Genomic DNA, 46,544 nt, shown 5'->3' on the forward strand with positions numbered 1-46,544 from the left:
GATCCGGACGCGGGATTATGCGACGCAAAGGTCTGCATCGCGGAGCCGGCCGAGCAGCTACGGTCAGTCGGTGACCACGATCGAGCAGATCGACGGAGTGGACCGGGGTGACCCGCCGCACGACAGCTCGACTCTGGTCCGACGCTGTACAACACTGCGACGCAAGTCTCTGGACCGCTTCACACCTGAGGACCTGCGGATCATGCTCGGGCAACGGGAAGCAGTGCCCATCCTGCTACCGCTCGCCGTCGACATGCTCGTGGACAACCCCCTCGCCGAAGGCGACTTCTATCCTGGAGACCTGTTGATGACCGTCCTCCGGCTGCCGTCGTCCACGTGGGTCACCCTGCAGGACGGACGAAGGCGCCTCACAGCGGCTGTCGCCGCCGTCGACCTCGACCCGGCCGACCTGCCGCCGGAGGTCATCGACGCCGTGGCGACAGCGAAGCAGAACTCCGTCTGATCGACGATCAGCGTGCCGGAGACCATCTGCGCAGCGCTGTTGGCGGCAGATCCGAGTTCCAAGATCGCGATGCGGACCAGATGCTGGTGTACTTCTTTCAGCGCGGCCCGAGCAGGAAGCTTGTGCCCACGGCTGGACGCCCGTGCTGGGCCCAGCGGAAGCACCGAACAGTGAGCCCGACGGCGGCTACGGGCGCAGGACGGGGCCGCAATCGGTGACGGCTCGCGATGCGGCCCCATCCGGAAGGGTCAGCCACTGACGGCGGTCCGTACCCCGAACCCGACCAGGACCACGCCGGACACCCGGTTGATGGCGGTCCTGAACATCCGCGACCTGATGACACGTCGCGCCGCGGCCACCACGAACGTCCATGCCGTCAGCCAGGTCACCGCCACCGTCACGTGGGCCGCGGCGAGCACGGCGATCTGCCCGGCCACGCCGGCACGGGGATCCAGGAACTGCGGTACCAGCGTCAGGTACACCGCGGCCGCCTTCGGGTTGAGCACGTTGCCCAGAAAACCCTGGAGATAGCCGCCGTGCCCGGCCCACGGTGGTCGCGCCGGCGCCTTTGTCGCCTCGGAAACTCGCCGCCCTGACCGGAATGTGGTGACCCCGAGCCAGATCAGATACACCGCTCCCGCGAGCTTGACCACCATGAAAGCCTCGGCCGACCGCATCACCACGGCGGAGAGCCCGACCGCGGCGAGGGTGGCGTGCACACAGAGTCCCGTCGCAGTGCCGGCCGCGACCAGCATCCCGTCTCGGCGCCGGCCAGCCGCTACCCGCTGGGTGACCAGCGTGAAGCTCGCCCCAGGTGTCAAACAGATGGGCGTCACCGCGAGCAGGAACCCCGCTATCAGATGCCACCGCACGAGGCGATGTTAGCCGCCGGCACCCGAATGTGAGATCGTCCGCGGTAGCGGGACGAACCCTGACACGGACGGGTCCAGTAACGGCCCGGGGTCGGAACCCGGGTTCAGGTCCGCGCCGGCGCCGTATCGAAGAGCAGATTCGCCCGAAAGCACGGCCGCGGTCAACCGCCTCAACCCGAACGCCCACACGACCTTGCCGGGCCCTGCCCAACGGCCACCTTCATGTGCGCCGACATCGGCATGACCGAGCGCTGGGAGCATCCAACTCTCGTCACGGTCGTTAGCGATCGGTCAGCGGCTAAATGAGGGCGCCTTGATCGCGGTCGTGGCAGGGTGGCGACATTCGAAGTGCAGATCGCTCTGCGGACGCTCGTTCGGCCGGCGGGACGAGTTGCTCCGTCGTACTCGCGCTCGAGCCGTACGACGCGACCGATCTGGCGGCGGTGGACCCCGCCGGCCGGGCGGTGGACATCATCGCCGGCTCGCTGCTGGCGGCGGCCATCTGCCGCGCCCGCTACCTGGCCATCCTCGAACTGAGGCTGGAGAGCCTGCGCCGCCCCGCGCTGGAGGCCGCGGTAGTGCGCCTGTCCGACGCGACGGCGGGGGTGCGCTTTCTCATTGGTCAGTGCGCCGCCGGCGGCGGTCGACGAGAAGGCGGTGCTGGCGTTGGCCGAGGCGATCGTGCGGCCAGCGGTCCCCGGCTGACCGGGCGGCGCCGGCCACGGCACCGACGAGCACCCCGGCGAACACCAGGTACGACGCGATCAGACCCCGCGGGGTGTCTAGCGAGCTGATCGCGCCACCCACCGCCCGGCCGAGGAGGCTGCCGAACGTCTCTGCGGTGATCGCGGCGGTCGCCAGTCGCGTGGCGGTGAGTCCGCTGGTGCCGGCGGTTGTGGCGCGGATGTACAGGCCGGGGTAGGCGAGACCGACGCCGACACCCCCTACCGTCCACGCGACCAGCGCGGCGACGAACGACGGTGAGAAGGCCAGCACCACGGCGAGGGTCCCGACGCCGAGGGCGGTCAGAGCCAGCCCGAACGGCGGCAGGTGGCGCAGGTCCGGACGGCGCATGAGGCGGGGCACGGCCAGGCTGGTCAGGGCCCAGGCCAGTGGCGCAGCGCTGAGCACGACCGCGGCGCGCGCCAGGCTCGTGCGATACCCGTCGGTGAGCATCAGCGTGATCAGGCTGTCGGCACCGAAGTAGCCGACGCCGAACAGGAGTAGCGCGCCGAGCGCGGCCGGCGTGCCCGGTCGGAGCGTGGCTGTGCCGCGCGGCAGGATCGCGGCGACGCCCACCACCGCGACCACCACCCCGACCACCTGTAGCGGCCACCATGCACCCACCACGAGCGCCGCCACGCCGAGCGGAACGAGCAGGCCGAGGGGCCGGTCCCCGTTCTCCTCCTGCGGATCCGGGCGCGCGGCGCGCGTCATGAGCAACCGTCCGACGAGGACGATCGGCACCGGGGCCAGCAGGGTCCAGCGCCAGCCCGCCAGATGCTCCAGTCCAAGGGTCGCGGCGGGCCCGACGAGCGCGGGCACGATCCACATCGCCGACGCCACGGCCACGACGCGCATCCGCAGCGCCTCGTCGAGGTGCTGGATCGCGGCGCTGAACCCGAACACGGCCAGCAGCCCGCTCGCCGCGCCTCCGACGAACTCGCCCAACGCAAAGACCCACGCGTGACCGGCGGTGGCCGCGATGGCCAGACCACCGACGTAGCCCACCATGCCGACGGTGAGGGTGCGACGTCCGCCCAGCCGCCGCACGACGCGGCCGGCCAGCGGCAGCGCGACGAACAACCCGAGGGTCGAGCCGGCCAGGAGCAGCCCGAGGTCGCCACGGGCATCGAGGTCACGGGCGATGACGGGCAGCAGGGTCGACGCCACGAACGTGGTGACGGCGGCGGCGAACTCGAGAGCCACGATGCCGACCGCCAGCGTCGTCGTTCCCGGCGGCCGGGTCGTCGTGGTCATGTATAGAGCTCGCGGTCGTGCCGGTTGATCTGCACCCAGACACCGTCCGGGTCGCACACGCGCAGCGACTCGCCGAAGTTCTCGTCGACCACCGGCCCCGGCTCGAAGCCCGCGCGGCGCAGCCGGTCGGCGACCTGGGCCAGCGGCTCGTCGGCCTCGAACGCCAACTCGCACCGCCCGGCGTCGTCTTCCCCGGCCCGGTGCAGCGCGAGCATGCCGGCGGCCCCGGGCATCTCGACCCACGCACCGGGACGGGATCTCGCACCGACCTCGAGCCCGACTGCCCGGTAGAACCGCAGGGCCGCGTCGACATCGGTCGTGTACCGGATCGGGACGACTCTCATGACGGCTCCCTACGCTCGGATTCGAGCCGGTGCAGATACGCCTCCAGAGCCCGCTCCACGAAGGCGGACAGCGAGTCGTTGGCGTCGACCGACGCGTGCTTGACCCGCCGGATCAGATCGGCGGGCAGGTAGATGTTGAACTGCTGCTTCGGCGGCGCGGCCATGCCTCAGGCTAGCATGCTAGCAAACTAGTCCGATGTCGACGTACCTAGTGAAGAAGTACTGAATAGCTGCACCTGTCCGCTCGGTCATGGCGACGTACTGCCGCGCATTGCAGATCTTGCAGGCGAGGATGCGCGCACGGGTCGCTACTTGACAGCGCACGTGACCTTGGCTGCGGCGGATGGGTGCAGTCCGGTCGTGTGGCGGGTCGGCCCTCGCGGCTCTGCCAGACGTCGGCCCGTTGGTGGCGGTGCCAGTCGTTGCGGCCGGTCTAGCATGCTGTGGTGATCGATCGGATTCCGTTGGACAGCCCGCTGTGGGAGCAGGTGTCGGCCTGCTATTCGCGGCGGGATGCGGTCGAGAGTCTGCGGACAGTGGTGGCGACCCGGCAGCTGGGTCAGGCATGGAAGGACCTGCTCGGCGAGGCGTTGCACCAGGGTGACGTCTACGGGATCTCGTCGGCGGCGATCCCTCATCTGGTCGATCTGGCACCGCAGTTGTCGGTGTCGGATCGTCGCGAGCTGTGGATCTGTGTAGGGCTGCTGATCGGCAGCGGCGCCGACCGGTTCCCCTCGCCGCCGGCTGCGGGTCTGCAGGAGGGACTCACGTCCGCGTTACGGGTGGCAGTCGGTGCGTCGGTCCGGGACTTCCTGGCCGACACGGCCATGTCCGCGAGCGACGCAGTGATGTTCGCGATGGCGTGTGTCTCGTTCGCCAGGCCCTGGGCCGGTCGCGACACACTGGAGGCTCCGTACCTGCCGATGGGGTATGTGCGCGGCACGTGTCCCGGCTGTGAGGCCGGCCTCGAGATCGACGGGTTCTGCGATCCGTTCGCGCCGCCGTGTCCCGCGCCGGATTATCAGCCGACGGGGACCGGTGGTGGGCCGTGGTCGGCGGTCGCCGACTCGATCGATGACGTCAGGCGTGCCGGAGTCCTTGGTGCCGGCTGGGACGACTTCCTCGCCGTCGCCAGCCGGGTCGCCCGCAACGGCCTCCCACCGGATGCTCCGGCCCCGGTGATGTGGTGCTTGGTCGCGGCGATGCTGGCTACCAGACCCGTCGCGGATGCGCCGCGGTGGGCGCGGGCGGTTTTCCGCTGTGCGGGGCACGTGCGCTGCCCCGGCTGCGACCTGGTGTGGTCGGTGGCGGATGTGGTCGCCGTCCCGCCCGACGCGCACCCGGTCACCGTGACCGACCGCGTCCTGCCCGACCGCGTCCTGTCCGATGGCGTCCAGACCGCTCTGTTGCCGGCACCCGCAGGTGCGCCCGTGGCGCGGGTCGTGCCGGTGGCAACGGTCGCCGACCCGGTCAGCGGCTTCCGGCCGGCACCGGGTTGGACGCCGCGCGGGGTCGACGTGCCGGTGCGGATCCGGTGGCGTGCCGAGGCGGGCGCGGTGGACACCGTGGCCGTGGTGCCGGGCCGGCCCGGCATCGTCGCGGCGGGAACCGCCCGGGCCGTCACGTACTGGGACCTGGAGACCGGAGCGGCCATGGGCCCGGCGTCGGCCGGTGGTGCGGTCGCCCTGGCCGCCGTCGCGGTCGCCGATCGCCATCTGCTCGCAGTAGCCGGCGCTGACGGGGCGTTGCGCTGGTGGGATCCGGGCACCGGGCGGCGCATCGGCCGCGATGCCAGAGGTCCGGCACCGCTCGTCTCGCTCGCGGCCATCACCATGCCAGCCGAACCGGCGGACCGGTACCGGACCGTGGGGTGGATGTCAGCCATCAGTGACGGACGGACCGTCCTGGCCGCCGGAGACCAGAACGGAGCGGTCCGGCTGTGGGATTCGCGGACCCGCAACCCGCTGCCGCAGCTGTTCCAGCGTGCCGGGCAGCCGGTCCTCGCCTTGGCTACCGGCGACGCCGTCGCGGGCGAGCGGCACAGCCACGCCGATCTCGTCGCCATCTTCGACGACCTGACGGTGGACGTCTGGAGCTCCCACAGCGTCCATGGCCAACGCTCGACGATGGCACCGTCGCGTGCCAAGCTGGCCGCGGCCGGCCATCGCCACATCGTCGGAGCAGCCCCGTCCGTGACGCCAGGACGGAACCGGCCCATGCTGCTGGCGGACCGCAACGGCACCACGTCCATGTGGGAGACCTTCGGGATCCGGCTGACCGACCCACTCCCAGCCGACCCCGACCACGCCCCTGTCACCGACGTCACCACCCTCCACGACTCACGAGGCGACCTGGCCGTGGTCACCGCCGGCCGCAACGGCCTTCGTGTGTGGTACCCCCACCTCGGCACCGTCGCCACGATCGCCCTCGACACCCGGCCACGCTGCCTCACCACAACCGGCGACAGACACAACCCGACCGTGATCGTCGGACACGACACCGGCCTACTCGCCCTGGCCCTCGACCAACCTGTCCCAACACCCGGCCCGTGAAGCGGATCAGATTCCTTGAGAAACAGATCACGTTCCTTGAGAACCCACAAATGGACCTTGGCCTGCGACCTAAACCACATCGGTGTAGTTCTTGATCCGCGAACTGAGCACTCTCGAGGGCTTCCGCGGCCGCTGAATCGGCCCCACGGGCGGACCAGCTGATGTATAGCCGTGCCGGATCAGTCCCCGGGTGGTGCCGCCCGAACCTGTCGGGCACGCCTGCGAGTTTCTCGGACGACATCGTCACCTCGCTCGTCGCCGGGTCAGCACGTCGTCCGCCGTCGACGCGACGGACGGCATGCCGGGCCGCGCGGCATCCCGCCTTCGTGGTCACGAGTGGGCTAGGTGGATGGTGACTGACCGGCGCGTAGGCTCTCCGCGAAGCGCCGTCCCGGCGTCGGGTCGACCCCGAACATCTCGGCGTAGCGTTCGTGAATGTCCGCCCACGGCTTGTGCGCTTGCTCTTCGGACAGGTAACCGCCAGTGAGATGGGGTTCGAGCCGTGAGAGGTAGGTCTCCCAGCCGGTTGCGGTCTGTGCCGCGAGCGCGCGGTCTGTGATGACGTGGGTGAAGGTCAACCGACAGCCGTCTGCGTGCACGGCCAGATCGAAGCTGTGCGGCTCGCCGGCGTAGGTCCAAGCCAGGCGACGGCCTGGAACGACGTCGGTTACCTCACCGGTGGCGCCGGCGGCCTCAAAGGTCTCACCTGTCGCCGGTGTCCAGTCGGCGGCTGCGGGAAACCAACACTCGATCTCGGCCGGCACGCTGACAGCCCGCCACACGCGCTCGACGGGGTGGGTGAGCGTGCGTTCGAATCGCAGCGCTGGGCGGCCGCCGATCGTTTCCAGGGTTCCGTAGGTCATGGATTCTCCAGTTGTCGTTCGAGGGTGTCGGAGCACCTCGGCCGATGGCGTGGCAAAGCCCCGTTGGCTGCGGCTCAGCCAGAGGGTGCAGCAGCTCACAGTGGGATATTAGTGCAAGGTTATATAGCGCACAACTTATGTAACTAGGCACGTGGGCGGTCGCCGAAGGCCGATCGCCTACCGGGGGTGGACGCGTCGGGTGAACGGCGTCTGGCAGTGCCGCCCCGGGCCCTCGCGGACGCGCTGTAATCGGCATGTTCGCGCAGCAGAGCGGCGCCGTGTGACCTGGGCGGTCGGTCTTCGAGGTGCGCCGGCCGGTGCGGCGTCGACGCCCATGCACCGTCGCCGCCGCCGAGCGGCCGATGGGGGACGTCCGTAACGAAGCATGATCGAGGAGCCGGACGCCATCCTTGCGGGTTAATGGCAGTCCGGCTCCTTCACAGATCGCACGGTGCCGCCCAGCACTGCCAGCGTGATCACGAATCGGGGCACCCACCGACGGACCCTCACGCCGGCCATCAGGTAACCGAGCCAATCGCGGCATTAGCGGATGCCAAGCCCGCTCTCGTCCAGCACTTCAATGTCAACGACGGCGGTACAGGCCGGATCGAGGCTCAGCCAGATGACGTCCTCGTCGTCTCGCTGAAGCTGGACCAGGTAGGGCCCAGCGGATCCGGCCGGTGCGGTCAGAATGTTCCTGCAGGTCGGCGTGCATGCGCAGCGGCCGTGGTGTCGGAGGTCTCCGACCCTGCCGGCCAGCGGATGCGACGGATCGACGATGCGCAGGAGCCGATCGATCTCGGCGACGAGCCCGGGGAATGTGATCACCATCAGCGGCCGGTCGTGGTCATCCACGTCTGGCGACAACGGCTCGCGACGGTTGCCCTCACCACGAGCCACACGCCGATCATATGCCGAGCGACTTGCGGCCAAATCAGGGCGTCATGATCAAGTTCTTTCAGTCGGTGAGTGCTCGCATGATGCGGTCATATTCGGCGGTCATGGCCGGCGCGGCGAGAAAGTCGACCGGGTCAGCGTCTTCCACCTGGAAGTCGACCAACTCGATGGATCGGATGGCGAGTTCGTACAGCGCGTTGCGCTCGCCGGTCTCGCGGAAGGTCGCCCAATGGTCGAGGGCGTCCAGAACCATGACGAGCAGGCCATCCATGTCACCATCGGTCAGTACGCCCGCGTCGATCTGCGCCAGGTAGCGGCGGAGTTCGGCCGGACCCGCTGTGAGGACGTGCCGGCACGAGTCGTTGAGCGCCTGCCACGCATTGCTGTCCAATTCATGCCTGGATACAGAGGTGAGCAGTTCGTTGTCTCGGGTGAGCCGTACAACGGTGTCGGCTCCGAAAGTGCTGAGCCTCTTCCAGTCGGCGGCGTTGATCGCATCAAGGATGGCGGCCTCGACTGCTTTGTACTGCACCGGCGCAGCCTACAGATCCTCTCGTCCGCGCAGGGAAGATGACGAGCTGGCAAGGGACGCCCGAACGAATTTCGCCGATCAGCGCAGCCGCGCTGTCCGCGCCAGAAGCGGATGTCTGAGGGCTAGCTCGACATACTCGCCTCGGGCTGGCGACGGTGACCAGGAGCCGGCCCGGACCGCAACGCCCCCCGTAGAGCATGAGCACGGATCCAGGGCCGGCAACCAACTCCCCGGCCTGGTCGGCATGAGAACCTGTCAGAAGGGGGCGGCATGGGCCGCCTGCGAGCGCCGCGAGGTTCGGAGACAGAGGCCTGATGTCCATCCAGCACACCGTCGTCTTCCGGCTCGTCCACGAGCCGGGATCGACCGCCGAGATCGAGTTCCTCGCGAGCGGGCGGGCGACCCTGATCTCCATCCCCGGCGTCACTGCCTTCGCAGTCAACCGTCAGGTCAGCCCCAAGAGCGATCTCACGTGGCAGTTCTCGATGGTCTTCGCCGACCAAGCCGCCTACGACGCGTACAACGCGCATCCGGCGCACGTCGAGTTCGTCGAGACCCGATGGAAGACCGAGGTCGACGCCTTCCAGGAGTACGACTTCGTCGCCCACTGACATCTCCCCGTAACCGCCGGACCTCGGCCGCCTGCCGGCCTCATCCAACAGCCAACGCAGACCGGCCCACGCCTGGTCGGTATCCATTCCTCGTGAGGACACTGCCTCGTCCTCGTCACCCATACGCAGATCACCGGCGTACTCGTGGGCACTGTCCGGCTCCTCGACCAGCAGCCGGCGAAGCTCAGCAAGTTCGTGTGGTCGCAACCTCACGTACTCCACGATCATGCTCATGAGCTCGGATTCTGCACCACCCTCAACGCCGGCGAGAACCAGCCAGCGCCACAGCTCCAGGCGCGCGCAGGGCGGCCAGATCCGCGCACCTGATCTTGGTGATAATCGGCTCGCCCTGGCCCTCGGTGTTCATGGTGTGAGGCGATCATCATCGTAAGGTCGGTGCTGACGCGTGTGCGGGGGTTGGAAGCCCACAACTGCTATCGGACCTGCTCTCGCGGTTGCTGCACTTGTTGAGCAGCGCAGATTGTGTGCGATCGGTTCGTGGGGCTGGGGCTGTTCTCCAACGATCTGGAGGGTGCCGTTCTCGGGGACTACCGCCGGCTGATCGAGGACGGCACCAGCTAAAGGAGGACGCGACCTCTCGAGTCCTCGCGCAACAACTTGGCTAGAAGGAACCGTCGCCTGGTGGGGTGATCGCGGCGCACGTGGGCGGGTGGGATGTCGGTCCGGTTCGGGGAGGTCCAGCTCACCTCTCGGCGTGCGCACCTGGGCTCGGCCCGGCGGCCGACAACGCCGGACGCTCATCCCAACTGGATGAGGCGTCGACGCGCCCACGGATGTTCTCCTTCTGTCAAGGCGTATGACGGACCTCGTGACTCGCTGATCTTCGAAGCAGTCGCCACCGGCCGCGATGACAGCTCACGCCATGAGACTGAGGGAACATGGGCCGCAACGCATGCTCGGCTGATCCGTCGGCGCCGCCGTCGACCAGGTTCCACCGCCCGGCGCCGACAGTTGATGGGACCGGCCGCCCGGATGCGGACGCCGCCATGTCCGAGATGTTCCGTGGCCCTACCGGGCTAATCCGGCGAGCGCCGGACGTTGCGTGGCACGCGCTCACGGCGGACGAGGTCGCGAACTGTTTCGAGGTTGGTCCGGCGACGGGTCTTGATTGCGGCGGAGGCGCAGCGGCGGCTGGTGACCTACAGGCCGAACGCGATGGCCGAGGCGAAGTCAGCGACGACAGGAGAACCGCGATGAGCAGCGCCGAGAAGCCCGCAGCTGGAGGGAAGTTGACATGACCGTGAGTGGGCGGCTCTCCGACAAGGAGGCCTGGCACACCCTGGCGGCGGCCGATGCAGCTGCGCACCTCGGCGTGCGCCCGGACCTGGGGTTGAGCACGCAGGACGTGGAGCAACGGCTCGCCACGTACGGGCCGAACCAGTTGCCGACCGAGCCACCGCCGAGCCGCTGGGCGGTCGCGCGCGGTCAGGCGTCGAACCCGATGAACATCATGCTGGCGATCGTCGCGGTGGCCAGCTTCGCCATCGGTCAGGTCCCGACCGGCCTTGTGGTCACCGCCCTGGTCCTGTTCAACATCATCATGGGGACCAACCAGGAGATGAGCGCCCGGGCCAGCGTCGAGGCGCTGGCCGACTTGCAGGTCCCTCATGCCCGGGTGCGTCGCTCAGGGTCGGTGGAGCAGGTGGACTCGACCGGGCTGGTGCCGGGCGACGTGGGTCTGCTGGAGGCGGGCGACATGGTGCCCGCCGACGGTCGCATCATCAGCTCCGCGAGTCTGGAGGTGCAGGAGGCGGCGCTCACCGGCGAGAGCGCCCCCGTGCCCAAGGACCCGGGCGCGCTGGGCGCCGCCGAGACGGCGCTGGGCGACCGGACGAACATGGTGTTTCAGAACACCCAGGTGACCCGCGGAACCGCCGCGTTCGTGGTGACGGCGACCGGCCAGTCCACCGAGATGGGCCGCATCGCCGACATGGTGACCGCGACCAAGCGGCAACGATCGCCGCTCCAGCGCGAACTCGACGGCATGACGAAGATCTTCGGCCTCCTTGCCTGGGCCACGGTGACCGTGATTGCGATCGTGGGCATCCTCCGCGGCCAGGAGGTGGAGACGCTCCTGCTGCTGTGTATATCGACCGCCATCGCGTCCATCCCGGTCGGCCTGCCCACCTTCGTGCAGGCGATGCTGTCGTCCGGCGCCCAGCACCTCGCCGAGTCGAAGGCCGTCGTCAAGTCGCTGACCGACGTCGAGACCCTCGGCGGGACCACGGTCATCAACAGCGACAAGACCGGCACGCTGACGATGAATGCGATGACCGCGACGTCGATGCTCACCGACGGCCAATGGTTCCGGATCGAGGGTGGCGGCTACCGGAAGACCGGTGCGGTCCTGGGCACCGCCGGCGCGGCCGTGCCGGACTTCCGGCGCCTGGGGCTCGGGCTGGTGCTGTGCTCCGACGCCACGGTGGCCGACGACGGTTCGGTCATCGGCGACCCGACCGAGGCCGCCCTCGTTGTGCTCGCTGCCAAGGTCGGCGTCGACGCCGAGGAGAGCCGCCGCTCACTGCCCCGTAGGGCGGAGGTTCCCTTCGACTCCGACTACAAGTTCATGGCGACCATCCACGACCGGCCCGAATGGCTGGCCGGTGGCGTCCTGCAGGCCGGGCATTTCATGACCGTCAAGGGTGCTCCGGACATCGTCCTGGACCGTTGCGCCACCGCCCTGTGGAAAGGGCGCCAGGTGCCGATGGCCGATGTGCGAGCCGACCTGCTCGCGGCGAATCAGCAGCTGTCGGAGAAGGGCCTTCGCGTGCTGGCCTTCGCGGCTCGCGATCTCGAGGACGCCGACATGGCCACTGCGGACACGGACCCGATGGCGGCGGTCACGGACCTGATCTTCGTGGCGTTGGTCGGAATAATCGACCCCCTCCGTGCCGAGGCGAAGGCCGCCGTCCGGGTCGCCCTCGACGCCGGGATCGACGTCCGGATGATCACCGGCGACCACACCGTGACGGCCCGGGCGATCGCCGACGAGCTCGACCTTGGACCGGGCCTGATCACCGGCACGGAGCTGCAGCGGCTGCCCGACGACGAGGTGATCGCACGGCTGCCGCAGCTGCACGTGTTCGGCCGGGTCGCCCCGGAAGACAAGCTGCGACTGGCCAGTCTCATGCAGCAGGCGGGGGACGTGGTCGCGATGACCGGCGATGCTGTTAACGACGCGGCCGCCCTCAAGCAGGCCGACATCGGTGTCGCGATGGGCAGCGGCTCCGAGGTCACCAAGCAGGCGGCCAAGCTCGTGCTCACCGACGACAACTTCTCCACGCTGGTACGTGCCGTCGAACTCGGCCGCGACATCTACCGGCGCATCACGACGTACGTGAAGCTGCAGCTGACCATCCTGTCCGCGGTCCTGCAGCTCATGCTGCTGGCGACCATCTTCAATATCAACAATGGTGTCGCGTTGTTCCCGATGCAGCTGCTGTTCTGCAAGTTCTTCATCGTCGTGACCGTCGTGATCGGCCTGGTCGCCGACGTGCCAGACCCGGGCGTGATGCAACGGCCGCCCCGCAAGCCCGGCACGAAGATCGTGACCGGCCCACAGATCGTGCGCTGGCTTGTGGGCGGCTTCGCCGTGGCGGGCGGCGCACTGGCCGTCCTGCAGTGGGGGCCGGACGAGCCGAGCACCACGGACCCGTCCGCCTCGATGACGATGGCGTTCGCCATCGTCGCGCTCAGCGCGGTCAATCTCGGGGTGATCCTGCGTCGGGAGCGGCAGACCGCCTGGACGTCCCCGATGTTCCCCTACATGGGCTGGATCATCCTTGGCTGGGCCCTGACCTGGGCCGCGGTGGAGCTGGGGATGCTGCAACGCCTGCTCGACACCGTCTCCTTGACCGGAAGGCAGTGGTCGGTCGTCCTCGCGCTCTCCCTGCTCGCACCGCTCATCGTCGCGATTGACAAGCACCTGCAGCTACGCAGGCAGCACCCGGCAGCCTCAGCCCGATAGCCGACACGACGTCCCGGAGCGTTGAACTGAAACAGCCGGGTGGCCCTGATAAGACGACGCCCATGGGTGCGCCGCCCCGAGGACCGCCGCATGGCGCGCGTCATCTCGAGCGGGTGCCGGTGCAACCGTTCCAACCTGAAACAACCGAAGGCCGAACGCTTGGACGGGCGGCGCCTCGTGTGTAACGCGGCGCAGGGCTTGCCCGCGGGGCGGCCGCCCTCGTCGAGGGCCACGATCTCGCCGTCGATCACGACATCCCGCCGGCCGAGCAAGATCAGGCAGGACGGCCAGTTCGGGGTAATGGCTGGTGACGTCGCGGTCATTGCGGCTGACCACTCGCACCCGACCCGGCTCGACGTGGAAGGCATCCAGCAGGCAGGGCCCGGGGCAGGAGCTGTCGCGCCGCACCGGTCAGGTTGATCGCCGCGTCCATCGGCGGTTGAATCACGCCGCGGTTGCCGGCGTGTTCGCCTTCGCTATCACTGTGACGGCCCACGGTCAAGCAGCGCCCTCACCGCGGTATATGTGGGCATATTGGGCCGTGCCAACCATGTCGTAGCCAGGTGCGGCACGATCCGCTTTGGGTGGGTTCCGGTCGCGATGTAGCGTAGGACGACTGCTCAAGACCGTGGCAGTGGCACGGGCTGCCGCTCGACCGAGGAGGGTGGTGGATGGTGCGCGATGCGCGCTCGCACCTTCCTTTCGCCGCGGTCGAGGCGAAGATCCTGCGCCCTGTCCACCGAGAGGGCCTGATCGCGCGTGCCAGGCTGCTGGAGGCTCTCGCCGCAACGCCCGAGCGCATCTCGCTGATCCTGGTGACCGCGCCGGCCGGGTACGGAAAGTCGACCGCGCTGAGCCAGTGGGCGGCTGAGGATTCCCGGGAGTTTGCCTGGGTGACCCTCGATGAGGCCGATGGGGACCCGGTCCGTCTCGCCGGCCACGTCGCCTTGGCGCTGCACCGCATCCAGCCGCTCGATCCGGCGGTGTTCCGGGCCCTCGCGGTCGGCGACGGGTCCCGGCATCTGACGGCGCTCGGTCACCTTCTGACGTCCATACGGAATGGGAACCGGCGGGGCGTCCTGGTGCTCGACGACGTCCACGAGCTGCGCAACGTCACAGCCATGAACTTCATCCGCGCGCTCGCCGCCGGCCTGCCGGCGGGCTTCCAACTCGCGGTCGGGTCCCGGATGATGCTCGGCTTCGGTCGACTCCGCAGCGAGGACCGCTCCGTCGAGTTCGGCGTGGAGTACCTGGCGTTTACGAAGGACGAGGCCCGGGCTGTCCTCGCCCACGCCGGGTGGACTCCACGGACGACACCGTCGACACGGTCGTCCGGCGCACCGAGGGGTGGCCGGCCGGCGTCTATCTCGCCGCCCGGGCCATCCGCACCGCGTCGGATCCCGCTCTCGCGGCGAAACGGCTGACCGGTGACGATCCGTACATCCTGGACTACATCCGGGACGAGTTCCTCGTCCGGGAGCCTCCCGAGATGGTGCGGTTCCTGATGCGTACGGCCGCGCTTGATCAGATGTCCGGCGCACTCTGCGACCACGTACTCGGCCGCAGCGACTCCGCCCACCGGCTGGCCGAGGCGGCGCGACGGAACCTGTTCGTCGTCCCGCTGGACCGGCGCGGGGAGTGGTACGGCTACCACGGCCTGGTCGCCGAGATGCTGCTGTCGGAACTCCGAACTCACGAACCCGGCGAGGAGTCGCGGGTGCACCGACGCGCCGCCGAGTGGTACGAGAAGCAGGGCCAGCCCGAGAGGGCGATCGAGCACCGGCTCGCCAGTGGCGACACTCTCGCGGCGGCCCGGTCGATCAACCGCCACGCGCCGGACTTTGTCGCCGCCGGTCGGCTTCTGACGGTCCGCCGGTGGTTGGACGCCCTCGGCCAGGACGGACTGGTGCGCTATCCGCCGTTGGCGATCACCTCGGCGTGGACGCTGGCGCTCATCGGAGACGGGCCGGGCGCGCAGCGGTGCCTGCACTCCGCGGAGCGCGGATCGTTCGACGGTCCCATGCCCGACGGCAGCAGCTCGCTCACGTCCGCCATCACGGTCCTGCGCGCGTCCCTGGGCGCGTTGGGAATCGACCAGATGCTGCTCGACGCGACCGCGGCCACGAAGAGTGAGCCACCCGGCAGCCCGTGGTTTCCCTCGGCGATGACGACGCTCGGCATCGCCCACGTCCTGACGGGCGCCACCGATGCGGCGGTCAAAGAGCTCGCCCTCGCGGCCCAGCTCGGCGCGGAAGGGCGACCCCCCACTGCCACCGTTGCCGCCCTGGCCGAGCTGTCACTCCTCGCCGCGGACCGCAACGACTGGACCGACGCGGAAGACAAGGCCGGCCAGGCGGTCAATGTGATCGAGACCGCCGGCATCGAGGAGCACCTGTTCAGCATCCTGGGCTACCTCGCCGTCGCCCGGACCGCCGCCCACCAGGGCAACCAGGCGGCCGCCCGCCGTCACGCCGGCACCGTCGTACGGATGAACACCACGCTGTCACCGGCGGTGATCCCGTGGCTGTCGGCCCAGGTGGCGATCACGCTCGCCGAGATCTTCCTGGACCTCAACGACTTCGCCGCCGCGCGCTTCCGGGCGGAGGAGGCCGAACGGCATCTGGCCGGAATGCTGACCGAAGGAATGCTGCGACACCAACTGCGGCAGGTCTTGGCCCGCCTCACCCACGACGGCGGGCATGTCCGGGTCCCGAGCGCGATGGCGCTGACCGGCGCGGAAATGCGGGTCCTGCGACTACTGTCGACCCATCTCTCCCACGGCGAGATCGGCGAGGAGCTGCACATCTCCGTCAACACCGTGAAGGCCCACGCCACCGCGATCTACCGCAAACTGCAGTGCTCCCGCCGCACCCAAGCCGTCGCACGGGGCCGGGACCTCGGCCTGCTGCAGCCCTAGCGCCCGACCGCGTCCACGGCGGCAGCAGCCAACGCGCCGTCCGTCGCGGCGAGAGCCACTTCCCGGGGCAACAACCGCGAATCGACCAGTATCCAGGCGCTCTACTGACACCATGATCAGGTGAGCTGTAATCGGCATGTTCGCGCAGCAGAGCAGCGCGTGCGAGCGATCGAGGAGCCGGACGCCGTCCTTGCGGTTAGTGGCAGTCCTACGTTGCCGCCCAACGCCGCCATCGTGATCACGAACTTGGCGATGCCGCCGACCAACGCTCACCCCGCTACCACGTGATCGAGCCAATTGCGGCATAGAGCGGAAGCCGGGCGACCCGCCGCCTTGATGGTCAGTGCTACTGATCGACAGTGAAGATGACGGCCCGCCCGGCGGCCGCGGCGTTGCGGTAGAAGTCACGTACCTGCGTGAACCAGTACCAGGTGTACTCGAAGTCCTCGTCGCTGAGCGCGCCCTGGTAGCTTGCCGGGTCGATACGGTCGTACCGCTGCCGCATCCACGCCGCATCCACAGTTTCAAGGGCCGCGGCGACCTGGACGACCTCATCAACGAGCACATGGGCCACGACGTAGTCCTCGCCTTCGTAATGATGGCCGCCGCCGAGCACGGCCAGGTCGAGCGGGGACAGGCGCCGGCCACTTCCGAGGGTTCCATCACTCAGACACCGGTGCATGGCGTCCCACGCCTTGTCGGTCTCGCAGTCCAGCGGCTCACCGTCCCAGTCGCCCAAATCGACCTCCTCAACGAACGCCCGAACCTCAGCGTCGTCACGGGTCGCCATCAGCGCGGCTTCCTGATCGGCAGTGAGCGCAAAGAACATCCCCCGGCACGCCACGGCCGCACGGTACCCGAACCAGTTGAGGGGCGCAGGCCCGCTCAGAGCATGCAAGCGTCACACAGATGACGGAAGCGAGACCACGATCTGCGTCAGCGATCGACGCAGCCACTGCCTATGCCGCCGAGTTGGCACCCGACTTGTCGGCTGAACAGGCGTGAGACGTCGGCTCAAGGGTCGTTCGATCGCCGTCGGCGGCGATCAGCCGGCCGTACAAGCGGACCCGCGACCAGTGGGCCATGTGATCCACGTGGTCGCGGGCGCCGTCGTGCCGTCCGTCAGCTCGGGCTACCAGACGTACCTGTTGTTGAGCGCGGTCGTCACCGCTCGCCCGTATGCCGCGGCACCGTAGGCGTTGGGATGACAGGATTCCATGCCGAGCACTTGTACCGGCTCGCCGTCCTCGTCCTCGATCAGGTCACCGGGCACCAGGGTGTTGAGGTAGTAGGGGAACCCGACTCCAAGCAGCTCGTGACCGGCGAACTCGGACCGGACGTCGACCGGGACGACACCCGCACCGACACTGCCCAGTACCTCGGTGGCGAGCAGGTTGGCCATCTCGTTCATGAATGCCACCTCGTTCGGATCGAAGCCGACCGTGACTACGTTGACCGTCCCCGGCGGCCACACAATCGGTACGCTCAGCGAGCTCCCCGGGGCTATCAGCAGCGGGTAGCCGGCGAGCGCGATGAGGGCGTTCGGTGCCCTGGTACGGATTTCGGCGATCGACAGCTGGACGTTCCGCCTGACCTCGTTCCGGATCCGGTCGCGGGTGACATCCGCCAACGTCCGACCGCCTTCGGATCGGACGGCGGGACAGTTCTCCTCCATCGCGCAGACCCTCAGGAGATTCGACCAGCCGGCATCGTTGCCGCCGATGGTGAGCGTCACCAGGGTGGTGTTCCCATCCAGGAAGCCCGAGTCGACCTGGTTGACCTCGCCCCACGAGCCACTTGGCTGCCCACCTCCCGCGGTTCGCAGATTCCTGGTCGTCGCCCCTACACACGCGACGGACTGGAAGTCGATGGTCGGATAGAGGACGTCCTTGAGGTCTCCGAACCGACCTGGTGAGCCGGGCAGCGCGATCAATCTCGCCCAGCCGTTGACACCTCGCCGGCAGGCGTTGCGGCGGGCCGGATCTTCGGCGTACTGGTCGCTGACCCGGCTGTAGGTGCCGGCACCCTCGCCGGAGGAGTACGAATCGCCGAGCGCGACCACGAAGTGCTTCGGCTTGGCGCCCAACGGCTGCACCGCGATCGCGTCCCAGGCGACATCCTCGACGTAGCGGCCGTCCCCGGCGAAGTTCGACAGCTCGATCCGCGGATTGCCGGCACCGGTGAAGTCGAACACCCCGATGTCGATCCACTTGTTCTGCTCCCACCTGGTGGGGATGGTCCGGTGTTGGGTTGAGGTGGACTGGCCGGGCAGGTAGACCTTGTAGTCGGCCTGGCGGGTGTGCGCACCGTGGTCGGGGACGTGGACGAACACCCGGGTCCACGCGGTCGTGGGATCGACGGTCCAGGTGCCGGTCACCTTCCGGTAGTCGTTGGGGAGGCTCACATCGACCGGCTTCATGGTGTGGGCGAACCAGAAGTGCCCACCGAACCCGGCGCCGATCTGATGAAAATCCACTTTGGACGGATAGATGGTGTACCCGTTCCGGACGTACTCGCCGAACTTGAGACTGAACGTGCCGCCGCGGGTCCAGTTCGGCGTGCACCCCCCGGGCCCTGCCTTCTGGGTGACGGTGATGTCGTCGATGATGCGTGCGCCGGCGGGCAGCCCGGCCACCGAGCACTGGGACGGGTAGACGCTGTCGACCAGCGGCCGCGGCTCGACACTCGTGAAGCGCGAAGCTCCGGTACCGCAGTAGGCGGAGCAGTCGATCCACGTCTTCGGGTAGTGCCACCAGCAGGTCAGGTCGGGTCGGGTACAGGGACCGTAAGGGTCACCGAGGTTGTTCGGGTTCTCGGTGCCCGGCGCGCACTCGTTCCCGCCACCGTCGATGGCTGCCGGCGTGCAGAAGGCGAAGCGTCCGGGCTGCGCCGCCCACATGTCCGCTCCCGCACGCGCGGTGAGGTAGGTGGGCGCGAAGTCGTGCGCAGCATAGTCGATCTTGATGAGTGACGTGTATGCCCAGCCGATCACTCGCTCGGGGTAGGACCAGTGGTTGGGGTGCTTGGCGTTGTCGTAGCCGATGTTGTCGTCGATTCCCTGGCTCGGCACGTCGAGCGGGGCCTTGAGGAACAACTGCCGGTCCGCCGGGTACTTCGGGTTGGCCGGGTTGTTGGACCAGCCCACCCCCCACGATCCGTTGTGCTGGCCGCGGTCCTCGTACCGCCAGAACCCGGTGTTGTACGCCCACAGGGCGAACCACCAGTTCTCGATGAACCGTGGATCCCCGTTGTTCGCGATCAAACCGGCGTTGCGGGTCTCGTTCCACTTGCCCTGCAGGATGCGCAGACCCGCGGCGATGTTCGTCGCGTAGTCCAGCGTGACGGCGTCCTGGTGCAGCTTGGTGATGGTCAGCCCGTCCACGACCTGGCCGCGGTCCGCCAGGAGCATGCCGGTGGTCACCTGCGCGGCCCCGTAGCCGCAGTCCACCTTCGGGTTGGCGTCATGCCAGGTGATGTCCATGACGCTGGGTGCTTCCAGATCCAGGCCGTAGTAGCCCGCGCTGGTCAGCGGGTTGCCGGCCGAGCCGTCCACCGCGTGCCAACTGGCCTGCCACAGGTTGGACTCCTGGGCGAGGATGCCCAGCAGCACCTGCTCCGGCACCGTCCCGCCGACGCCGGCGAGCGTGAGGGACGGGAACAGCCCCTGCGGCGAGTAGGCCGGAAGGCCGTTGTTGGACCAGTTCGCCGGCCGCTGGAACGTCAGCATGCCGCGCACCGCCAGATCGGCGGCCCACTCCACCTGCTTGAAGGAGGGCTGGTACACCTGGACCGCCGGATCGTTGCGGGGTCCCGCGCACAGCCGGTCCGGCTCGTACGGCACGGTGGAGTAGTCGTACGGCGGAATGCGGTTGGTTCCGGCCGGCGGTCCGGCCGGCGGCTGTTGCCGGGTCGCGGCTTCGGGAAGCACCTCGAAGGCGACCGCCGATCCGGTGCCGGTACGCGCGTCGATGCGTACCTGGGCCGGCGCACCGTCGTTCGGCGTCATGGCCCCGCCCGTGACGTGGGTGTCGACGCGGGACACCGCCAGCGCCCCGGTGGTGGAGATGTCGCTGTCCGGCGCCGTGTCAATGGTCCTCCACCCGCCGGGCATCGGTTGGCGCAGTCGCTCGCCGGCCCGGTAGCCGGTGAGGAAGACCCGTCCGCCCGCCCCCGGGCGCAGTTTGAGCGTGCCGCTGGGCGCGCTGCCCACGTCGGTCACCTTGCCCCCCGCGTACCGGTGAAAGCGGACGCTCGAGGCGTCGATGGTCTGGAACGCCAGCCCGGCCTCCAGGTCGGGGTAGATCCGGAACGGCGTGCCGGGCGCACCGGTGAGCCGGCGTTCACGCCCGGCGGTGTCGAACGCGACGAGCGACGCGCCGCGCGCGGCCACCACCTCGCCGCGGTACGGGACGGGCGAGGTCACCTGGCCCGTGGCCCACGCCCGACGGGCCATCCGGCCGCCGGCCGCGTCCACCACGCCCAGCCAGGTCCTTGCCGTTCCCCGGTCGAACTCCAGGCGGGAGACCACCGCGGTCTCGTCGACCCCGCAGGCCGGGTTGTAGTAGGCCAGCGAGGCGCCGGTTCCCAATCTGGTCACCGCACCGGTCGACAGGTCCACCACGGCGGCGTACCCGCCCCGGTCCATCAGGTCTTCCCGGTTGGTGAACTGGCGTGGCGCATACACCACGACCGCCCGCCGCCCCGAGCCGGTCACACAGAACTGGCCGATCCAGTGGTCGGTCTGCCAGCGCGGTTCGACCAGCGTGGCCACCGTTCGCCACCGGTACGCGTCCTTCTCGTCAGCCACCAGCAGGTGAAACCCCGTCTCGTCGCCGGAACCGGTCACCGCCCGGTCGGTTGACGTACGCCAGTCGGCGCCCAGCATCCGGTCCGGCTCGCTCACCCGGTCCCGGTCCGTACCGACCCGCGAGTGGTCCGCGCCCTGCACGGGTGGGACGGCGGCGGCCGCCCCACCCGCGATGGGCGTCAAGGGAACAACGGCAAGGGGGCACAGCAGGGTCGCGACCATCGCCAGGAGTCCCGGCCGCGAACGCCCCCGTGGCCGTTGCAACGCTCTCAACAGACCCACCGGCTTCATCTCAGTAGCCGTACAGGGTGGGTGTGTAGGAGGTGCCCGGTCCGCTCGAGTAGGAGCCGACGCCCCAGATGCTGCCGATGCTCAACATCCGTGTGTAGCAGACACCGCTCGATGCCGGTCCGGTGGTCACGGCGCGCTGGTTGTTGAAGTCCGCGGTGTTGAGGCTGTAGAACCTGATGGTCGCGATCAGGTTCCCCTGGCCGTCGTAGCAGCCGCTTGCCCGGGTCCAGCCGGTCTTGCACGTCGGGCTGTACCGGAAGGCCGGCACCGTTCCGGTCGGCCGGTTGATGGTGATCGCGTCGTCCTCACACTTCAGGTTGTCCTCGCATGCCGGCCCGCAGTAGTAGATGTAGTAGGTGTGCGGGTTCTGGAAGTCACATTTCGTGCCACAGCCGGTGAGCGCGAGCTGAGCCGCGTCCGTCGGCACGGGCCGCTCCGACACCGCCGCCATGGACGCGGGCCGCTCCGATCCGGCCGCCTGGGCCGGGATCGCGGGACCGAGCGTCGCCAGCACGGCGATCGCCGTGCCGACAACGATGCGCCATCTGATCATGTACGTCTCCTCGTTGCGTGGGTTCACGGCACCGGGTGCCGACCCTCGTCGGCGCCCGGTGCCGACCGACGGTGACATCGTCCGGACCGTCGGTTCACCGCCGGTACAACCGCGATACAACGCGGAGCGCAGGGGCCATTTGACAGACGGAGTTCAATTGATGACGGACATCGAACTCGTACGAGGGGCCGCGGTGGAGTTTCGAGTCTTGGGTGCTTTGCGGGTCATCAACGACGGTGTGGAGCTGACCCTGCCCAGCGCCTACAAGCAGCGCCTGACCCTCGCCGTCCTGCTCGCGCACGCCGGCCGGTGGGTGCCCACCGACACTTTGATCTCCGCCGTGTGGTCGGGGGCCGAGCCGCCATCCGCGCGCCGCAACCTCCACCAGTACATCCACCGGCTCCGCGGGACGCTCGGCCCGCACCGGCTGCCCGGCCGGGCCGGCGGGTACTGCGTGGTCGTCGGCGACGGGCTCGACTCAGCCCGGTTCGAGAGCACCGTCGTGGCCGGCCGGGCGGCGCTGGCCGAATCCGGCGCCGACCCTGCCGTCGCCGCCCGCACGCTCCGCAGCGCGGTGGACCTGTGGCGCGGCCCCGCCTACGCGGACTTCCCGGACTGCGACCTGGTCTCCCGCGAGGCCGAACGGCTGGACCGCCTCCGGCTCGACGCCGTGGAATCGTGGGCCGCGGCCACCCTCGCTCTGGGCCAGGCCAACGACGTGGTCACCGAGCTGACCGACCTGACCCGGTCCTACCAGTTCCGGGAGAGCCTGCGGGAGCAGCTCATGCTCGCGCTCCACCGGTGCGGCCGACGGGCAGAGGCGCTGGACGAGTTCCACCAGCTCCGGGACCTGCTGCGGGATCACCTCGGTATCGAGCCCGGAACGACGGTGCAGCGGCTGTACCTCCGCATCCTGCGCGGCGAGGAGGCGGACACCCGCACCGGCACGGAGGCGGGCGCCGACACCGGTTCGGTTGCCCGCGATTCGCGGTCGGGTGAAACGGCCGCGCCGCGCCCGGCCGCCCGGTCACGCGGCGCACCGCCCACCGTGGACGCACCGGCACTGTTGCCGGCCGACGTCGCGGACTTCACCGGTCGCGCCGAGCACCTGGCCGCGCTGGACGCGTTGGTCCGGGGCATTCCCGACGCGCTAAGGATCGTCACCCTCGACGGTGCCGCGGGTGTCGGCAAGAGCGCTCTCGCCGTGCACTGGTCGCACCGGGTACGCCGAACGTTCCCTGACGGCCATCTTTTCCTGGACCTGCGCGGCTACTCGCAGGAGGCGCCGCTGCGCCCGATCGAGGCACTGGTCCGGCTCTTCTTCGCCCTCGGGGTACCACCGGACCGCGTACCGGACAACCTCGACGATGCAACAGGCATGTACCGCACCCTCCTTGCGGACCGCAAGATGCTGGTGGTTCTCGACAACGCCCGTGACGCCGAGCAGGTACGCCCGCTGTTGCCGGGCGTGGGCGAGTCGTTCACTCTGGTGACGAGCCGCGACCCGCTTACCGCACTGGTCGCCCGGGACGGGGCCCGCCGGGTCAGGCTGGAACCGCTGCCGGCCGCGGAAGCGCGGGCGTTGCTCGCGTCGGTCCTCGGTGCGGGCCGGATCCGGCGGGACGCTGCGACCGCCGACCTCGTCGAGGTCTGCGCCAGGCTCCCGCTGACGTTGCGCATCGCCGGGGTGTATCTCCTCGGTGAACCGTCCCTGTCCATCGCGTCCTATGTGGAGCGGTTGCGCGCCGATCCCCTCACCGGCCTGGATATCCCGGACGCGCCACAGTTCGGCGCCCGGGCCGCGTTCGAGTTCACCTACCGGATCCTGCCGATCGAGGTGCGGCGGCTGTACGGGCTCCTCGGCGGTGTGCCAGGTCCGCACATCAGCGACGCCGCGGCCGCCGCCCTGGCCGGTGTCCCGGTCGACCAAGCGGGGCAGCAGCTGCGCCGGTTGCTACGGGCGCATCTGCTGCACGAACACGCACCTGGCCGGTTCGGCATGCACGACCTGCTCGCCGCCTTCGCACGCGACGTCGCAGTGCGCGACCTGTCACCCTCGACGCGCCAACAGGCGGTACACCGGCTGCTGGAGTGGTACCTCAACCTGGCCCGGGCGGCCGGGGAACGGCTGTACCCGGACGTGCTCCGCCTGCCCGCCGCCGCGCCCGCGCGCGCGTTCACCGATGACACCGACGCACTGGCCTGGTTGCGTGGCGACGAGCCCAATCTGATCGCCGCGATCCACCACGCCGCCGGGCACGGCGAGCTGCCCGCCGCCTGGCAGCTCGCCGACGCGATGCGGGCCTACCTGAGCCAGCGCGGTGCCTCACTCATCCTGCGCGAGGTCGGGCGGACCGCACTGGCCGCGGCCGGCGCAGCCGGAGACGCCGCCGGTCAGATCGCCAGCTACCTCGGCCTCGCGCACGAGGCGATGATGAGCAGCCGCCTCGCGGATGCCCGGGACCACTATGAGCGGGCACTGAAACTGAGCGAGACCGCCGGTTGGACCGAGGCACAGGCCGCACTCCTGAGCAACCTCGGCGTGCTGCACGCCCGCCAAGGCGAGCTGGACGACGCCCTCGACCGGCAGCGCCGGGCATTGATCCTGCACCGGCGCCTCGACAAGCCCGCCGGCGTCGCCGTCAACCTCGGCAACCTCGGCGGCGTCTACGACCGGCTCGGCCGGCTCAGGGAAGCGGCTGACGCGATGACCGAGGCGCTGGAGATCCACCGGGCCGGCAAGGTGCTGTCCGGCCAGGCCATGCAGCTCAACAACCTTGCGGTGATTTACCGGGAGCTGGGCCACCTGCCGGAGGCCATCACATACGGCCGGGAGGCGCTCGCGGTATACCGGGAGCTGGGCAGTGCGGTCGGCGAGGGCATGGCCCTGTGCGACCTGGCCGAGACCTTCCGCGCGGCGGGTGACCCGGCCCGCGCCCTCGATCACGCCGAACGGGCACTGGCCATCCCGGAACTGGCCGACCATCCCGAGCACCAGGCCCAGTCGTGGCACCACCTTGGCCTCGTACACGCCGCCATGGCGAGGCACGACACCGCGATGAGCGACTACGACCGCGCACTCGCGACCGCCCGTACGACCGGCAACCCGGAACTGGAGGCGCAGATCCTGGTCAGCCTCGCCACGGCCCACACCGGCCGCGGGCACCACGACCGAGCCGCCTTGCTGGCCGGAACCGCATTGGCGATCGCCGACACGATGCGTCTCGGGGTGCTCCGCGGTGAGGCCCGCTCGGCGCGGGCCTCAGTCCATCTGGCGCTGGGCGAGCTTGGCGAGGCGATCGCGTTGGCCACCGAGGCGTACGCCATCCACGACGCCACGGGTCACCGGCAGGGACTGATCCGCGCGCTCCAACTCCTCGCCGACGCGTACACCGCCCGCGGCGATGAGACGTCGGCCGGCAGGTACCACACCCTGCTCGGCCAGGCGCGTCAATCATCGCCGGCCGGCGTCAAGGCGTAACCGTGGCCCGTCGTCGCGAGCAACCGCCGGAACAGCTCGGGCGGCAGGCACCGGTCGAGCGCAAGACCGTTCCGGAACATGGCGCACGACGCCACCCCCGCAACGACAACCACGTAACGACACCGGCGCAAAGGCGAATCTTGCCTCCAATCACGAAGGCATCGACGCCCGGCCCATCCGGCGCACCACCACGCCGCGAACCTGGCCGACCGGTAGGTACCCGAGCTGGCGCGAGTCACCACTGGCAGGCCGGTTGTCGCCGAGAACCACCAGCTGGCCAGGTGCCACCCGACCGGTCCAGGGCAGCTCGACCGGGACTGGGTCGCCAGGGAGGGCTGCGATCCGTTTGACCAGCCACCGGGTCGGGGCAGGTGCACCTGGGCCGCCGTACCGATCGCCCATCCGCACCGGAGACCATTCGACGACGACGATCTGACCGACCGCAAGGCGGGCGCGCGGAACCCGCCGCGCGATCAGCCGGTCGCCCGGTTCGAGCGCCGGGCGCATGCTCGCTCCGTCGACCGTCACAATCACGAGGTATCGACGCAGCCACGCCAGCGTGGCGCCACCAACCACCACGGCGAGCACTCCGACCATGACCAGGCCTATCACGCTCATCGCGCGTCGACCGTGGCGGTCGGCAGGTAGCCCTCTGCCTGCATCCGGAACAGGCGCGCATAGGCGCCGTCGGCGGCCATCAGCCAATCGTGGTCGCCACGTTCGACGATCTGCCCGTCGTCCAGGACGACGACGATGTCGGCGGTGCGGATCGTACCCAGCCGATGCGAGACGAGCAGGCTGGTCCGATCCCCGCGGTGACGACGCAGCCCGGCGTGGATCTCGTGTTCGGCAGCGGCGTCCAGTCCGGAGGTCGGTTCATCGAGGATGATCAGATCGCGTCTCTCGCGGACGAGTGCGCGGGCGACCGCGACACGCTGCCACTGCCCACCGGACAGGTTCACTCCGTCGTCGGTGCCGAACGAGCGGCCGAGCAGGCTGTCGTACCCCTGCGGAAGCTCTGTCAGGACACCGTGGACACCGGCCAGCTCGGCGGCCCATTCGATCGTGGCCTTGTCGGCGGTCATGTCACCCAGGGCGATGTTCTCGGCGGCGGTCATGTCGTACCGCATGAAGTCCTGGAAGATCGCGCTGATCCGCTGGCGCAGGTCGGCCACCGGCAGGTCACGGAGATCGACGCCGTCCCACAGGATGCTGCCCCGGGTCGGGTCGTAGAACCGGCACAGCAGCTTGACCAGGGTGCTCTTGCCCGCGCCGTTGGCGCCCACTATGCCCACCGAGGCGCCGTACGGAATCGTCAGTGTGACGCCGCGCAGCGCCCATGGATGGTCCTCGGAGTAACGGAACCAGACGTCGCGCAGCTCGATCCCGCGCCGCAAACCCGGCACGGCATGGCCGGCCCCGGTACCGGCACTGGCTTTGGCACCGGGGCGGTCGCCGCTGGCTCCGACGACGCCCTGGTAGTGCCGGAAGATCGTTACGTGCTGGACGCACGCCGCCACGCCGAAAGCGAGCGAGTCGAGGCTGCCCCGAACTGCGGCCAGCGCTGCCAGCACCATCGACAGTTCGCCGATCGTCATGCCACCCGAGGTCGTCAACCAGATCGCCCACCCCAGAGCCAGGCCCGCGACCGTGGCGGAGAGCAGGCCGAGGCCGCCCTGGACGGCGACGGTCCGGCGGTCGAGCCGGCGCTGCAACACATTGATCGCGGCCCGCTCCCCCAGCATCCGGGTGCGCAGGTGATCGCCGATGCCGAACAGCCGGACCTCCTTGGCGGCCTGCGGATCGCCCAGGAGCGAGGCGTAGAACCACTCGCGGCGCTGCATGCCGGTTGTCGTGACCAGCGCACCGACCCGCGCCCGGGCGAGGCGCAGCTCACCCAGGAAGGCCGGACCGGCCGCGAAGAGGACGATGGCGGTCAGCGGCGCGCTGATCACCATGATCGAGGCCACAAAGCCGATGCAGGTGACGCAGTTACGCAGCAGGGTCAGTGCGGCCATCGTGAGCTGCCCCGGGGTGGCGAGTCCGGCCTGCTCCGCCATCCGCAACCGGTCAAGGAACGCGGGACTCTCGAACGGCGCGAGACCGCTGATCCGGTTGACCGCCCGATACAGCCGGTCCTGCGCGGCGAGGCTGCTCCGCCGGCCGAGTTCCGCCTGGGCGTACCGGGAGGCATGCGGTTCGACGGCGCTGAGCAGCCCCGCGACGACCAAGCCCCCCGCCAGTGCCGACACCTCCTGCCACGACGGCACCGTACCGGTCAAGTGGTCCAGCAGATGTTTGACCAGCCAGGCGGTGGCCACCGGCAGCACGGCGACGGCCAGTGAGAGCGCGATGACGCCGCACAGTGCGACCGGTGCGGCGCTCAGGCACAGCGCGAGCGCGGAGCTGACGGCACGCGGCCACGAGACCCCGCTCTCCCCCGGTGTCATACCGGTGCCAGCATGGTGGTCGTGTCGCACAGATGCCGTCCGGAGTCGGTGACGACGCCGCCATCGACCAGGCACAGCGCCGGAAATCCGCGAACCTTGAACGCTTCGCTCACCACGGCGGCCTGCGCTCCCGATACCACGGTCGCCACCGCCGACAGCCGCTCGCGGTAGCCGACCTGTTCAGCGGGGTCGCCGTCGGTCACCACCGCGATCGCCGGCCGATCGGTCGCGGCCGCCGTCGCGAGGAAGCGCGGCAGCAGTTCGGCGCACGGCTGACAACCGGGAGCGAAGAACGCCACCAACGTCGGGCCGGACAGCAGTCCGGGAGACACAACTGTGCCGTCGTCGGCCACCGCCGAGAAGTCCTCCACCGGCGTGCCCACCGGTAGGACCATGTCGTCGCCGACGTTCCGTCCGCCGCGCTGCGACAGCAGCTCGGTGTGCTGCCGCAAGCGCCTGATCACTCCGTAGGTCAGCAGCAGATTGACCAGCGCCACCCCGCCGACGAGAACGACGGCTGCGACAAGGATCGACATCGGTACCCCTTCCAGGTCCGTTACTCAGGTGACGAATACCTCAACGAGGTCGTTGAGGTAGATCAGCAGGCCGGCGACGATGACACCGGTGACGGCGGCCAGTACCTGGCCCGCGGATGCCACAGGTGCGTGCCCGTCCAGCAGCCACGCCAGCAGACCGGCACCGGCGATCACCCACAGCACGCCGTTGCGGGCCAGGTCCAGGTAGCCGAGCCGGGCGCGGGCCGGGCCGAAGCACCGGCACCGCACCGCCGTCTCCCGCCGTACCAGTACCGCGATCGCGCCGATGAAGATTGTCAATAGCAGCCCGGCGATCAGGTAGCCGATCGGCGCACCGATCGCAAGCGCCACCGCGACGGCCATCTCGGCCAGCACGATCATGACCGCCGCCGGCCGCAGCACTCCATTGCCGATGAGCCGAGTGGTCCGCAGCATGCCGACGAACTCGCCGAACGCGCGCGGACCGGCGACCTTGCTGCCGGCCGACACCGCGAAGGTCAGCCCGACGACACAGCGGCAAACGACTTCCAGGTACTTCATGAACCGGACCATACGGACAGCGACGCCAGTTCGCGTACAACGCAAGCTGTATCGAGTCTGTCGGCTCGACTCGTAGCGTCTCCTCGCGCCGGCCGCATCTCGCGGCCGGATACGGCGAAGGGGAAACGGATGCTCAGATTCCGGTCGGTGGCGGACGGCCTGCTCGGCCTGTTCGTGCCGAAACTGACCGCGGCCGCCGGGCCGCCATGCCAGGACCTGATCGAATACTGGTGCGCGTACAGCGCACGGTGCGCCAGCAACAGCAGCCCGTGGTACGTGCAGGCCTACCAGCGCGTCTGCAACACCTGCTACGGCTGCGGGTACGGGTGGCAGGCTGGCTGCTGCTCGGTGTAACGACCGGGCGACGGCGTGCCCCTCGACAACGCTCAACGGCTCCGCCGGCCGCATCTCGCGGCCGGACACGGCGAAGGGGGAGATCGATGCTCAGATTCCGGTCGGTGGCGGACGGCCTGCTCGGCCTGTTCGTGCCGAAACTGACCGCGGCCGCCGGGCCGCCATGCCAGGACCTGGTCCAGAACGACTGTGGCGTATCGAGGTGCGTCAGCAACAGCAGCCCGTGGTACGTGCAGAACTACCGGCGCGTCTGCAACACCTGCTACGGCTGCGGCAACTGGCAGTTCTCCGGCTGCTGCTCGGTGTAGCGACCGGCGACGACGTGCCCCTCGACCGCGCTCGACGGCTCGCGTCGGGGGGCATCTCCGGCGGCCAGTTCGGTTGCCAACAGCCGGACGAACCTGGGTAACCGGAACCGGTCCGGGCCGACCGGGACGACGAAGTGGATCCGGCTCAATTGGTCCAGCACCGTCTGGCAGGCCGGCCCGGTACGGCCCAGGCGACGCGCGATGTCCACCATGTCGAGCTCACCGGGCGCTACAAGGCAGGGCAGCGCCGACCGTACGCAGTCGTCGACCGCCCGCAGCGCCGCGCCCAGCCGGGAGCGGAGGCTGAGACCGTCGGTCACCATCTCCGCGAGCGCCCTTCGGTCGTCCAGCACCCGGTCCACCAGTACCCCGACCGGTAGCTCGGGCTGGTCGATCAGACGTGCCGCCGCGATTCGCAGGGCCAGCGGCAGGCCTGCGCACGCGCGGGCGAGTCGGTCCAGGTCGGACCGGCTGGACCGGTCGGTATCCAGCAGCTCGGCCAGCAGGTCGACCGCCTCGGCGTCGGCCAGCGGGGCAAGGTGAACGCGACGGTCGGCGTCGACCATCCCGAGCGGGCTGACGCTGGCCGCAAGCAGACAGCAACCCGTACCGACGGCCATGAGCGGACGGACGTGGGCAGCGACCGCGACGTTGTCGGCGACGACCAGCAGCCGCCGATCGGCTGTGAACCGCTGGACCACGGCGGCCGCCTCGATCGCGTCGACAGCCGGCTCGTGCGGTCTCAGAAGCCGTGACAGTCGGCCCAGCACCCGCGCGACCGGATCCGGGTCGTCGGCACCGAGGTCTCCGAGATCCATGTACAGCAGACCGTCGGGGAAGTCGTCGGCGAGCTCGTGCGCGGCGCGCAACGCCATCGCGGACGTTCCAACGCCGACCGGCCCGTCGGCGACCACCACGTACGGTCCTCGGCCGACCTCCCGTGCCCGCACCGCGTCGACAACGGCGTTCACCGTCGCATCGCGGCCGACCAGCCGGACCGGTGACGGCGCGAGCTGGACCGGTGCGGGACTGCGCGTGGTCGCGTTCCACCGCAGCAGGGACCGGTGTGTCCGGGTGAGGTCCGGATCCGGGTCGAGACCCAACTCAGCGCCGAATACCTGTCGAGCGTCCTGGAACACGGCATCCACCAGATCGTGCTCACCCAGCCGGTGGTGTGCCAGCATCCGCAGCTGCCAGGCCCGCACCCGTAACGGCGCCACCGCGAGCACGCCGGCCAAATCCCGGGCAGCGTCACGCGGCGTGCCTGCGGCGAGCCGCGCCTCGGCCAGGTCCTCCACCGCGCGTAGGCGCTCCTCGTCCAGGCTGTCGAGCCAGCAACCCAGCGGGCCATGGCGGGGAACACCCGCCGCTGCCCCCGAACCCCGCCAGAGCGCCTGCGCCCGGGTCAAGAGGTCGACGGCGACCGCCGGCTCACCCCGCGCGCAGGCCGCGCCGCCCGCGGACGCGAGCCGGCCGAAGGTCAGGTGATCACATCGCTCCGGCGCCACCCGCAGCCGGTAGCCGCCAGCCTCGAAGACCACGGTCGCTCCGGCCGGGTCGAGCGCGGTCCGCAGCCCGCAGGCGTAGCTGCGCAGGTTCGCGATCGCAGAGCGCGGCGGCTCCCCGTCCCACAGGACACGCACGAGCCGCTCGACCGACACACACTCGTTGGCGCACATCACAAGCGCCACCAGTAGCGCCTTCGGCTTGATCCCGCACAGTCGCGCGGCGCCCGCCACCTCCACCGAGCCGAGAATTCCGATAGTCAGCACCGGCCCGACCTCCCCATGCCGACGTCCGGAAGAATCCGTCCGCCCACGATGCAACAAACCACCAGTACGCCCGGTCGATGATCGACTACGAGCGATCGCCACAGACGTGCTGACACCGAACGGCCGAGCGCCAGGTTTGGGCAGGTTGTTCCGCTCACTACTCGCTCGACTCGAGTTCCACTCTGATGCACGATCGGACGGGGCGGGAGGTAGGCCGGCGGCCACTCAGCGGCAGTTTCCGGGCGCCGGTTGCCCACCTTGGCCTTGTGCCTCGCCGAGCACTGTGGATCCGCGGCGGAGGAGCGGGATGTTCGGTCAGCTGGTTCGCACGCACCGGCAGCGGCTTGGCCTGACCCAGCAGGAGCTGGCAGACAAGTCGGGTCTAGGGTCACGCAGCATCCGAAATCTGGAGGCAGGTCGGATCGCGTCACCCCGGCCGACGACCATACGGCTGCTCGCCGATGCCTTCGGTTTGACCGGCCCTGCCCGCGACCGGTTCTGCGAGGTGGCAGCCGGAGCGTCGACCGGTCAGCCCGTCAACGTGGTGACACCGGCACAGCTGCCCCCGGACGTGTTCGGCTTCACCGGCCGCCAAGCCGAGCTGGCCGAGCTTGACGCACTTCTCGCAGAACTGGATAGACGGGCACAGACCGCCGTGGTGATCTCGGCCTTGTCGGGCACCGCCGGCGTTGGCAAAACCGCCCTGGCGGTGCACTGGGCCCACCGGGTACGTGACCGGTTCCCCGATGGCCAGCTATATATCAACCTGCGCGGCTTCGACTCCGTGGGTACCGCAATGAGCCCTGCCAAAGCCACCCGCCGGTTGCTCGACGCCCTCCACGTGCCGTCTCATCACATCCCGACCGACCCCGACGCTCAGGTGGGGCTCTACCGGAGCATGATCGCCGACCGGCGGGTGCTGGTCGTCCTGGACAACGCCCGCGATTCGCAACAAGTACGGCCACTGCTGCCCGGCTCGCCGAACTGCCTGGCCCTGATCACCAGCCGAAACCGACTCACCGGTCTGGTCGCCGGCGACGGAGCCCACCCCGTCAGCCTGGACGTGCTGTCTCCTGCCGAAGCGCGGGACCTATTGGCCCACCGCCTCGGCGCCGCCCGGCTCGAGGCCGAGGCAGACTCGGTCGAAAAGATCATCTCCGCCTGCGCACGGCTCCCGCTGGCGTTGGCCATCGTGGCTGCCCGCGCCGCGACCCACCCTCGTCTCCCGCTCGCCGCACTGGTCGACGACCTGGATGACCGCCGCACCCGGCTGGAGGCCCTGGCCACCACCGATCCGGCCACCGACGTACGTGCCGTGTTCTCGTGGTCCTACGACACGCTCACCAGCGCCGCAGCACGGCTGTTCCGGCTGCTCGGACTGCCCCCCGGCGCAGACATCACCCTCGCCGCCGCAGCCAGCCTCGCCGCCCTACCGACCAACCAGGTCCGGCCGCTACTGATCGAACTCGTCGACGCCAACCTCCTCGGTGAGCACGCACCGGGCCGGTACACCTTCCACGAGTTGCTCCGCGGGTACGCCCACCAACTCACGTACGTCCATGACCCGGAGGACCAACGGCACGCCGCGACACGGCGCATCCTCGACCACCACCTGCACACCGCCTACGGGGCAGCCAGGCTCCTGTACCCGCATCGAGACCCGATCACCCTCAGCCCTCCCCAACCGGGGGTGACACCGCAGCGCCTGCTCGACCACCGGCGCGCGCTGGCCTGGTTCGCCACCGACTACCAGACGCTGCTCGCCAGCGTGGACTACGCAGCAGACAATCGGCTCGACCCGTATCCATGGCAACTCGCTTGGACCCTCGCCGACTTTCTCGATCGGCAGGGCCACTGGCACGACCGGATCGCCGTCCAGCGTCACGCCCTCGCCGCGACCCAACGGCTGGGCGACCCGGCCGCGCAAGCCCTCGCCCACCGCTACCTCGCCCGCGCCTACCGCCAAGTTGGCCGCACCAACGAGGCCCGAGGCGAATTTGACCTGGCCCTCGATCTGTACCGCCGATGCGGGGACCGGGTGGGAGAGGCCGACACCCATCAGAATCTCGCCGCGATGTACGAGCGGCAGACAAACTATCGCGACGCACTACACCACGCCCTGCAGGCCGTCGGCCTGTATCAGGCATGCGATCACCGGCCCGGACACGCCAACGCCCTCAACGCCGCCGGCTGGTGCCACGCCCACCTCGGCGAGCCCCACCAAGGCGTCACCCTGTGCCAGCAGGCTCTGGCCATCCAGCAAGTGCTCCGCGACCGCCCAGGCGAAGCAGCCACCCACGACAGCCTCGGTTACATCTACCGCCACCTCGGCGAGTGCGAACACGCCATCGACCATTACCGTTACGCCATTACCCTCTACCGCGACCTGGGCGACCGTTACCACGAAGCCGAATCACTCGCCAACCTGGGCCACACCGACCACACCGCTGGCCACCACGACGACGCTCAGCAAGCCTGGCAACAGGCGCTGACCATCCTGGACGAGCTGAGCCACCCCGACGCCGACCTTGTTCGCAACACACTCCGCAACTGCCGATGATCGCTCGGAGTGCAAGCGCTCGCGGCTGGCCGCCGGATCCACTCTTGACAGCGGAGCGACGCCCCGGCATCGGCGTGCGCATCACCCGCTGTCGAGGTCGCGGTGAACTGACTTTCAGCGTGGACGTCTTGGCTTGACATCGCGGGCCGACCGAGGCTGACGTTGCGGGATGCCGGTCCTCCAATCTCATGTGGCCCGCCTGCTGATCTCTGCCGGGCGCCGGAGTCGAGCACGTCAGCGGCTACGGGTACTCGGGGTGGCGCGCACGAACTACCTGTCTGCGCTCCAGACCCTTGTCGAGGTGCCGTTCCCTGACCCTGCTGTACGGCAGGTGCTACGACCGATTCTGCGAAGCTTCGCCATTCAGCAGGCCGCGTTGACCCTGGCTCGACCATGGCGCTTGTACGACCTGCTCAGGTTACTGTCCGGTATTGCGTGCGTGGTAGCTCCGGCATGGATTTCTGTCGGGTGGCTTCCGCCAGCGGCACCGGGCTCGCGACTGTCAGCGGGGAGCATCTACCTCGTCACCATCGCGGCGATAGTGGTGACCTATGGACACTTCCGGGGTCTGGAAACGCGACCCAAGTTCGCCAGGTTGATTCGGCGGGCCCAGATCCCCGTCGGAATCACGTTCGCCGCACTCGTCACTGCTGCTGTCGCCGTCGCACTGGTCGAATCAACCAATGCGTGGCTCACGCGCGGTCTCGGCGCGGCAGTCACGGCTGTATCGATCTTCATGGCCCTACTGGCGCTGCGCGAGGCGGCGCTGACCCTGACACGCCGTCGGGTGATCCGCCCCTGGGCCGCCCGGCCTGGAGGCTGGCCGATGCCGCCACAGCTGGCAGCCGTGCGGATCATGGAACTGCTCCACCGCCTACACGCGGTGCGGACACGATGCCGACAGTCCCGATTCCGCGCGGGCGCTGTTCGAGAGATGGAGACCCTCATCATCCGGACCGACTGGGAGATACGAAACGCCGCACCAGTGTTAGGCCTCGGCACAGCGGTCATCGCCGATGCCGCGAGCAAGGCCAGCCGGCTGACCGCTCACCTCCGACAGCTACAAGTCCGAATGATCCATGACGACCACCTACACGAATACGACCGTGTCGTCAGCGACGCTGTAGGGCTCGTCACCGCGCTTGCCCGCGGCGACTGGTCGCAGGTAACCACGGACGAGGACGATCCCCATCGACCAGCGATCGTGGTCCGCCTCGCCAAAGGCATCCTGCCCGCCAGCGTCCTCACCGCCGCCGCCATCGGTCTTCCCCACATACCCGGAGTCGCGGCAACCGGCGCCGCGCTGACCAGCATCCAAATCGGTCTCGCCGCAGCCGCAGCACTCAGCCTCATCCCTGTCGACGCTCCTCACCGCGATCACGTGCTGAACGCGCTTTCCAGCGCTACCCGCCGCAATCCCTGACGACCGTCATATTTCGGCCATGCAGGACGCCTTAGCACAATTTCATGTGCGCTGCTCGCGGATGCGCGCACCGGTCTTTGACAATTGGACGGCTCAGCTTGGCGTGACGGCATCGCCGACGTGTAGGTCGCCGTCGCCTGCCGGCACGAGCCAGATGCCGAAGTGGAGACGGTTGCCGTGTTTGCGGTGCCGGGCCAGGGTGCGGAGAGGTTCCTTGCCGCGGGCGAGCGTATCGGGGTCGATCAGCGTGACGGCGCATCGGTAGCAGGGCGCGGACGCGCGGAAGCCGACGTCGCCGACGGTGACCCTTCGCCAGGAGTCCTCGGCGAAGGCCGGGAATCCGTCCACGACGATGTTCGGCCGGAATCGCATGACGTCTAGGGGTGGCGGCGCCGGTTCGGTTCCTGCCGTGATCCAGCGGTCCAGTTGGTGGAGGGAGACGATCGAGGTCAGCAGCACGGGTGCGGCATGGGCGAGACTGACCACATCTCCGTCGCGTCCACCGTCGTCGGCGGACATCGGTTTGCGATGCGGCTCGTCCTGCCGGACCAGCCGAGCGGGGCGACCCAGTACAGCTGCCAGCCAGGCATCGACGTCCGGGGCGCCCGCGACGGACAGATCGAGATCTGCGGATCCAACTGCGATGCGCGGGGCCTGCGGTCCGGGCAGCGCAACCAGCGCGGGCCGCCTCCCGGGCGCGGTGAGCATCAGCCCTCCATCGGCCTGGACGTGGGGTGTAATGGTCATGATCGCCGGGCAGTTGACCACGTCGACCGTCCGGTGCCGGTCGTCGACGATCGCCCACCGCCGGTCGTCTGCGAGTCCCCACGGCTCGACCTTCGCGGTCGCCGACGCCGTACCCCGCGCGGCCTTCACCGGATAGGTCACGATCTGTTCAACTCGACCGGTCACACCGCAGCGTAGCGGAGGCCGACCGACAGCTTGACCGACATACGGCAGGCGCTCGGGCACCCTCGAACGCCGCCGAGCGACCGGCAGTGGACGGCCGCCATCTCAAGCACGGTCGAAGAGCCGGACGCCATCCTTGCGGGCTAATGGCAGTCCGGCTCCTTCACAGATCCTGCGGTGCCGCCCAGCGCTGCCCTCGTAATCATGAATCGGCGCCCCGCCGACCAACCCTCATCCCGCCTCGAGTGACCGAGCCAATCGCGGCCAGATGTGCTCAGCCGATCAAGCTGATTGTGGCCGCCGTGCTCGCGTTGACCCTCGGAGGAGCACCGCTGGAAATCCCGCACCCCGTCATGTATGGCCGCACCTGGCCAAGACCGCGACCGGCCTGTCGATGCTGAGTGCCCGGCCGGTCAACCCTGCCGGTGTGTTCAGCTGGCCGGCGTGCAGCGCCACGCAACGTCATGCGCGTCGTAAGAGCGTTGACGCCACCCCAAGGAGGGACCTGTTGGCAACCACCGACGACTTCCACACCTTCGTCGCCGCCCGACTCGACCGGTGGAGACGTAGCGCCTACCTGATGTGCGACGACTGGCATCTGGCCGACGACCTGGTGGGCGACGCGGTGATGCGCGTGTGCCAGCACTGGTCGCGGGTCCGCCGGTCGGACAACCCGGACGCCTACGCGCAGAAGATCCTCGCGCGGTGCTGGCTGACCGAACGACGGCGGGCGTGGTGGCGGCGGGAACGGACGACCGGGACCGTGCCGGAGACCGGGCCCGTCACCGCGCACCGCCAGGACGAGCGGGTGATCGATCGGCTGCCGCTTGCGCAGCTGCTGGAGACTCTCGGCCCCCGCCAGCGGGCAGCGGTGATCCTGCGCTACTACCTGGACTACTCGGTCGAGGAAACAGCCGGAATCCTCGGCGTCACGCCGTCGACCGTACGCGGCCAATGCACCCGCGCGCTGGAACAGCTCCGCAACACCTCGCCCACTTCCACCTGAGAGGACCCGCGATCATGCGTGCCCAGTTCGACGAGATCATCGGAACACCACCGCCGTCCACCATCGACTCCCATGTCATCGAACGGCGGGTGCGCCGGACCCGGACCACACGACGCATCGGGGTCGCCGCCACCGCCCTCGTCGTGGCGGGACTGACTGGCGCCGTTCTGATCGGCAACAACCCACCGGTCGACACGCCGCCGGTGGCCAAAGACGCGGCGACCCCGACCAGCGCGGCGCCCCCGCCGCCGGACAACCGGTTCCAGCTGAAGTCCGACACCAGGACCGACGGCGACGCGAGCGCCAAGCAGCTGGCCGCGCTGTTGGAGAAGGCGACGAAGGACGTTGCGGCCGGTGCCGTCTGGGTCGGCCCACTCAACATTAAGTTCATCGACGACGGAACGAAACAGTGGACGGGCTCCGGCAAGCTCGAAGCGGGCGGGCGGGCCGGGACCATCTTCGTGATGACGGTGGGCGGCGTGGCCTCACCGACGAGGGACCCCGCCCTCACGTGTCCTCCTGCTATGACCGGCTGTGTCCAGGGCACGTCGCCTGGTGGTCGGGACATGATGACGTTCGATGGTGGCAAGATCGAGGATGGTTCCCGACTGGTCCGGGCCGCGGTCGAACTGCCGGGTCACCGGGTGATCATCATCCATCACACTCCCGAGGCGAGCGGATCGGTGCTGTCGGCGGAGCAGTTCCTGCAGATCGTCGACGCCGTCGCCGCACAACTCAGGTAGTGGCCGTCGCTTCGGCTCGATGACGTTCGTGTCACCGACAGGAGGCCATGACGAAGCTGACCACGCGGCCCCGATCGTGTTGGCCAGCCGACGCCGTTGGAGATGTCAGCTCCTCGATCGTGTACTCCGCGGAGGCCGTCCGCAGTGAGTTTGGCTCATCTCCGCGGACGAGCTGGGGCGGGATGCATCGCGGACCGGATCGCCGACAAAGCCGACGAGCAGTGGATCGGCGTCGGTCAGACCGTCAAGTTTGCTGGCCTTGCCGTGTCCCGCAACGCGCTCGGCCTGCTCTCCGTCGTACTGCGTGCGATCCCGGCTCTGGATATGATGATCGAGTCGCGCGATGGCGGATCACAAGACACCATCCAGATCGATGCCGCCCCGACCGCCGTGGCCCCCAGCGGCACGCCCTCCTCAACTCACGTCACATTGCCGGGGACTGTCGATCCCCTCACCGGAATAGATACCGGTGTACGCATATCCGCAGGAGGGACAGTTCGGTTCGAGGCCTCCGGCCGAGTCGGATACGGCTACGAAGGCGCACCCGACTGCGCCGGGTACCCGCAAACCGAGCCCGACGGACACCGCTGGCTCGGAGCCCACAGATGCACATCGAAACAGGACGCAAACGCACCCTTACCCAACGCCCCCGTCGGCGCCCTGATCGCCCGCATCGGCTCAGGACAATGGTTCCTGGTCGGCAGCACCCGTGCCGTCACAGCCGAGTCCGCCGGCACGATCGTTCTCGGCTACAACGACCAGTACACTCCCGACAACACTGGAACGTACAACGTGACGGTTTTGATCGGGCCGTGATCTTGCCTGCCGAGGTTCATCCACGGTTTAGGAATGACGAGAAGGAGGCGATCTGGCCAAATCTGGGGCGGAGCCGTTGACTGTGTCGTCCAGGTCCGAGACTGACAACAGGAGCAAAGTTGGATTTCACGTACTGGCCCCCGCTGGGATGGGAAGGGTGGTCTTACGAGAACGAAAGTGTCTACGCACGAAAGCAGCCTCCAGCGATCGATTGGAGCCATGCAGCCCGGCTCGTGGATAAGGGAACGTCCCAAGGCAACTTCGTAACGTTCGATTGGTGGACAACCAGATCAAGGGCTTGGGAGTCCGCGACAATTGGCGCACCACTGAGGAATGGCAACCGAGTTGTACGCATGACTCAGAGCAGGCGCGAGGGCACCGATGGAGAGGGGCGTCCGTGGCACGTTGGAGTTCTATACGCCGCGCCAGATGACCGAGAGATGGGCGGTTTCGATCTGGTCGGGATTGTGACACGGTTCGGACACATCGGATGCCTGCATTGGCGTCATGGTCGGGACTACAGGCCCTTCGTCGTGGCGCTGGAAGGACAAGTTAAGTATTTGATCGTTCCGGTCATTTGCGGGATCGAGCCGGGGGTAGAACCAACCGTGATGTTGCCGGATCTCGATGACCTTGCGCAGTCGCAGATGATCGGCTGCTGATCCGCCAACAGGATGCGCTGTACACGCTGCCGTCCGGATCTGCCGCGAGCTGCTCGGGGTGGGTTGCATGCGCGGCCGGAGTGATCAGACGGGTCGCAGACCGTTGATGGCCCCTGGGACGGCTGCTGGGCGTGCTCGGTGTGGGCCCGACACCGGACGCGAAGGAGGTCGAGATCGCCGTGTTGCGGCATCAGTTCGCGGTGCTGCAACGGTAGGTGGTCCGGCCGCGGTACACGCCAGCGGATCGGATTCTGCTCGCCGCCCTGGCCGGGATGCTGCCACGCAACCGGTGGCCGGCCTTCCTGGTGACCCCCGGCGACGCTGCTGCGCTGGCACCGCGAGTTGATCGCCCGCCGCTGGACCTTCCCGCACACCGGCCGCGGCAGCCGTGGCCGCGGCATCCTGGTCTCGACGACCGGGCCGTGGAGCTCCTGGTGCGGCTGGCCGCCGAGAACCCCCGCTGGGGATATGTCCGCATCGTCGGCGAGTGCCGGTCGCCTCGGCCCCGCACCGCGCCGAGGCGGACCTGCCTGGACTCAGTTCCTGCGCGCACAGGCGGACGGGCTGCTGGCCACGGACTTCTTCACCGTCGAGACAGTCGGCCTGACCCGCCTGTACGTGCTGTTCGTCGTCGAAGTCGAACGACGGAAAGTGCACCTGGCCGGGATCACCGCCCACCCCACCGGAGCTGGGCCATACGCACCAGACGATCGATCCGCGAACTGGCACCCCTCACGGTGCTCGCATCCGTCGAGTTCACCCAACGGATCCTGCCGGTCCTCGCGTCTCTACGATCGCCGGCACCCGGCATGCCGGTCCAGACGGCGCGTTGTCGCTGGAGACCGGGCTCGATGCCGCGACCCGCATCGGATTGAACGCCGAGCAGGCGCGCCTCCGCGGCAAACTCGCCCGCAGATGCGCAGGAATCGGTCGCGTCGACGTCACCGCAGTCGAGGCTGTCTTGTGGAGTGCCGGTGAAGGTGCCGCCACCCAGGCTCAGCGACCGCAGGATCTGCTAACTCCTGGACTGTCCCGCATCGTTATCGCGCTGGGCGCGCCTCTCAAGTACCGCATAGTGGCTTGACCGGTGGTCAAAGCGCGACAGTACCGCCTGTGCTTCCGCCGGTACGTGGCTCACCTCGTAGTCCTCTCCGACGAACGCCTGGATCGAGTCGATGTCGTCGAACCACATCGCGGTCAGGAACTCGACCTCGTCATCAAGATCGCGACGCATGAGATCGATGTGCTGGAAACCCGGGATGCGCATCGCCTCGATACCGGGAATGACTTGGCCACGGACGATCGATTCGTACTCGTCCGCATTCTCCTGCGTGGCCCACCCACGCCAGATCCGGCAGATCATAGCTACCTCCATCGAAATCCATCAGACCTGAGCCCTGAGATGCGACAGGGTCTCCTTGTGCACCACAGTCGCTCGCATGCCGTGATCACCCACAATTGTCGGCTCCGCAACCGGTTCATACCGAGCCCATCACTTATCTGCCAGACCGTTGCCCACGCCGCCGACGCCGAGTGTGTGGCGGATGGCCAGACATGACACGGCGTTGGCCGGTGTCCCGATCCGTGCCGGCTCGGTTGTCGTGGCGCACCTGGGTGTCGCCAACCGCGACGCGGAACGCTACGCCGATCCGGACACGTTCGACATCTACCGCCCCGCAGCGCCACACCTGGCGATCGGCCATGGTCGACACGTCTGTCTCGGCATGTCGCTCGTCCGAATCGAAGCCGCAGTCCTGACAACTCACCGCGCATCGACGGCTCTACGAGCGCGTGCCAACGAACCTGCGGGCCGTCTTCGACCGGCGTTGAGACCGGCGTGGGCAACGCGGCTGGCCACACAGGTCCGGAATCCTCTGCCACGTCGCCCTGCGGTTGAACGTCACTGTGGATTCGTCTCACCGTCGTCGTGGTGGGTCAGCCGTTGTACGGGGCTGCGGTGCGGGCGTCCCGGAGGATGTGGCCCCACCAGGTGAGCTGGCGCAGCAGGGTGGTCGCGGCGGAGTTCGCCCGCGAGGGCTCGCGGAGGTCGCCGGTGTCGTCGAACTGGTCCCAGACGTAGGGCAGGCCGACGGTCGCCTGCATCGTGACCGTGTGAAGTTCTGCAAAGACACTGCGGAGCTGTTCGACGGCGCGGAGGCCACCGGAGACGCCGCCGTAGGAGACGAATCCGATCGGCATGGCACGCCATTCCGGCAGGGCGGTGTCGATCGCGGTCTTCAGCGCGCCCGGATAGCCGCGGTTGTACTCGGGCGTCACCAGGACGACGGCGTCGGCGCTGTCGATGCGTTTGGTGAACAGCTCCGAGTCGCCGCCGCCGGCCAGGTCGTCGGGCAGGTTCAGCCCGGCGAGGTCGATGATGTCGACGTCGCGGAAACCGGCCGCGTCTGCCCGACCGAGGAACCAGCGGCCGACGCTGGGCCCGACCCGGTCCTTGCGGACGCTGGCGATGACGACGGCGAGGCGCAACGGTTCGGGGTTCACCGTGCCACCACCTTGTCGTCGATGAGCGCGGCGACCTCCGCGGGCGTTAGTGGCAGCCCGAACTCGCCGGTGAGCGTCTCGGCGACCTCGTCGTCGGCGAGCAGGCGCTGCCGGGTAGGCTCGCCGGGTCGTTCGATGCTGTATTCGCGACCGAGGAGCCTGCGCACCGACGCGTCGTCCTTGCGCACCACGACCGGCCGCTGGGTGAACGGCGAGTTCGGGTTCGTCGAGGTGTTGTAGTTGGCGACCTCGACATCGACGAGGTACTGCGGTTCCTCGGTGAACGTCATCAAGGTCGTCCAGGTGTCGCCATTGTGCTCGCGCAGCCGCCAGGCTCCGTCGTCTCCCCGTAGTAGCCGGTACGACCACCCGCCTTGACGGTGGACGCCGTCGGCGGACAACGCCAGCGGTGCGAGCAGGCCGGACCCGAACCCGACGTCGGCAAGCCACCGGCGCGGACCGGTGGCGACGCCGAGCACCATGTGCGAGCGGGGGCGCGGATGCTCGGCCGGGTCGCCGGTGCGGGCGAGAAGCCGGTCGACGCGGAAACCGATCCGTTCGAGTACCGCGCCGAACAGAACAGCGTGTTCGTAGCAGTAGCCGCCGCGGCCGTGCTCGACGAGCTTGTCCTGGACGTCGACGAGGTCGACGGATATACCCCGGCCGAGAATCACGTCGAGGTTCTCGAACGCGATGGACGCGATGTGTGCGCGGTGCAATGCCTCCAGTGTCCGCTCGTCGGGTTCCGGGGAGCCGGTGTACCCGACACGGCGTAGATAGGCGTCGAGGTCGAGTCGCCGGGTGTGCCATTGGTCATTCGACATGGAGAGTTCCTTCCGGATCAGTGATGTGTCGCCGGTCCCGTGCTCGACCGCACGACCAGTTCCGTCGGCAGGATCACGCGGCGCTCGGTGAAGTCGGGGTCGAGCAGCATCCGGGCCATCAGCCGGCCCTTCTCCCGGACGGGTTGACGAACCGTGGTGAGGCCGGCCGGTCCGGCCAGCGACGAGTCGTCGAAGCCGGAGACCGATACGTCGCGCGCCGGCTCGAGATCGCGCTGGCGGAGCGCGTCGAGCACGCCGGCGGCGAGCATGTCGCTGTCGGCGGCGATGGCCGTCGGGCGCCGGTCACCGTCGAGGACCAGAGCCGCGGCCGCGCGTCCCGATTCGGGCGCGTTGCGACCGCCGCTGACCACGCGGACCCGCGCGCGGCGGCCGAGCCCTTCCCGGATGCCGGCCAGTCGCAGCGCCGAATACGGGTACAGCGTGGCCTCGTCGACCACGGGGACCGGCACGCCGGGCGGCTGCGGGCAGGCGACCACGACGGTCACGTCGCGGTGACCGAGGCCGGCCAGGTACCGACCGACGTCCACCCCCGCCGCGCGATCGTCGATGCACACGCTCGGTCCCGATGCGGTCGTAGAGGATCGCACCAGCGGGATGTTCCGGGCGGCCAGCGCCAGCACCGCGGGGTGGTCGTCGGCCGGGCCGTCGGCGATCGCACCGTCGATAACGGCGCGGTGCACCGCGACCAGTCCCTCCCGTAGCCCGTCATCGTCGTGTCCGTCGGCGCCGAGGTCGAACGGAATCAGGACGAGGCTCGTGCGGGCCGGCTCGGCCACCTCGGTGAGGCCGCTAAGCATTGCTAGCACGTACGGGTCCGAGAAGGCGTAGCTGAGGCCGACCGTGAAGATGACGCCGATCGCGCCGGCGCGCCGGGTCCGCAGGGTGCGTCCCGCGGCGTCCGGACCGGCGTAGCCCAGCTCCCGCGCCACGGCGAGGATGCGCTCGCGCACCGGCTCGGACAGCCGTCCCGGACGGTTGAACGCGTACGACACCGCCGCCGTGGATACGCCCGCCGCTGCGGCGACCGTCTTCAGAGTGAGCCGTCCGTCCATGATCCTTCCCTTGTTAATCGTTTAACGTCCTTCGACCGTAGCGGCCGTTCGGCGCCGCGTCCACTCGACGCGTGAACCGGCGGTCGTTTTCCATGGCCGCCGCCTACTGTGAGCCGCTCGATACGGGGAGCGCCACGATGGCTGTCGAGGCGTCCGCGCACCGCTTTCGCCTTCGCACCTCAAATCCCTGAGGTCGAGGCGCCTGTACCTCAAGATCGGATGCACTACGTTCGGCTACCAGATCCGCACGCCGCGCAGCCGGGCTGGCTATGACGGTTTCATTTGGCTCCACCAGGACGGCTTGATTTGGACCCACCTCGGCCGCGCATGACGGCTTGAACTGGCCCCCTTGGCGATCTCTATGGGACGTCTCGGCTGGTGGGAGGTCGGGCCATTTCAACCTTCGTGGTGGGGATCTTGGGGCCAACATCGACACGTCGGGTTCCGATGATCACCGAGAATCTTGGCGTGACCCCGCCGAGAAAGGCCGCACCATCAGCGACATCGAGACGTCGGGCCATTTCTTAGGGTTCCCTGGCGGCTCGGGAATCCTCTGATGCTCCACGATGTCGGGCCGAGTGAAATGACTGGGTGAGGGGCAATTGCACGGAAGATGACGCCGGGACTCGCGCACTGAACAGACTCGGCAGGATGTCGGCGTGAGTCCAGAGGTGGTTATCAGCACCGTGTCCGCGGTGGTGTCGTTGCTCGGAGCCGTCGTCGTAGGCTGGGCGACCGCGTGGTCGGCGCGGCGCGTCCGGCAGTTCGATCGGTCAATCGAAGTCCAGGACCGCGCCCAGAACAAGGCCGAGCAGGCCGAAGCCATGCTCAGCCGCTACCGTGAGCCTCTGCTCGGTGCGGCGCACAATCTGCAGGCCCGCCTCTACAACATCGTCAACAAAGACTTCCTGGCCAGCTACCTTACCGACGACGACCCCGACACACGGCGGTACGCCCGCGATTACACCGTTTACGTCCTCGCCGAATACCTGTGCTGGGCCGAGATCATCCGGCGTGATCTACGCTTCCTCGACCTACGCGGAATCGCTCGCAACCGAACCTTCGTCGAACTCATCGAGGCCAGTCACCGAACCCTGTCCAGGGGGTGGGCGGCACAAGCATGGCAACTGTTCCGCGGCCAGCAACGCGCCATCGGCGAGTTGATGATGACCGAGACAGATGCGGCCGACGCCGCCCGGCACGAGTCCATCGGTTACGTCGAATACTGCGCACGCCTCGACACCGACGCCACATTCGGGGCCTGGTTCGCCCGGCTCCGTAGAAACGTCGACGATCTCGTCCACCCTGATCGGGACAACCAGACCCGCCTCATCCGGCTGCAGAACGCGCTGGTCGACCTCATCGAATTCTTGGACCCCGACCGCGAACGGCTACCAGCCAAATACCGCGACCGGCTGGCTCCAGACGCGCGGAGCTCCTGATGAGGACCTATCCGCCGGCCATTATGGCGAGGTAGGCAGCGTCGGTAGCACTGTCAAACGTCATCCGTCCAGAGGTCTTCAATCATGCTGCGCCGTGCTGGACGGCGACGGAAGCGCACTGATATGCCGCTGGTCGTCCGCTACCTAGCGTTACGGAGATTCGAGAGCCGACGCTCGGTGCGACGAGCGATGCCTTATCACAAGACCGCGGCCGCAGAGCATCTCAGAACGTTACTCAATCCGTCGACGGCCATCCAGAATCTCCCCGGCGGTCCGATGGTCCGTCGAGTGTGTTCGTACGCGGCTTCAGAGGCGGCTTGTTCGTTTCAGGAGGGGTCGGTGACGCGGAACCCGTGTACGTGGGTGGCTTCTGCATCGACGTCGTCGGGGCGGGGGTGGCCTTCGATGATGAAGCCGAAGAGCCCTCGTAGCGCGTCCTCGCCGAGTTCGAGGGGGTGGAAAGGCAGCGGATACGGCTCCTCGTCTGGCCAGCCGTGCTCAGGCTCGACGGGGTGTTCGCCGGCCCAGTACGGCCGCTCGAAGACGAAGGGCTCGCCGATATTCTCGATGATGCCGGAGTCCGGGGACAGGCTCAGCGAACGGACGAGGGTGCCGTCTTCCCAGACCGCGAAGCAGAGCCAGTCAGCTACTGAGTGCATCCCGTGCATGATGATCCGCCGCCCGGCGCCGGCCGTGCGCAGGTGCTCGGGCAGGTGCGAGGGGCGATCGAGGACGAGTCGGCCGTCGCACAGCAGTTCTGCCCCGGCCAGCACGGTGGCGTACGTGATGTCGTCCGGCGGGTCGGTGTTGTGGAGCAGCGTGCCGTCGCCGATGGGCGTCACGTCGTAGCCGGGATGGACCTCGCGGACGAGTTCCTCGGCCTCGGCCTGGTCGCAACGGGTGGCGCCGAGCAACGCCGGACACAAGTCGCCATCGGTAAAGGCGAGCAATGCGGTCTTCGCGCCCAATCCTGCTCCTTCGGCTGTCTCCGCCGTCGCGGAGAGGGCAACGATGCAGCATCATGATGCACGTAGCCGTTGATAGGGCGCTGCTCAGGTGGTCTCGACCCGCCGATCATCGGTCCGAAGGTCGTTCTGCTTCGCGCCGCCACAGCCGGTGAAGCGGCCGACGTTGGTTAGGTCGCGCAGCGCGGCGGCCGAGACCGCGGTCGACAGCTCGACGAGCACGGCGCGGCCGGAGACCCGGCCATCGTCCTCGCCGCCATCGACGACCAGCAGGCTACCCACGAGACCGGTCACGGCCAGCTGGCTTTGGAGGTCTCCACCAGCACCGCTTGTAGGTCAGTGCTGACACCACCCGGACCAGGAGGGCACCCTAGTTATGGTGGGAGTTGACACCACCCTGGCGGGCGCGCAAGCGGAGCTCGTAGTGCAGGCCAAGTGGCGGGAGCACCCCAATCGGGACACCCCCGAGCACGTCCGCGATCAGGCCGAACTGTGGGCGGGACACGCA

Annotated in this window: 39 protein-coding genes and 1 pseudogene; 17 read left to right on the forward strand and 23 right to left on the reverse strand. The window is 68.8% G+C overall.

From position 1 onward, the window contains the following. Nucleotides 1–70 precede the first annotated feature (70 nt). Nucleotides 71–463, forward strand: a complete 393-nt coding sequence (locus tag Vau01_RS07765) for a contact-dependent growth inhibition system immunity protein (protein WP_203988690.1) — start codon at nucleotides 71–73, stop codon at nucleotides 461–463. Nucleotides 464–711: 248 nt separating this feature from the next. Here the strand turns inward: Vau01_RS07765 and Vau01_RS07770 are convergent, their stop codons facing one another. The 4 genes from Vau01_RS07770 to Vau01_RS07785 all read right to left on the reverse strand — a co-directional run bounded on the left by Vau01_RS07770 (nucleotide 712) and on the right by Vau01_RS07785 (nucleotide 3,823). Further along, nucleotides 712–1,335, reverse strand: coding sequence for a LysE family translocator (locus Vau01_RS07770; protein ID WP_203988691.1), 624 nt, complete (start codon nucleotides 1,333–1,335; stop codon nucleotides 712–714). A gap of 615 nt (nucleotides 1,336–1,950) precedes the next feature. Beyond that, on the reverse strand, nucleotides 1,951–3,315 hold the full coding sequence (locus Vau01_RS07775; RefSeq protein ID WP_203988692.1) for an MFS transporter: 1,365 nt from the start codon (nucleotides 3,313–3,315) through the stop codon (nucleotides 1,951–1,953). Continuing rightward, complete coding sequence (locus Vau01_RS07780) at nucleotides 3,312–3,659, reverse strand: VOC family protein (protein ID WP_203988693.1); 348 nt, start codon at nucleotides 3,657–3,659, stop codon at nucleotides 3,312–3,314. The genes Vau01_RS07775 and Vau01_RS07780 overlap by 4 nt, the downstream gene beginning before the upstream one ends. After that, a complete protein-coding gene (locus tag Vau01_RS07785) occupies nucleotides 3,656–3,823 on the reverse strand; it encodes a ribbon-helix-helix domain-containing protein (protein WP_203988694.1) in 168 nt (55 codons plus the stop codon). The genes Vau01_RS07780 and Vau01_RS07785 overlap by 4 nt, the downstream gene beginning before the upstream one ends. 282 nt (nucleotides 3,824–4,105) lie before the next feature. On the opposite strand from Vau01_RS07785, the gene Vau01_RS07790 reads away from it, so the two are divergent. Then, complete coding sequence (locus Vau01_RS07790; RefSeq protein ID WP_203988696.1) at nucleotides 4,106–6,211, forward strand: WD40 repeat domain-containing protein; 2,106 nt, start codon at nucleotides 4,106–4,108, stop codon at nucleotides 6,209–6,211. 341 nt (nucleotides 6,212–6,552) lie between these two features. Here Vau01_RS07790 and Vau01_RS07795 read toward each other — a convergent pair whose 3' ends face one another. The 3 genes from Vau01_RS07795 to Vau01_RS07805 all read right to left on the reverse strand — a co-directional run bounded on the left by Vau01_RS07795 (nucleotide 6,553) and on the right by Vau01_RS07805 (nucleotide 8,503). After that, nucleotides 6,553–7,074 (reverse strand): SRPBCC domain-containing protein, encoded by a 522-nt coding sequence (locus tag Vau01_RS07795; RefSeq protein WP_203988703.1) that lies wholly within the window; start codon nucleotides 7,072–7,074, stop codon nucleotides 6,553–6,555. A 543-nt stretch (nucleotides 7,075–7,617) separates the two neighbouring features. Next, entirely contained in the window at nucleotides 7,618–7,974 is a 357-nt protein-coding gene (locus Vau01_RS07800) for a hypothetical protein (protein WP_203988704.1), read from the reverse strand. 58 nt (nucleotides 7,975–8,032) lie between these two features. Then, nucleotides 8,033–8,503, reverse strand: a complete 471-nt coding sequence (locus Vau01_RS07805; protein ID WP_203988706.1) for a hypothetical protein — start codon at nucleotides 8,501–8,503, stop codon at nucleotides 8,033–8,035. 314 nt (nucleotides 8,504–8,817) lie between these two features. On the opposite strand from Vau01_RS07805, the gene Vau01_RS07810 reads away from it, so the two are divergent. Beyond that, complete coding sequence (locus Vau01_RS07810) at nucleotides 8,818–9,114, forward strand: Dabb family protein (protein ID WP_203988707.1); 297 nt, start codon at nucleotides 8,818–8,820, stop codon at nucleotides 9,112–9,114. On the opposite strand, the pseudogene Vau01_RS65175 reads toward Vau01_RS07810, so the two are convergent. Continuing rightward, nucleotides 9,097–9,348 (reverse strand): annotated as a pseudogene (locus tag Vau01_RS65175) (DUF1877 family protein); the annotation flags it as partial. The gene Vau01_RS07810 and the pseudogene Vau01_RS65175 overlap by 18 nt on opposite strands. Before the next feature lie 1,021 nt (nucleotides 9,349–10,369). Here Vau01_RS65175 and Vau01_RS07820 point away from each other — a divergent pair. From Vau01_RS07820 to Vau01_RS65760, 3 genes are all read left to right on the forward strand, one after another. After that, nucleotides 10,370–13,102, forward strand: coding sequence for a cation-translocating P-type ATPase (locus tag Vau01_RS07820; RefSeq protein ID WP_203988709.1), 2,733 nt, complete (start codon nucleotides 10,370–10,372; stop codon nucleotides 13,100–13,102). A 671-nt stretch (nucleotides 13,103–13,773) separates the two neighbouring features. Next, the gene (locus Vau01_RS63245; protein WP_239151403.1) at nucleotides 13,774–14,526 is read left to right on the forward strand and encodes a P-loop NTPase; all 753 of its coding nucleotides are present in this window, start codon (nucleotides 13,774–13,776) and stop codon (nucleotides 14,524–14,526) included. A 29-nt stretch (nucleotides 14,527–14,555) separates the two neighbouring features. Next, nucleotides 14,556–16,019: a helix-turn-helix transcriptional regulator gene (locus tag Vau01_RS65760; RefSeq protein ID WP_506018389.1), complete on the forward strand. Its 1,464-nt coding sequence runs from the start codon at nucleotides 14,556–14,558 to the stop codon at nucleotides 16,017–16,019. A gap of 346 nt (nucleotides 16,020–16,365) precedes the next feature. On the opposite strand, the gene Vau01_RS07830 is transcribed toward Vau01_RS65760, so the two are convergent. From Vau01_RS07830 to Vau01_RS07840, 3 genes are all read right to left on the reverse strand, one after another. Beyond that, nucleotides 16,366–16,848: a DUF1877 family protein gene (locus Vau01_RS07830; RefSeq protein ID WP_203988711.1), complete on the reverse strand. Its 483-nt coding sequence runs from the start codon at nucleotides 16,846–16,848 to the stop codon at nucleotides 16,366–16,368. A gap of 303 nt (nucleotides 16,849–17,151) precedes the next feature. Further along, a complete protein-coding gene (locus Vau01_RS07835) occupies nucleotides 17,152–21,009 on the reverse strand; it encodes an SGNH/GDSL hydrolase family protein (RefSeq protein ID WP_203988712.1) in 3,858 nt (1,285 codons plus the stop codon). Nucleotides 21,010–21,118: 109 nt separating this feature from the next. After that, nucleotides 21,119–21,670, reverse strand: a complete 552-nt coding sequence (locus Vau01_RS07840; protein ID WP_203988713.1) for a DUF2690 domain-containing protein — start codon at nucleotides 21,668–21,670, stop codon at nucleotides 21,119–21,121. 193 nt (nucleotides 21,671–21,863) lie between these two features. Here Vau01_RS07840 and Vau01_RS07845 point away from each other — a divergent pair, with 193 nt between their 5' ends. Further along, nucleotides 21,864–25,151 (forward strand): AfsR/SARP family transcriptional regulator, encoded by a 3,288-nt coding sequence (locus Vau01_RS07845; protein WP_203988714.1) that lies wholly within the window; start codon nucleotides 21,864–21,866, stop codon nucleotides 25,149–25,151. A gap of 150 nt (nucleotides 25,152–25,301) precedes the next feature. Here Vau01_RS07845 and Vau01_RS07850 read toward each other — a convergent pair whose 3' ends face one another. From Vau01_RS07850 to Vau01_RS07865, 4 genes are read right to left on the reverse strand one after another with little or no spacing between them, the layout of a single operon-like run. Continuing rightward, nucleotides 25,302–25,769, reverse strand: coding sequence for a S26 family signal peptidase (locus tag Vau01_RS07850; protein ID WP_239151404.1), 468 nt, complete (start codon nucleotides 25,767–25,769; stop codon nucleotides 25,302–25,304). After that, complete coding sequence (locus Vau01_RS07855; protein WP_203988715.1) at nucleotides 25,766–27,601, reverse strand: ABC transporter ATP-binding protein; 1,836 nt, start codon at nucleotides 27,599–27,601, stop codon at nucleotides 25,766–25,768. The genes Vau01_RS07850 and Vau01_RS07855 overlap by 4 nt, the downstream gene beginning before the upstream one ends. Continuing rightward, on the reverse strand, nucleotides 27,598–28,137 hold the full coding sequence (locus Vau01_RS07860; RefSeq protein WP_203988716.1) for a thioredoxin domain-containing protein: 540 nt from the start codon (nucleotides 28,135–28,137) through the stop codon (nucleotides 27,598–27,600). The genes Vau01_RS07855 and Vau01_RS07860 overlap by 4 nt, the downstream gene beginning before the upstream one ends. A 24-nt stretch (nucleotides 28,138–28,161) precedes the next feature. Next, nucleotides 28,162–28,677 (reverse strand): MauE/DoxX family redox-associated membrane protein, encoded by a 516-nt coding sequence (locus Vau01_RS07865; protein WP_203988718.1) that lies wholly within the window; start codon nucleotides 28,675–28,677, stop codon nucleotides 28,162–28,164. Nucleotides 28,678–28,806: 129 nt separating this feature from the next. On the opposite strand from Vau01_RS07865, the gene Vau01_RS07870 reads away from it, so the two are divergent. Together Vau01_RS07870 and Vau01_RS07875 are read left to right on the forward strand one after the other, a co-directional pair. Continuing rightward, nucleotides 28,807–29,031 carry a hypothetical protein gene (locus tag Vau01_RS07870; protein ID WP_203988720.1) on the forward strand — a complete coding sequence of 75 codons (225 nt, stop codon included), beginning with the start codon at nucleotides 28,807–28,809 and terminating at the stop codon, nucleotides 29,029–29,031. A gap of 86 nt (nucleotides 29,032–29,117) precedes the next feature. Continuing rightward, nucleotides 29,118–29,339, forward strand: coding sequence for a hypothetical protein (locus Vau01_RS07875; protein ID WP_203988722.1), 222 nt, complete (start codon nucleotides 29,118–29,120; stop codon nucleotides 29,337–29,339). On the opposite strand, the gene Vau01_RS07880 is transcribed toward Vau01_RS07875, so the two are convergent. Then, a complete protein-coding gene (locus Vau01_RS07880) occupies nucleotides 29,294–31,111 on the reverse strand; it encodes an AfsR/SARP family transcriptional regulator (protein WP_203988724.1) in 1,818 nt (605 codons plus the stop codon). The two genes, Vau01_RS07875 and Vau01_RS07880, sit on opposite strands and share 46 nt — an antisense overlap. A gap of 307 nt (nucleotides 31,112–31,418) precedes the next feature. Here Vau01_RS07880 and Vau01_RS07885 point away from each other — a divergent pair, with 307 nt between their 5' ends. Both Vau01_RS07885 and Vau01_RS07890 read left to right on the forward strand, forming a co-directional pair. Beyond that, nucleotides 31,419–33,671, forward strand: a complete 2,253-nt coding sequence (locus Vau01_RS07885; protein WP_203988726.1) for an ATP-binding protein — start codon at nucleotides 31,419–31,421, stop codon at nucleotides 33,669–33,671. Between the two features lie 256 nt (nucleotides 33,672–33,927). Next, nucleotides 33,928–35,094 carry a hypothetical protein gene (locus Vau01_RS07890; RefSeq protein WP_203988728.1) on the forward strand — a complete coding sequence of 389 codons (1,167 nt, stop codon included), beginning with the start codon at nucleotides 33,928–33,930 and terminating at the stop codon, nucleotides 35,092–35,094. Between the two features lie 93 nt (nucleotides 35,095–35,187). On the opposite strand, the gene Vau01_RS07895 is transcribed toward Vau01_RS07890, so the two are convergent. Then, nucleotides 35,188–36,066, reverse strand: a complete 879-nt coding sequence (locus tag Vau01_RS07895; protein ID WP_203988729.1) for an MOSC domain-containing protein — start codon at nucleotides 36,064–36,066, stop codon at nucleotides 35,188–35,190. 445 nt (nucleotides 36,067–36,511) lie between these two features. Between Vau01_RS07895 and Vau01_RS07900 the strand changes: the two genes are divergently transcribed. The 4 genes from Vau01_RS07900 to Vau01_RS07915 all read left to right on the forward strand — a co-directional run bounded on the left by Vau01_RS07900 (nucleotide 36,512) and on the right by Vau01_RS07915 (nucleotide 39,230). Beyond that, nucleotides 36,512–37,009: a sigma-70 family RNA polymerase sigma factor gene (locus Vau01_RS07900; RefSeq protein WP_239151405.1), complete on the forward strand. Its 498-nt coding sequence runs from the start codon at nucleotides 36,512–36,514 to the stop codon at nucleotides 37,007–37,009. Between the two features lie 14 nt (nucleotides 37,010–37,023). Beyond that, complete coding sequence (locus Vau01_RS07905) at nucleotides 37,024–37,752, forward strand: hypothetical protein (RefSeq protein WP_203988731.1); 729 nt, start codon at nucleotides 37,024–37,026, stop codon at nucleotides 37,750–37,752. Nucleotides 37,753–37,896: 144 nt separating this feature from the next. After that, complete coding sequence (locus Vau01_RS07910; RefSeq protein ID WP_203988732.1) at nucleotides 37,897–38,568, forward strand: hypothetical protein; 672 nt, start codon at nucleotides 37,897–37,899, stop codon at nucleotides 38,566–38,568. A gap of 440 nt (nucleotides 38,569–39,008) precedes the next feature. After that, entirely contained in the window at nucleotides 39,009–39,230 is a 222-nt protein-coding gene (locus tag Vau01_RS07915; protein ID WP_203988733.1) for a hypothetical protein, read from the forward strand. 1,015 nt (nucleotides 39,231–40,245) lie between these two features. On the opposite strand, the gene Vau01_RS07920 is transcribed toward Vau01_RS07915, so the two are convergent. Then, on the reverse strand, nucleotides 40,246–40,593 hold the full coding sequence (locus Vau01_RS07920; protein WP_203988734.1) for an antibiotic biosynthesis monooxygenase family protein: 348 nt from the start codon (nucleotides 40,591–40,593) through the stop codon (nucleotides 40,246–40,248). A gap of 148 nt (nucleotides 40,594–40,741) precedes the next feature. On the opposite strand from Vau01_RS07920, the gene Vau01_RS65180 reads away from it, so the two are divergent. After that, nucleotides 40,742–41,224, forward strand: coding sequence for a cytochrome P450 (locus Vau01_RS65180; protein ID WP_203988735.1), 483 nt, complete (start codon nucleotides 40,742–40,744; stop codon nucleotides 41,222–41,224). Here the strand turns inward: Vau01_RS65180 and Vau01_RS07930 are convergent. The 3 genes from Vau01_RS07930 to Vau01_RS07940 are packed head-to-tail and all read right to left on the reverse strand — an operon-like array spanning nucleotide 41,166 to nucleotide 43,629. Next, a complete protein-coding gene (locus Vau01_RS07930; protein WP_203988736.1) occupies nucleotides 41,166–41,732 on the reverse strand; it encodes an NADPH-dependent FMN reductase in 567 nt (188 codons plus the stop codon). The two genes, Vau01_RS65180 and Vau01_RS07930, sit on opposite strands and share 59 nt — an antisense overlap. Beyond that, nucleotides 41,729–42,556, reverse strand: coding sequence for an arylamine N-acetyltransferase family protein (locus Vau01_RS07935; RefSeq protein WP_203988737.1), 828 nt, complete (start codon nucleotides 42,554–42,556; stop codon nucleotides 41,729–41,731). Before Vau01_RS07935 ends, Vau01_RS07930 begins: the two co-directional genes overlap by 4 nt. A gap of 17 nt (nucleotides 42,557–42,573) precedes the next feature. Beyond that, nucleotides 42,574–43,629 carry a LacI family DNA-binding transcriptional regulator gene (locus tag Vau01_RS07940; protein WP_203988738.1) on the reverse strand — a complete coding sequence of 352 codons (1,056 nt, stop codon included), beginning with the start codon at nucleotides 43,627–43,629 and terminating at the stop codon, nucleotides 42,574–42,576. A 659-nt stretch (nucleotides 43,630–44,288) separates the two neighbouring features. Between Vau01_RS07940 and Vau01_RS07945 the strand changes: the two genes are divergently transcribed. Further along, nucleotides 44,289–45,071 (forward strand): hypothetical protein, encoded by a 783-nt coding sequence (locus tag Vau01_RS07945; protein ID WP_203988739.1) that lies wholly within the window; start codon nucleotides 44,289–44,291, stop codon nucleotides 45,069–45,071. A 326-nt stretch (nucleotides 45,072–45,397) separates the two neighbouring features. Here Vau01_RS07945 and Vau01_RS07950 read toward each other — a convergent pair whose 3' ends face one another. Together Vau01_RS07950 and Vau01_RS07955 are read right to left on the reverse strand one after the other, a co-directional pair. Continuing rightward, nucleotides 45,398–46,039, reverse strand: coding sequence for a DUF6928 family protein (locus tag Vau01_RS07950; protein WP_203988740.1), 642 nt, complete (start codon nucleotides 46,037–46,039; stop codon nucleotides 45,398–45,400). Between the two features lie 84 nt (nucleotides 46,040–46,123). Continuing rightward, on the reverse strand, nucleotides 46,124–46,330 hold the full coding sequence (locus Vau01_RS07955) for a hypothetical protein (RefSeq protein WP_203988742.1): 207 nt from the start codon (nucleotides 46,328–46,330) through the stop codon (nucleotides 46,124–46,126). Between the last annotated feature and the right edge of the window lie 214 nt (nucleotides 46,331–46,544).

The organism is Virgisporangium aurantiacum (assembly GCF_016863635.1).
GTDB classification, from domain to species: domain Bacteria; phylum Actinomycetota; class Actinomycetes; order Mycobacteriales; family Micromonosporaceae; genus Virgisporangium; species Virgisporangium aurantiacum.

What these genes read in the sequence shown, in the direction of transcription:
- Vau01_RS07775 (WP_203988692.1), bottom strand. Translation starts at nt 3,315, where the DNA reads ATGACCACGACGACCCGGCCGCCGGGAACGACGACGCTGGCGGTCGGC.
- Vau01_RS07780 (WP_203988693.1), bottom strand. Translation starts at nt 3,659, where the DNA reads ATGAGAGTCGTCCCGATCCGGTACACGACCGATGTCGACGCGGCCCTG.
- Vau01_RS07785 (WP_203988694.1), bottom strand. Translation starts at nt 3,823, where the DNA reads ATGGCCGCGCCGCCGAAGCAGCAGTTCAACATCTACCTGCCCGCCGAT.
- Vau01_RS07795 (WP_203988703.1), bottom strand. Translation starts at nt 7,074, where the DNA reads ATGACCTACGGAACCCTGGAAACGATCGGCGGCCGCCCAGCGCTGCGA.
- Vau01_RS07810 (WP_203988707.1), top strand. Translation starts at nt 8,818, where the DNA reads ATGTCCATCCAGCACACCGTCGTCTTCCGGCTCGTCCACGAGCCGGGA.
- Vau01_RS07820 (WP_203988709.1), top strand. Translation starts at nt 10,370, where the DNA reads ATGACCGTGAGTGGGCGGCTCTCCGACAAGGAGGCCTGGCACACCCTG.
- Vau01_RS63245 (WP_239151403.1), top strand. Translation starts at nt 13,774, where the DNA reads ATGGTGCGCGATGCGCGCTCGCACCTTCCTTTCGCCGCGGTCGAGGCG.
- Vau01_RS07830 (WP_203988711.1), bottom strand. Translation starts at nt 16,848, where the DNA reads ATGTTCTTTGCGCTCACTGCCGATCAGGAAGCCGCGCTGATGGCGACC.
- Vau01_RS07840 (WP_203988713.1), bottom strand. Translation starts at nt 21,670, where the DNA reads ATGATCAGATGGCGCATCGTTGTCGGCACGGCGATCGCCGTGCTGGCG.
- Vau01_RS07850 (WP_239151404.1), bottom strand. Translation starts at nt 25,769, where the DNA reads ATGAGCGTGATAGGCCTGGTCATGGTCGGAGTGCTCGCCGTGGTGGTT.
- Vau01_RS07855 (WP_203988715.1), bottom strand. Translation starts at nt 27,601, where the DNA reads ATGACACCGGGGGAGAGCGGGGTCTCGTGGCCGCGTGCCGTCAGCTCC.
- Vau01_RS07860 (WP_203988716.1), bottom strand. Translation starts at nt 28,137, where the DNA reads ATGTCGATCCTTGTCGCAGCCGTCGTTCTCGTCGGCGGGGTGGCGCTG.
- Vau01_RS07865 (WP_203988718.1), bottom strand. Translation starts at nt 28,677, where the DNA reads ATGAAGTACCTGGAAGTCGTTTGCCGCTGTGTCGTCGGGCTGACCTTC.
- Vau01_RS07870 (WP_203988720.1), top strand. Translation starts at nt 28,807, where the DNA reads ATGCTCAGATTCCGGTCGGTGGCGGACGGCCTGCTCGGCCTGTTCGTG.
- Vau01_RS07875 (WP_203988722.1), top strand. Translation starts at nt 29,118, where the DNA reads ATGCTCAGATTCCGGTCGGTGGCGGACGGCCTGCTCGGCCTGTTCGTG.
- Vau01_RS07885 (WP_203988726.1), top strand. Translation starts at nt 31,419, where the DNA reads ATGTTCGGTCAGCTGGTTCGCACGCACCGGCAGCGGCTTGGCCTGACC.
- Vau01_RS07905 (WP_203988731.1), top strand. Translation starts at nt 37,024, where the DNA reads ATGCGTGCCCAGTTCGACGAGATCATCGGAACACCACCGCCGTCCACC.
- Vau01_RS07915 (WP_203988733.1), top strand. Translation starts at nt 39,009, where the DNA reads ATGGGCGGTTTCGATCTGGTCGGGATTGTGACACGGTTCGGACACATC.
- Vau01_RS07920 (WP_203988734.1), bottom strand. Translation starts at nt 40,593, where the DNA reads ATGATCTGCCGGATCTGGCGTGGGTGGGCCACGCAGGAGAATGCGGAC.
- Vau01_RS07935 (WP_203988737.1), bottom strand. Translation starts at nt 42,556, where the DNA reads ATGTCGAATGACCAATGGCACACCCGGCGACTCGACCTCGACGCCTAT.
- Vau01_RS07940 (WP_203988738.1), bottom strand. Translation starts at nt 43,629, where the DNA reads ATGGACGGACGGCTCACTCTGAAGACGGTCGCCGCAGCGGCGGGCGTA.